The organism is bacterium (assembly GCA_030697795.1).
Classification (GTDB): domain Bacteria; phylum Patescibacteriota; class Minisyncoccia; order JACQLN01; family JACQLN01; genus JACQLN01.
On sequence record JAUYOV010000007.1, the window covers coordinates 55,518 to 112,028 of the forward strand.

The 56,511-nt window shown below is 38.4% G+C and carries 62 protein-coding genes and 5 tRNA genes (2 of these 67 running past the window's edge); 37 read left to right on the forward strand and 30 right to left on the reverse strand.

The features are described 5' to 3' along the window. From Q8Q95_03460 to Q8Q95_03470, 3 genes are all read right to left on the reverse strand, one after another. On the reverse strand, positions 1-308 hold the 5' end (the start) of the coding sequence (locus Q8Q95_03460) for a hypothetical protein (protein ID MDP3764652.1). It extends 424 nt beyond the left edge of the window; only the first 308 of its 732 coding nucleotides appear in the window; the start codon lies at positions 306-308; the stop codon falls past the left edge of the window. A 321-nt stretch (positions 309-629) separates the two neighbouring features. Beyond that, positions 630-869, reverse strand: coding sequence for a DUF2283 domain-containing protein (locus Q8Q95_03465; protein MDP3764653.1), 240 nt, complete (start codon positions 867-869; stop codon positions 630-632). Between the two features lie 247 nt (positions 870-1,116). Further along, positions 1,117-2,880: an ATPase, T2SS/T4P/T4SS family gene (locus Q8Q95_03470; GenBank protein ID MDP3764654.1), complete on the reverse strand. Its 1,764-nt coding sequence runs from the start codon at positions 2,878-2,880 to the stop codon at positions 1,117-1,119. Between the two features lie 184 nt (positions 2,881-3,064). On the opposite strand from Q8Q95_03470, the gene Q8Q95_03475 reads away from it, so the two are divergent. The 3 genes from Q8Q95_03475 (at position 3,065) to Q8Q95_03485 (ending at position 3,597) form a co-directional block, all read left to right on the forward strand. Next, positions 3,065-3,135, forward strand: a tRNA-Pro gene (locus Q8Q95_03475). Between the two features lie 139 nt (positions 3,136-3,274). Continuing rightward, positions 3,275-3,526, forward strand: a complete 252-nt coding sequence (locus Q8Q95_03480) for a GIY-YIG nuclease family protein (protein ID MDP3764655.1) — start codon at positions 3,275-3,277, stop codon at positions 3,524-3,526. Beyond that, positions 3,527-3,597: transfer RNA gene (locus Q8Q95_03485), tRNA-Gly, on the forward strand. Positions 3,598-3,893: 296 nt separating this feature from the next. Here Q8Q95_03485 and Q8Q95_03490 read toward each other — a convergent pair. The 3 genes from Q8Q95_03490 to Q8Q95_03500 form a co-directional block, all read right to left on the reverse strand. Next, a complete protein-coding gene (locus Q8Q95_03490; GenBank protein MDP3764656.1) occupies positions 3,894-4,166 on the reverse strand; it encodes an HU family DNA-binding protein in 273 nt (90 codons plus the stop codon). A 223-nt stretch (positions 4,167-4,389) separates the two neighbouring features. Continuing rightward, positions 4,390-5,919 (reverse strand): ribonuclease Y, encoded by a 1,530-nt coding sequence (gene rny, locus Q8Q95_03495; protein MDP3764657.1) that lies wholly within the window; start codon positions 5,917-5,919, stop codon positions 4,390-4,392. Between the two features lie 390 nt (positions 5,920-6,309). Continuing rightward, on the reverse strand, positions 6,310-6,444 hold the full coding sequence (locus Q8Q95_03500; protein ID MDP3764658.1) for a hypothetical protein: 135 nt from the start codon (positions 6,442-6,444) through the stop codon (positions 6,310-6,312). Positions 6,445-6,606: 162 nt separating this feature from the next. Between Q8Q95_03500 and Q8Q95_03505 the strand changes: the two genes are divergently transcribed. The 4 genes from Q8Q95_03505 (at position 6,607) to Q8Q95_03520 (ending at position 10,362) form a co-directional block, all read left to right on the forward strand. Then, positions 6,607-6,840 carry a hypothetical protein gene (locus Q8Q95_03505; GenBank protein MDP3764659.1) on the forward strand — a complete coding sequence of 78 codons (234 nt, stop codon included), beginning with the start codon at positions 6,607-6,609 and terminating at the stop codon, positions 6,838-6,840. Beyond that, positions 6,837-7,085, forward strand: a complete 249-nt coding sequence (locus tag Q8Q95_03510) for a hypothetical protein (GenBank protein MDP3764660.1) — start codon at positions 6,837-6,839, stop codon at positions 7,083-7,085. Before Q8Q95_03505 ends, Q8Q95_03510 begins: the two co-directional genes overlap by 4 nt. Before the next feature lie 117 nt (positions 7,086-7,202). Further along, positions 7,203-8,765: a 2,3-bisphosphoglycerate-independent phosphoglycerate mutase gene (gene gpmI / locus Q8Q95_03515; protein MDP3764661.1), complete on the forward strand. Its 1,563-nt coding sequence runs from the start codon at positions 7,203-7,205 to the stop codon at positions 8,763-8,765. Next, positions 8,755-10,362 carry a tetratricopeptide repeat protein gene (locus Q8Q95_03520; GenBank protein ID MDP3764662.1) on the forward strand — a complete coding sequence of 536 codons (1,608 nt, stop codon included), beginning with the start codon at positions 8,755-8,757 and terminating at the stop codon, positions 10,360-10,362. The genes gpmI and Q8Q95_03520 overlap by 11 nt, the downstream gene beginning before the upstream one ends. Before the next feature lie 34 nt (positions 10,363-10,396). Here the strand turns inward: Q8Q95_03520 and Q8Q95_03525 are convergent, their stop codons facing one another. The 6 genes from Q8Q95_03525 to Q8Q95_03550 form a co-directional block, all read right to left on the reverse strand. After that, complete coding sequence (locus Q8Q95_03525) at positions 10,397-10,597, reverse strand: hypothetical protein (protein MDP3764663.1); 201 nt, start codon at positions 10,595-10,597, stop codon at positions 10,397-10,399. A gap of 35 nt (positions 10,598-10,632) precedes the next feature. Continuing rightward, positions 10,633-11,217, reverse strand: coding sequence for an ATP-dependent Clp endopeptidase proteolytic subunit ClpP (clpP, locus tag Q8Q95_03530; GenBank protein ID MDP3764664.1), 585 nt, complete (start codon positions 11,215-11,217; stop codon positions 10,633-10,635). A 63-nt stretch (positions 11,218-11,280) separates the two neighbouring features. After that, on the reverse strand, positions 11,281-12,549 hold the full coding sequence (tig, locus tag Q8Q95_03535) for a trigger factor (protein ID MDP3764665.1): 1,269 nt from the start codon (positions 12,547-12,549) through the stop codon (positions 11,281-11,283). Between the two features lie 122 nt (positions 12,550-12,671). Beyond that, entirely contained in the window at positions 12,672-14,648 is a 1,977-nt protein-coding gene (locus tag Q8Q95_03540) for a sodium-translocating pyrophosphatase (GenBank protein MDP3764666.1), read from the reverse strand. Between the two features lie 89 nt (positions 14,649-14,737). Continuing rightward, entirely contained in the window at positions 14,738-16,039 is a 1,302-nt protein-coding gene (nusA, locus tag Q8Q95_03545; GenBank protein MDP3764667.1) for a transcription termination factor NusA, read from the reverse strand. A 134-nt stretch (positions 16,040-16,173) separates the two neighbouring features. Next, complete coding sequence (locus Q8Q95_03550) at positions 16,174-16,437, reverse strand: hypothetical protein (GenBank protein ID MDP3764668.1); 264 nt, start codon at positions 16,435-16,437, stop codon at positions 16,174-16,176. Between the two features lie 208 nt (positions 16,438-16,645). Between Q8Q95_03550 and Q8Q95_03555 the strand changes: the two genes are divergently transcribed. Then, on the forward strand, positions 16,646-17,608 hold the full coding sequence (locus Q8Q95_03555) for a tyrosine-type recombinase/integrase (protein MDP3764669.1): 963 nt from the start codon (positions 16,646-16,648) through the stop codon (positions 17,606-17,608). Between the two features lie 56 nt (positions 17,609-17,664). Here the strand turns inward: Q8Q95_03555 and Q8Q95_03560 are convergent, their stop codons facing one another. From Q8Q95_03560 to Q8Q95_03570, 3 genes are all read right to left on the reverse strand, one after another. Continuing rightward, positions 17,665-18,195: a hypothetical protein gene (locus Q8Q95_03560; protein ID MDP3764670.1), complete on the reverse strand. Its 531-nt coding sequence runs from the start codon at positions 18,193-18,195 to the stop codon at positions 17,665-17,667. Between the two features lie 23 nt (positions 18,196-18,218). Further along, positions 18,219-19,223, reverse strand: coding sequence for a tryptophan--tRNA ligase (trpS, locus tag Q8Q95_03565; GenBank protein MDP3764671.1), 1,005 nt, complete (start codon positions 19,221-19,223; stop codon positions 18,219-18,221). Between the two features lie 49 nt (positions 19,224-19,272). After that, positions 19,273-19,344 (reverse strand) — tRNA-Arg (locus tag Q8Q95_03570). A gap of 271 nt (positions 19,345-19,615) precedes the next feature. Between Q8Q95_03570 and Q8Q95_03575 the strand changes: the two genes are divergently transcribed. Then, on the forward strand, positions 19,616-20,158 hold the full coding sequence (locus tag Q8Q95_03575; protein MDP3764672.1) for a hypothetical protein: 543 nt from the start codon (positions 19,616-19,618) through the stop codon (positions 20,156-20,158). 47 nt (positions 20,159-20,205) lie between these two features. Here Q8Q95_03575 and Q8Q95_03580 read toward each other — a convergent pair whose 3' ends face one another. Further along, positions 20,206-20,406 carry a cold shock domain-containing protein gene (locus Q8Q95_03580; GenBank protein MDP3764673.1) on the reverse strand — a complete coding sequence of 67 codons (201 nt, stop codon included), beginning with the start codon at positions 20,404-20,406 and terminating at the stop codon, positions 20,206-20,208. Between the two features lie 90 nt (positions 20,407-20,496). Further along, positions 20,497-20,578, reverse strand: a tRNA-Leu gene (locus Q8Q95_03585). A 139-nt stretch (positions 20,579-20,717) separates the two neighbouring features. Between Q8Q95_03585 and Q8Q95_03590 the strand changes: the two genes are divergently transcribed. From Q8Q95_03590 to Q8Q95_03615, 6 genes are all read left to right on the forward strand, one after another. Then, positions 20,718-21,449: a hypothetical protein gene (locus Q8Q95_03590; protein MDP3764674.1), complete on the forward strand. Its 732-nt coding sequence runs from the start codon at positions 20,718-20,720 to the stop codon at positions 21,447-21,449. A gap of 52 nt (positions 21,450-21,501) precedes the next feature. After that, complete coding sequence (locus Q8Q95_03595) at positions 21,502-21,981, forward strand: hypothetical protein (protein ID MDP3764675.1); 480 nt, start codon at positions 21,502-21,504, stop codon at positions 21,979-21,981. Then, the gene (locus tag Q8Q95_03600) at positions 21,978-23,360 is read left to right on the forward strand and encodes a hypothetical protein (protein MDP3764676.1); all 1,383 of its coding nucleotides are present in this window, start codon (positions 21,978-21,980) and stop codon (positions 23,358-23,360) included. The genes Q8Q95_03595 and Q8Q95_03600 overlap by 4 nt, the downstream gene beginning before the upstream one ends. An 87-nt stretch (positions 23,361-23,447) precedes the next feature. Next, on the forward strand, positions 23,448-23,840 hold the full coding sequence (locus Q8Q95_03605; protein ID MDP3764677.1) for a type II toxin-antitoxin system PemK/MazF family toxin: 393 nt from the start codon (positions 23,448-23,450) through the stop codon (positions 23,838-23,840). Positions 23,841-24,057: 217 nt separating this feature from the next. Continuing rightward, positions 24,058-24,540, forward strand: coding sequence for a hypothetical protein (locus Q8Q95_03610; protein ID MDP3764678.1), 483 nt, complete (start codon positions 24,058-24,060; stop codon positions 24,538-24,540). A gap of 3 nt (positions 24,541-24,543) precedes the next feature. Then, complete coding sequence (locus Q8Q95_03615) at positions 24,544-25,395, forward strand: hypothetical protein (protein ID MDP3764679.1); 852 nt, start codon at positions 24,544-24,546, stop codon at positions 25,393-25,395. Between the two features lie 116 nt (positions 25,396-25,511). On the opposite strand, the gene Q8Q95_03620 is transcribed toward Q8Q95_03615, so the two are convergent. The 8 genes from Q8Q95_03620 to Q8Q95_03655 all read right to left on the reverse strand — a co-directional run bounded on the left by Q8Q95_03620 (position 25,512) and on the right by Q8Q95_03655 (position 33,251). Continuing rightward, positions 25,512-25,880, reverse strand: coding sequence for a TrbC/VirB2 family protein (locus Q8Q95_03620; GenBank protein MDP3764680.1), 369 nt, complete (start codon positions 25,878-25,880; stop codon positions 25,512-25,514). Between the two features lie 157 nt (positions 25,881-26,037). After that, complete coding sequence (locus Q8Q95_03625; GenBank protein MDP3764681.1) at positions 26,038-26,376, reverse strand: pilin; 339 nt, start codon at positions 26,374-26,376, stop codon at positions 26,038-26,040. Positions 26,377-26,392: 16 nt separating this feature from the next. Continuing rightward, the gene (locus tag Q8Q95_03630; protein ID MDP3764682.1) at positions 26,393-27,409 is read right to left on the reverse strand and encodes a D-alanyl-D-alanine carboxypeptidase family protein; all 1,017 of its coding nucleotides are present in this window, start codon (positions 27,407-27,409) and stop codon (positions 26,393-26,395) included. A 219-nt stretch (positions 27,410-27,628) separates the two neighbouring features. Continuing rightward, positions 27,629-28,921: an extracellular solute-binding protein gene (locus Q8Q95_03635; GenBank protein MDP3764683.1), complete on the reverse strand. Its 1,293-nt coding sequence runs from the start codon at positions 28,919-28,921 to the stop codon at positions 27,629-27,631. A gap of 121 nt (positions 28,922-29,042) precedes the next feature. Beyond that, positions 29,043-29,588, reverse strand: a complete 546-nt coding sequence (locus Q8Q95_03640; protein MDP3764684.1) for a methyltransferase domain-containing protein — start codon at positions 29,586-29,588, stop codon at positions 29,043-29,045. Positions 29,589-29,658: 70 nt separating this feature from the next. Then, positions 29,659-32,181, reverse strand: coding sequence for a DNA gyrase subunit A (gyrA, locus tag Q8Q95_03645; protein ID MDP3764685.1), 2,523 nt, complete (start codon positions 32,179-32,181; stop codon positions 29,659-29,661). Positions 32,182-32,185: 4 nt separating this feature from the next. After that, complete coding sequence (locus Q8Q95_03650; GenBank protein ID MDP3764686.1) at positions 32,186-32,533, reverse strand: hypothetical protein; 348 nt, start codon at positions 32,531-32,533, stop codon at positions 32,186-32,188. A 118-nt stretch (positions 32,534-32,651) separates the two neighbouring features. After that, the gene (locus Q8Q95_03655) at positions 32,652-33,251 is read right to left on the reverse strand and encodes an MBL fold metallo-hydrolase (protein ID MDP3764687.1); all 600 of its coding nucleotides are present in this window, start codon (positions 33,249-33,251) and stop codon (positions 32,652-32,654) included. A 198-nt stretch (positions 33,252-33,449) separates the two neighbouring features. Here Q8Q95_03655 and Q8Q95_03660 point away from each other — a divergent pair, with 198 nt between their 5' ends. The 3 genes from Q8Q95_03660 (at position 33,450) to Q8Q95_03670 (ending at position 34,669) form a co-directional block, all read left to right on the forward strand. After that, complete coding sequence (locus Q8Q95_03660) at positions 33,450-33,728, forward strand: hypothetical protein (protein MDP3764688.1); 279 nt, start codon at positions 33,450-33,452, stop codon at positions 33,726-33,728. 82 nt (positions 33,729-33,810) lie between these two features. Further along, a complete protein-coding gene (locus Q8Q95_03665; protein ID MDP3764689.1) occupies positions 33,811-34,245 on the forward strand; it encodes a nucleotidyltransferase domain-containing protein in 435 nt (144 codons plus the stop codon). Continuing rightward, positions 34,238-34,669, forward strand: a complete 432-nt coding sequence (locus Q8Q95_03670) for a DUF86 domain-containing protein (GenBank protein ID MDP3764690.1) — start codon at positions 34,238-34,240, stop codon at positions 34,667-34,669. The genes Q8Q95_03665 and Q8Q95_03670 overlap by 8 nt, the downstream gene beginning before the upstream one ends. A gap of 51 nt (positions 34,670-34,720) precedes the next feature. Here Q8Q95_03670 and Q8Q95_03675 read toward each other — a convergent pair whose 3' ends face one another. Then, entirely contained in the window at positions 34,721-34,984 is a 264-nt protein-coding gene (locus tag Q8Q95_03675; GenBank protein ID MDP3764691.1) for a type II toxin-antitoxin system RelE/ParE family toxin, read from the reverse strand. Positions 34,985-35,033: 49 nt separating this feature from the next. Next, positions 35,034-35,273 (reverse strand): hypothetical protein, encoded by a 240-nt coding sequence (locus Q8Q95_03680; protein MDP3764692.1) that lies wholly within the window; start codon positions 35,271-35,273, stop codon positions 35,034-35,036. 64 nt (positions 35,274-35,337) lie between these two features. Between Q8Q95_03680 and Q8Q95_03685 the strand changes: the two genes are divergently transcribed. The 6 genes from Q8Q95_03685 (at position 35,338) to Q8Q95_03710 (ending at position 39,961) form a co-directional block, all read left to right on the forward strand. Continuing rightward, positions 35,338-36,489 carry a S1 RNA-binding domain-containing protein gene (locus Q8Q95_03685; GenBank protein ID MDP3764693.1) on the forward strand — a complete coding sequence of 384 codons (1,152 nt, stop codon included), beginning with the start codon at positions 35,338-35,340 and terminating at the stop codon, positions 36,487-36,489. A gap of 108 nt (positions 36,490-36,597) precedes the next feature. Further along, positions 36,598-38,433, forward strand: a complete 1,836-nt coding sequence (gene ftsH / locus Q8Q95_03690; protein MDP3764694.1) for an ATP-dependent zinc metalloprotease FtsH — start codon at positions 36,598-36,600, stop codon at positions 38,431-38,433. A 111-nt stretch (positions 38,434-38,544) separates the two neighbouring features. Further along, positions 38,545-38,621: transfer RNA gene (locus Q8Q95_03695), tRNA-Ile, on the forward strand. A 77-nt stretch (positions 38,622-38,698) separates the two neighbouring features. Beyond that, the gene (locus Q8Q95_03700; protein ID MDP3764695.1) at positions 38,699-38,929 is read left to right on the forward strand and encodes a hypothetical protein; all 231 of its coding nucleotides are present in this window, start codon (positions 38,699-38,701) and stop codon (positions 38,927-38,929) included. A gap of 15 nt (positions 38,930-38,944) precedes the next feature. Continuing rightward, positions 38,945-39,400, forward strand: coding sequence for an RDD family protein (locus Q8Q95_03705; GenBank protein ID MDP3764696.1), 456 nt, complete (start codon positions 38,945-38,947; stop codon positions 39,398-39,400). A 258-nt stretch (positions 39,401-39,658) separates the two neighbouring features. Further along, positions 39,659-39,961 (forward strand): hypothetical protein, encoded by a 303-nt coding sequence (locus Q8Q95_03710; GenBank protein ID MDP3764697.1) that lies wholly within the window; start codon positions 39,659-39,661, stop codon positions 39,959-39,961. Positions 39,962-40,113: 152 nt separating this feature from the next. Here the strand turns inward: Q8Q95_03710 and cas2 are convergent, their stop codons facing one another. Beyond that, a complete protein-coding gene (gene cas2 / locus Q8Q95_03715; GenBank protein MDP3764698.1) occupies positions 40,114-40,680 on the reverse strand; it encodes a CRISPR-associated endonuclease Cas2 in 567 nt (188 codons plus the stop codon). Between the two features lie 181 nt (positions 40,681-40,861). Between cas2 and Q8Q95_03720 the strand changes: the two genes are divergently transcribed. The 6 genes from Q8Q95_03720 (at position 40,862) to Q8Q95_03745 (ending at position 47,006) form a co-directional block, all read left to right on the forward strand. Then, on the forward strand, positions 40,862-41,371 hold the full coding sequence (locus Q8Q95_03720) for a YraN family protein (protein MDP3764699.1): 510 nt from the start codon (positions 40,862-40,864) through the stop codon (positions 41,369-41,371). A 384-nt stretch (positions 41,372-41,755) separates the two neighbouring features. Next, the gene (gene rpsO / locus Q8Q95_03725; protein ID MDP3764700.1) at positions 41,756-42,022 is read left to right on the forward strand and encodes a 30S ribosomal protein S15; all 267 of its coding nucleotides are present in this window, start codon (positions 41,756-41,758) and stop codon (positions 42,020-42,022) included. Positions 42,023-42,038: 16 nt separating this feature from the next. Then, on the forward strand, positions 42,039-42,554 hold the full coding sequence (locus tag Q8Q95_03730; protein MDP3764701.1) for an NYN domain-containing protein: 516 nt from the start codon (positions 42,039-42,041) through the stop codon (positions 42,552-42,554). A gap of 102 nt (positions 42,555-42,656) precedes the next feature. After that, positions 42,657-44,756: a polyribonucleotide nucleotidyltransferase gene (gene pnp / locus Q8Q95_03735; GenBank protein MDP3764702.1), complete on the forward strand. Its 2,100-nt coding sequence runs from the start codon at positions 42,657-42,659 to the stop codon at positions 44,754-44,756. A 94-nt stretch (positions 44,757-44,850) separates the two neighbouring features. Next, on the forward strand, positions 44,851-46,293 hold the full coding sequence (locus tag Q8Q95_03740; protein MDP3764703.1) for a hypothetical protein: 1,443 nt from the start codon (positions 44,851-44,853) through the stop codon (positions 46,291-46,293). Positions 46,294-46,295: 2 nt separating this feature from the next. Then, a complete protein-coding gene (locus Q8Q95_03745) occupies positions 46,296-47,006 on the forward strand; it encodes a nucleotidyltransferase domain-containing protein (protein ID MDP3764704.1) in 711 nt (236 codons plus the stop codon). Between the two features lie 774 nt (positions 47,007-47,780). On the opposite strand, the gene Q8Q95_03750 is transcribed toward Q8Q95_03745, so the two are convergent. Next, entirely contained in the window at positions 47,781-48,689 is a 909-nt protein-coding gene (locus Q8Q95_03750) for a hypothetical protein (GenBank protein MDP3764705.1), read from the reverse strand. A gap of 131 nt (positions 48,690-48,820) precedes the next feature. Between Q8Q95_03750 and Q8Q95_03755 the strand changes: the two genes are divergently transcribed. From Q8Q95_03755 to Q8Q95_03770, 4 genes are all read left to right on the forward strand, one after another. Continuing rightward, positions 48,821-49,168: a TraR/DksA C4-type zinc finger protein gene (locus Q8Q95_03755; GenBank protein ID MDP3764706.1), complete on the forward strand. Its 348-nt coding sequence runs from the start codon at positions 48,821-48,823 to the stop codon at positions 49,166-49,168. 87 nt (positions 49,169-49,255) lie between these two features. After that, a complete protein-coding gene (locus Q8Q95_03760) occupies positions 49,256-50,773 on the forward strand; it encodes a YifB family Mg chelatase-like AAA ATPase (GenBank protein ID MDP3764707.1) in 1,518 nt (505 codons plus the stop codon). Positions 50,774-50,812: 39 nt separating this feature from the next. Next, on the forward strand, positions 50,813-51,091 hold the full coding sequence (locus Q8Q95_03765) for a hypothetical protein (GenBank protein ID MDP3764708.1): 279 nt from the start codon (positions 50,813-50,815) through the stop codon (positions 51,089-51,091). Further along, positions 51,088-51,348 (forward strand): type II toxin-antitoxin system RelE/ParE family toxin, encoded by a 261-nt coding sequence (locus Q8Q95_03770; GenBank protein MDP3764709.1) that lies wholly within the window; start codon positions 51,088-51,090, stop codon positions 51,346-51,348. The genes Q8Q95_03765 and Q8Q95_03770 overlap by 4 nt, the downstream gene beginning before the upstream one ends. A gap of 62 nt (positions 51,349-51,410) precedes the next feature. On the opposite strand, the gene Q8Q95_03775 is transcribed toward Q8Q95_03770, so the two are convergent. Next, positions 51,411-52,478, reverse strand: a complete 1,068-nt coding sequence (locus Q8Q95_03775) for a M23 family metallopeptidase (protein MDP3764710.1) — start codon at positions 52,476-52,478, stop codon at positions 51,411-51,413. A 436-nt stretch (positions 52,479-52,914) separates the two neighbouring features. On the opposite strand from Q8Q95_03775, the gene Q8Q95_03780 reads away from it, so the two are divergent. From Q8Q95_03780 to Q8Q95_03790, 3 genes are all read left to right on the forward strand, one after another. Further along, entirely contained in the window at positions 52,915-54,846 is a 1,932-nt protein-coding gene (locus Q8Q95_03780; GenBank protein ID MDP3764711.1) for a UvrD-helicase domain-containing protein, read from the forward strand. 131 nt (positions 54,847-54,977) lie between these two features. Next, positions 54,978-55,856, forward strand: coding sequence for a 16S rRNA (adenine(1518)-N(6)/adenine(1519)-N(6))-dimethyltransferase RsmA (gene rsmA, locus Q8Q95_03785; GenBank protein ID MDP3764712.1), 879 nt, complete (start codon positions 54,978-54,980; stop codon positions 55,854-55,856). A 158-nt stretch (positions 55,857-56,014) separates the two neighbouring features. Continuing rightward, positions 56,015-56,511, forward strand: partial view of a hypothetical protein gene (locus Q8Q95_03790; protein MDP3764713.1) — the 5' portion only. Its footprint extends 289 nt past the window's final position; only the first 497 of its 786 coding nucleotides appear in the window; the start codon lies at positions 56,015-56,017; its stop codon lies off the right edge, out of view.

Below are 56,511 nucleotides of genomic sequence, written 5' to 3' on the forward strand. Positions count from 1 at the left end.
GTGAGGCCTTGGGCTACCACGATGAGGCGGTCAAAACCGACCTGCTTTTCGGGAATGCGAACCTGCGAGAAGTCCAGTTCCAAACTGAAAAACTTACGGTAGAAGTTCTGCCAGTCGGTGAACGGGACGATATTCGGCATCGCCGGGAAAAGACCAACGATCCCTTCGGCCTTGCCAGATTTGGCATTGGCCACTTCGGCGGCCATTTCGGGCGAGAATCCTTTCTTGCCCAAAGTTATCAGCATTTCACCGACTAGTCCATGAGAAAAATCCGAGGGCTTGTAGATACGGCTCGCGACTTCCGACATCGCACACCTCCATCTAATTAAGTTAAGAAGTACTATTCCTCCTTCGCTACGACGTTATGTCATAGCTACGGAAGGACAAGTTAGGCTCTATTTGAGCTTAATAGCATATTAACATCTTATACGGTTTTTAGTCAAGTTTGACTACACTTACACTGTTTGCTAGACTTACTTCACAAGTGCCTTCGGGCTCGCCCTGCAAAGGGCAAACAGAGAAAAACCATCAAAACATATCTTTGATGGTTTTTCTTATACTCTCAAATACTTTTTTAGTATCTACCAAGCTAAAACTCGGATAAGTAGGTTACCCCAAATATGTCTAAATTATACAGAAACAAAAGTTTTAGCTGTAGTTTTATTTAAAACCAAATCTTTCATCGTAATTTTCTCAACTCCTTTCTTACCTAATTTTTCTTTTACCCCCAAGATTTCTAAATATAATGGTTTTGATTTTGAATCCACATCTAAAAGTATCTCCGGAGCGATCTCGAGAGTCTTTTTTACTTTACCCTCTTTAAAGGTGATGCTTAAAGCATCGGCATAAGAATCATAAACTATTTTCATTTTATATCTTACTAACCCAATGTTGAGTAATTACAACGATAATTTTATTATTATTATTTACAAATATAACCTTTAAATAAAGATTGCGAAATTTTTTAAATGCAATCATTTTCCCTCCGTTAGTTGGCAAAATCTTATCAGGATTCTTAAGAGTCTTTACAACCAAACCCCTAGCTATACTTCTTTGTTTCAACTTTAAGATTGCGTGCTTGGTGAAGCTTATCATACCAACAATTTGTTGACAATTTTATTCCCTCGAAGCCCTCAAAACTTCTTCTATACTCGTAATGCCTTGAACGGCTTTTATAAAACCATCTTCTAGCATAGTTATCATACCTTCTTCTTCGGCTACTTTTTGAATATCATCTGATGTGGCCGAAGCCACAATAAGTTCTTTAATTTTTGGCGTAATATCTAAAACTTCAAAAATTCCCACCCGACCCTTATACCCATTGGGCGAATTTTCTGTTTCTTTCGGCCTATAAAAACTTATTGATTCCCATGTGTCTTTTGGCCCGATAATTTTTTCGTCTTTAAGTGTTTTTAAAACTTTATCCAAATTTATTTCTTTACCCAGCGCTTCTATTTCTTTTTTTGTAAGATTATATTTGGTCCTGCTATCCCCCGATAAACATCTAACCAACCTCTGCCCCACAATAGCTGTTAGCGTAGACGAAATAAGAAACGGCTCTACTTTCATATCTATTAAGCGCGGGATAGCGCCGGCGGCAGAATTTGTGTGCAAAGTAGAAACAACTAAATGACCAGTTAAGGAAGCGTTAATAGCGAGCGCCGCCGTTTCACTGTCGCGGATTTCCCCCACCATAATTATATCTGGATCCTGCCTAACCAAAGTGCGTAAACCCTGCGCAAAAGAAAAACCAATATCCGGTTTAACCTGTGTTTGATTAACGCGCGGTATACGATATTCTATCGGATCCTCTACTGTAGAAATATTAACTTCGGGCGTATTTAAAATATCTAAAACTGTATAAAGCGACGTGGTTTTGCCCGAACCGGTGGGACCGGTTGATAAAATTAAACCAGTTGGACGCTTAATGGCGCGATGCAAGATTTCTAGGGCCTTACCCCGATAGCCCAAACTTTCCAAAGTAAAACCTTGAGAATCTTCTTTTAAAAGACGCATCACAATTTTTTCGCCGTCATAAACCGGTAAAATAGAAACACGAAAAGAAACTTTAAAACCCTTCCCTTCTATTTTAAAACGGCCGTCTTGAGGCAACCTATGTTCGTCTAATTTTAAATTAGAGAGGACTTTGATGCGCGCCACAATACCATCGTGCACCGCTTGAGGCAGTGTCATTACATCTTTTAAAATTCCATCAATGCGATACCTCACCACTACATCTTTTTCTTCGGGTTCTATATGTATATCGGAAGCGCTTTCCAAAATAGCGTGCCGAATTAAAGTATCAACGATTTTAACCACGGGCAATTCTTCGGCCACGCGTTGTAATTCGGCGTCCGATTTTATTTTGCCATCTTTAGAAGCCAAGCCCACAACCTTAAGTACAGCGGAAGATTCACTTTTTATAATATTGTTAAATTCGTCTTCTAAACTACGCTGATACTGCCTTAAAACAGCTTCTAGCGACTGGCGTGAAGTTAACCTAGGTAAAATATTAAGACTGGCTTTTTTCTTTATAAAATCTATAGTTTGTAAATCGTTAGGATCCAGCATAGCTACCTCAAGATCAGTGCCTGTCTGGCGAAATGCCACAATATTACTGTTGCGGGCGATTGGTTCTGGAATTATTTTTAAAATTTCCGAATCAACTTTTTGTTGGGTTAGATCCACAAAAGGAATGCCTAAAACATAAGCTTTGGCTTTGGCTATCATCTCTTCGGAAACAAAATTACGACGAATTAAAACCTCATCTAACCTGCGGCCAGTTTCTTTTTGATCGGTTTCGGCTAGTTCTAAATTTTTGGCCGAAACTAAATTTGAATCAACTAAAAATCTTTTAAATTTTTCCAAGTCCAACGTCATTGTACTCTAATTATACAACATCTTTCTTAAATTGTGGCGATTTGATAGAGTAAATGCTGACGGAGAGTAGTATAGTGGGTTAAAAGCAAAAGTCTTTGCTTTTAACGGGCGGTTATATTTATATTAAGTGATGGATAAAAAACCGCCCCGGAAGTAGCCTGCTTCTTGCCCGCCTAAATTTTATCGGGGTGTCGTATACTGGCAGTACGTCTGCTTTGGGAGCAGATAGACTGGGTTCGATTCCCAGCACCCCGACTGATCAAATTTAGGCGGGTGAAGGAGCAGGTAGTCCGAGTTCGATTCTCGGCTCTCCGACCAAGTCAAACTTGGCGCAGCCTAGTATGACTTGGCGCAGCCTAGGTTGACGCAGGCCTCGTTTGACGAGGCAATAATCATGTATTACGTGTACGCGTTAAAAAGCCAGAAAGATCTAAACCTCTATATTGGATTCACAACCGATTTAAAAGAAAGAATGGAAAGACATAAAAACGGAGAGGTTTTGTCTACTAAACACAGAAGACTATTAAAATTGATTTTTTATGAAGCTTTCATAAATAAACATGATGCACTAGCGAGAGAAAAATATTTAAAAAGCGGTTATGGGAAAGAGCAGTTACAAAGCATTTTAAAAAACATACTAACATAGGCGGGTATCGTATAGTGGTAATACCACAGCTTTCCAAGCTGTTGCTAGGGGTTCGATTCCCCTTACCCGCTCTAAATGAAAATAATCCCAATTCTCATTGGGGTTATTTTTGTTTATTGAATGGATTTGGGGAATCGAAGGGTATTTTAAAAAGTGAACTGCTTCACTTTTTAAAAACCCGGGCTCCGAGGGAACTTGCGAGCCTGAAACGCAGTTTCGTGCGAGCAAGTGGAAGAGGAGGATTCCCCTTACCCGCTCAAAATTGCAACAATTTTGAGCGAGGCTCGCTCGCATTCTGCGAGGCGGCCAGCTCCAACAAAAAACCCCACTTTATAAGATGGGAGTTTTTGTTAACTTTTTACAAAGTCTACTTTACAGCTTCTTTCAAAGTCTTGCCGGCTCTAAATTTAGGGGCTTTTTTAGCCGCAATATGAATCTTTTCGCCTGTTCTTGGGTTTATACCTTCGCGAGCTTTTCTATCGGAAACTCTAAAAACTCCAAAACCAGAAATATTCACGCTATCGCCCTTAATCATGGTTTGAGTAATAACATCAAAAATGGTATCTACCATTTCTGCTGTTTCCGATTTGGCTTTGCCAGTTTTGGCAGCTACTGCTGCCACGAATTGATTTTTTGTCATTATTTTTTATTAAGTAATTACTGCGCTTTCATTCGACCTTTCCAAAAAGTCGCATCTTTACTACCTCCATGATACCCGACCTTCAGTTTTTCCGCAATAAACCTAGCTTTTTGTTGTGGATAATTTCAGTTATTAGTTTTAAGTTATTAGTTTTGGTTAATCAGTTTTTGTTTCTTAGTCTAATCAAAAACCGTGACTGCAAAACCAGAACCAAAAACTGGCTTTACTTAGCATACTCCACCGCTCTGTTTTCTCTAATAACGGTTACTTTTATTTCTCCTGGGTATTGAAGCTCGTCCTGAATCTTGCCCGCCATGTCTTTGGCCAGCTTATGCATGCCAAAATCATCAATTTTATCTGGCATAACAAACACCCTAACCTCTCGGCCCGATTGTATGGCGTAAGACTTTTCTATGCCTTCAAAACTATTGGTAATCCTTTCAATATCTTCCAAACGTTTAAGATAAATTTCTACCGAGTCTTTTCTGGCGCCGGGGCGAGCCGCCGAAATAGACTCGGCCACCTGCACAATTATACTTTCCGGAGTTTCATAGGGATATTCGCCGTGATGCGCCTGCATAGCTTTAATAACATTCTCACCCACGCTAAATTTTTGCAAAATTCTTCGGCCAATATCTACGTGCGAACCTTGAACCTCGTGGTCTATGGCTTTGCCCACATCATGGAAAAGCGTGCCCATTTTAGCCACGCGAATATTAGCACCCAGTTCTGCGGCCAACATGCCAGCTATGTGAGCTGATTCAACCGAGTGATCTAAAACATTTTGCCCAAAAGAAGTTCTAAATTTTAATCTGCCCAAGAGCTGAACCAACCTAGGATCAAGTCCGGTTAAGCCTAAGTCAAAAATTGCCGCTTCGCCCGCTTCTTTAGCTTTTTCATTTACCTTTTCGCGCGCCTGCGCTACGGCTTCTTCTATTTTGGCGGGCTGAATTCTGCCGTCTTTTATTAAACTTTCCAAAGCGGTTTTGGCAATTTGCCTGCGGACTGGATCAAAACCCGAAATCATAACGGAATCGGGAGTTTCATCTACTACAATTTCTACACCGGTTAATTTTTCTAGAGCTTTAATATTTCTGCCTTCTTTGCCAATTATTTTTCCCTTAAGTTCTTCGGAGGGTAAATTTACATATGTGGTTGTTACTTCGGAAACCACCGAACCCGCGTACCTCTGTAACGAAGAAATCAAAAGCTCTTGAGTTTTTTTCTCAAGCTCATTTTTATTTTCGTTTCCTAAGCGATGAATTTGTTTTAAAAGATCTTCGCTGTATGTTTTTTCTAACTGCTTAAAAATTTCTTCTTTCGCTTTTTCCTGATTAAAACCAGAAATTCTCTCTAGCTCCACCAATTCTTTTTTTCTTATTTCCTCTACTGTTTCTTTAGCTTTGGAAACTTGGACGCGCTCCCCCTCCAGAACTTCTATTTTTCGTTCTGTTTCTTGTATCTTTTTTTCTAAGCCTTCTTCTCTTTTTAGTAAGAGATCTTCTATCTTAGCTAATTGACTCTGACGGCGAGTTGTCTCTTCTTTAGCTTCATTTACAATCTCCCGCGCTTTGCTTTTGGCTTCATCTTCTTTTTCCTTAACTTCAGCCCTGGCTTTTTCAACCATTTTAGCCAAGCGGGCCTCCAAACTACCAGCTCTTCTTTGAGCTATCTGCTGTCGAATAAAGTAACCTATCCCCAAGCCCATGGCCGCAACCAAAACTAGCTGGGGTAATATTCCAACTTGAAACATTTTGTGTGTAAGTTATCGGATGGTTTAAAACCTGTAAAAACATTTTATAAACGTAAAATATTAATGCTTTGTGCCGCCTTTTCATGCTTTTTGGCCCAAAGTATACCTCCAACAAACTCTAAATCTTTAAATTAATACCTAGTTAAATTTAACACTTATAAGGCAAAAAAGTAAAGCCCCGTAGTAGTTGAGCTGTAATCAAACCAAGGTTTTTAATATCAAACCTGTTAGAACAAAATTAACGCTGTTTTTTTATGATAAGCGCAATTAGAGCAACAAGAATAAGTATAAGTGCGCTAAGAATATATAAATTAGTCATTATAGATGTAAAGTTAATCATAATTATTCCACAAGAGCGATACTCAAAGACCATGCGGACATAGATAATATTTAACCAAAAATAACTAAACCGATATCAAGAGCGCCATTAACCAATGGCCCTACCAAGACTATGGCAAATAGCACTTGGCCAATGTCACGAACTATCTCGGAAAGGGTTTTGAGTTTAACCAAACCAAAAGCCATAACACCTTAATTATACTAACAACCCTATCAGCGTCAAATAAAATCCCGCACCTTTTGAAAAGTGCGGGATGAGTCGCCCCGAGTTTTTTCGGAGCGGACCAGTGTCCAACATCTGGTGTTGGACAGTTTACAGATGTGTGATTTTTAGCTAGAGTATACATTATGAATGGCAAAGTAACTATAACCAAAGAAAAATACCAAGAACTCGTCGAAAAAGCCGAGAAATTTGAAGTTATTCAAAAATTGGCTTTTGATAACCAAGATTTTTTCCAAGAACCAGCTACTAAAAACATTTCCACGATCATAAAGGATATGGAAAAAACGGCTAAATACTCAAAAGCTTTCTTAAAAAGTCTTGCTTCCGGATTAAAAAAATCAGCTTATTTTTCTAAATGAAAATCTGTTCGCTTCGGAAAGATTTGATTGATTACCTTGTTAAGCGAAAACTATTAAAACGTTTTAATAAACAGAAGAAACTTTTTGAAGCCAATCCTTTTCACACAAGTTTAAACACGGAAATTTTAGAGCCAAAAAAATTAAGAATCAGTAGTTTTAGAATAACTCGCAACTGGCGGGCTATTTTTGTTTATATCGGCCAAGATACAATTGAGATAGTTGATATAAATAATCATTACAAATAAATCCCGCACCTTTTGAAAGGTGCGGGACGAGCCGCCCCGAGTTTCTCAGAGCGGATTGTTGAACCTTGGAGGTTTAATAGGGAGATTTAAAAACTGGCTTCGGGTATAATTATAGATATGAAACCAGTAGTACTAGTAATTTTAGACGGCTATGGCGTGGGCGAAAAAAGTAAGGGAAACGCTATAAGCCAAGCCAATAAGCCTAATTTAGATTTTATAGAAAAAAACTACCCATCTGTTTTGCTCCAAGCTTCGGGCGTGCCCGTAGGCCTGCCGTGGGGCGAAGCGGGCAATTCCGAAGTTGGCCATACCGCTATGGGTACGGGCCAAGTTTGGCAACAACCCCTAACCCGAATAACTTTAGCTATTCAAAATGGCAGTTTCTTCCAAAACCCTGTTTTAAAAAAAGCTGCCGATCACGCTAAAAATAATAATTCGGTTTGGCATTTAATTGGACTGGTTGGCTCGGGCTCGGTGCATTCTTATATAGATCATCTTTACGCTCTGGTGGAAATGGCCAAAAACGAGAATGTAAAAGAAATCTGGCTACACCTTTCCACCGATGGCCAAGACAGCCCACCTAAAGAATCTGCCACCTTGATTCAAAATTTAATTGAAAGGTTAAACTGGCTTGGTAAAGGAAAAATCGCAAGTTGTATCGGCAGGTTTTATAGTATGGACCGCGATAACCATTGGGATAGAATCGAAAAAGCTTATCGTTTAATAGTAGAAGATCAAGGTGAAAAAACTAAAGATTTTATCGCGTCTATAAAAAATCAATATGCTAAAAATATAAACGATAACTATATGGAGCCAATGGTTTTGGTTAACGAAAAAGACGAACCCCAAGGCACTGTCCGAGATGGCGATGTTGTTATATTTTTTAATTTTAGAGAAGACAGAGCCCGCCAACTGGCAAAAGCTATGGCGGTTTCTAGTTTTAAAGAATTCCCCCGCCCAGAACTAAAAAATATTTTTTACGCCACGCTGACTCAATATGAAAAAGACTTACCGGCTGAAGTCATATTTCCTCCGCTTGAATTAAAATATACCCTCTCGCAAATACTTTCAGAAAATGGCAAAAAGCAGTTCAAAATTGCCGAAACAGAAAAATACGCTCACGTTACTTATTTTTTTAACGGCGGGCGCGAAACAGCTTTTCCCGGCGAAGAAAGGCAACTTATAAAATCCGCGGCGGCGGTACACTTTAACGATGTGCCGGAAATGAAAGCTTTTGAAATAGCCGAGGGCTTAGCCTCTGCTATAAAATTAGGAAAATATGATTTTATACTGGGGAATTTTGCTAACGCCGATATGGTGGGCCACACTGGCGATTTACCCGCCACCATAAAAGCCGTTGGAGCGCTTGATTTGGCGGTAAAAAAAGTAATGGACGTGGTTTTAGAAGTAGATGGAACTTTAATAATAACCGCAGACCACGGCAACGCCGAACTTAAAATAAATACCTTAAGTGGCGAAATAAATACCGAGCATACCATAAACCCCGTGCCTTTTTATTTAGTTACGAATAATCTTAAAAAACCGCAGGGTGATAAGAATAAAAATCAGGTTGGTGGAATTTTGCAGGACGTCGCCGCCACAGTGCTAGACTTAATGCAGATAGCTCCACCTAACGATATGGATGGGAGAAGTCTTCTACCAACTCTCTATGAAGAATAGCAATTTTAAAAACAAACTATCTACCAAGTGGTTTGTTTTTATTTTACTGTCTTTTATTGGCCTATCTTTATATATAAATTCTCTGGCTAATCCTTTTTTTTGGGATGATAACGAATTTTTTGCCAATAATTCTTTTGTACAAAACTTTGAAATTAAGAAATTCTTTACAGAAAACGCAACCGCCGGTGGCGGCATAATTGATAATTATTGGAGACCGCTACTATTAATCTCTTTTGCGCTAGATTATAAAATATGGGGACTCCTGCCTTTTGGCTTCCACTTAACAAACATATTCCTGCACATTGCCAGTGCATTTTTTTTATTTTTAATACTTCAAAAACTTTTTAAAAATTATTATATATCGCTGGGTTCCAGTCTTATTTTTTTAATTCATCCCCTGCAAACCGAAGCTGTGACTTACACTAATAGCCGAGGGGATTCCTTGTATACGTTTTGGTTTTTGCTTTCGATTATTTTGTATTTAAAATTTAGATCTAATAGCAAATTTAAATTTTATTTATTAGCTATTTTTTCTTTCTTATTATCTTTACTATCCAAAGAACTGGCTGTTGTTTTACCCGCAATAATTTTGCTTATCGAAACAACTTTTTTAGGCGCCGAAGAATCTTTTTTAAGAAAAACTTTAAATAGCTTCAAAAAAACATATTTATTTTGGCTACTTGGAGCAATTTATGTTGCCTCAAGACTAACTTTCCTAAACTTTAAAGAATCTGTAAATTTACTTTCCGGCGAAAATACATTATTTGCTACAAACATTTTAGTTAGATTAATGACATTCTTTAAAATAGTTCTAAACTATTTTGGATTGATTTTTGCGCCATTTAATCTTCATATGGAACGGCTCATTGACCCTGTAACCACCGTGCTTGATGTACGATTTATATCAGGTTTTTTACTTGTTTTATTTTGGCTTGCTATAAGTTACCAGCTAAAAGCTAAAAGCTTGGTCTTCGGTTTTTTTTGGTTTTTTATAAATCTAGCACCAACTTCTAATATAGTCCCTATAAACGGTATGCTCTACGAACACTGGCTTTATTTAGCCCAAATAGGCATATGGATTCCACTATTAAGCCTGCTAAGCCAACTCCATAATAAAATAATTATAAGAAATATTTTAATTATTACGGGTTCTATATATTTAATATTTTTAAGCTATTTAACTATACTAAGAAACAAAGACTGGTCGGACCCAATATCTTTCTACAAAAAAACCTTAAGCTATGGCCCTTCTTTAAAAATTTATAATAACTTAGGCATGGAACTAGCCAATAAAGGCAAGCTTGAAGAAGCTGTAGAGAACTATAAAAAAGCGCTGGAAATAGACAGTTCTATCTTTATACTTAACTACAACCTCGGAAATACTCTTAGAGACTTAGGAAAAAATGAAGAAGCCAAAGAACAATATAAATTGTCTATAGAAAAAAACCCTAAATTTGTTTCTGCTTACAGCAACTTATTAAATATATTAAACCAAGAAAAAAAATATAACGAAATGCGAGAAATTTTAACAAAACTATCTAGCATTTACCCAGAAGATAAAGCAGTAAAAGAAATTATTAATTCTTTACCAAAATAAAAAGAACGGCTGTTTGCCGTTCTTTTGTCTTGTCTTACACTCTCTTGATTGGTTCGATAGTAGCATCCGAAAAATCCGACCTCTTCAAGAAATCTGCTTGGCCATAGGTCATTTTTCTAGCTAGCACCCTAAAAACAGTCCACGTATTCATATCGGTAAAGTAGAGACCATTTCTACAAAGACAATACTCAATCTCCATTCCTCCGTCCATATCATTATCTTCGTCGCCGTCCATTTTCTTATCTCCCCTTTTAAGGTTGAAAGAACTTTTTATTTTTTCCCACTGATTATCTCATCCACAATGCCGTAAGCTTTGGCCTCTTCCGCCGACATAAAGTAATCTCTGTCGGTATCTTTTTCTATATCCTTTAAGCTTTTGCCAGTGTGACGCGCTAAAATTTTATTTAATCTTTCTTTAACTTTAATTATGTGCCGAGCCGAAATTTCAATTTCTATAGCTTGACCTTCCACCCCACCCATAACTTGGTGGATCATAACTTCGCTGTTGGGCAAAGAAAGCCGTCTGCCTTTTTTGCCGGCTGCCAATAAAACTGCGCCCATAGAAGCCGCAATACCAACACAAATAGTAGAGACATCGCTTTTAATAAGTTGCATCGTGTCGTAAATGGCGAGGCCTGCCGTAACAGAACCACCTGGGCTATTTATATATAGTTTAATTTCTTTTTTAGGGTCTTGGCTTTCTAAAAACAAAAGCTGGGCAATTACGGTATTAGCCACGGCATCATTTATAGACCCGCCCAAAAACACGATCCTTTCTTTAAGCAAGCGTGAATATATATCGTAGGCCCTTTCGCCGTATGAAGTTTTTTCTATAACTGTGGGTATAAGATTCATAATTTAAATAGATTATTAGAAAATAGAGGGTAGAAATTTAGAAAAATCCATAAAATCTACCTTCTACATTCCACCTTCTAGTAGTCTAAACACTTTCTCATTGCGTATTATGTTTTTAACATACCCCCTTAGGGCTGTCAAATCAAGGTTTTGGCCGTGTGACAAAGGCGGGGCTTGGCGCATCATACTTGTTAGCTTCTCCTCTATTTCAGCATCGGCAACTTCCACATTTTCCCTTTTAGAAATTTCCTTTAAAACGAGGGCGGCTTTAACTCTTTTTTCAGCTTGAGGCTCCCAATCTTTTTTAAGCTCTTCTGGTGTTTTACTTATATGATTTAAATAGTTTTCTAAAGTTAGATTCATTTGACGCAACGAATCCGCTAGCTCTGCGGTCATTTTTTCAAATTCCATTTCTACAAGTTCTTGTGGTAATTCCGCATTAATATTTTTAACCAATTCCTCTACTATCTTGGCTCTGCGCTTTTCTTCGGCTTTAGCTGTTTTTTCCATTTTAATGCCTTCCGCAATATTTGTCTTCAAATTATCTAGAGAAGCAAATTTGCCCAAAGATTTTACAAATTCATCGGTAAGTTCGGGTAATTTTCTCTCTTGAACCAAATTAACTTTAACTTCAAAATCTATTTTTTGGCCCGCTAAATCTTTATTGTGATAATTTGTCGGCGCCGTTAAAGAAAAGTTTTTAGTTTCTCCTTCCTTTAAACCTACTATATTATCTTCAAAGCCCTCTATAAAATGTCCTTCGCCCAAAACCAAGGGATGTTGTTTTGATTCCCCGCCATCAACCATCTGTCCTTCTTTTTTAACCAAAAAATCAATTTCTACTCTATCGCCTTTTGCGGCGGCGCGGTCAACATTTAAATTTTGGGCTCTAGTTTTTTTTATATCTTCCAAAACTTCTGCAATTTCTTTCTCTTCAACCTTAACTTCTTCTAAAGCCACTATTATTTTTTTGTATTCACCCGGGTCAATAACTGGCACCACCGAAAAAACAGCGGTAAATTCAATACCGCCATCTTTAGGCAAAACTTTCGAGACTTTGGGCTCGCCCACAAAATTTATTTTCTTTTCGTTAATAACTTCTGCCAGTTTTTCGCGAACCGCCAGATCGTAAGCCATATGTTCTATTTTTTCTTGGCCTAATTCGCGAATAACCACATCACGCGGCGCAAAACCCGGCCTAAAACCTTTTATGGGGTTATGGCGAGAAAGCTCTTTAGCCGCGGCATCAAAATAATTTTCTAACTCGCTCTCGGCAAGAGTAACTGCCAATTCTAATTGAGATTTTGGGAGACTTTTAGTTTCAACTCTCATAAGAAAAATGCCTAATTACTAATATCTAATCAATTTCTAATGCTTAAATGCCTAATGTCAAAAAGATTTTTAGTTATTTGTCATTAGACATTAAGGTTTGATTAGAAATTAGAAATTGGAAATTATTTTACAAGTAATCCAACAATAAGCAGTGCTACAATATTAACTATCTTAATCATTGGGTTAATAGCAGGACCCGCCGTATCTTTGTAAGGATCGCCGACTGTGTCACCAGTAACTGCGGCTTGGTGAGCCAAAGATTTTTTACCGCCAAAATGCCCGTCTTCAATATATTTTTTAGCGTTATCCCAAGCCGCGCCGCCCGAAGTCATGGAAATTGCCATAAACAAACCAGAAATCAACGAACCGACAATTACACCGCCCAAAGCTTCCAAACCCAAAAACCAGCCCACTAAAATCGGAACAACTATCGGAATTAATGCCGGAATTATCATTCCTTTTTGAGCCGCAATAGTTACAATATCTACCGCTTTAGCATAGTCTGGTTTTACGGTTCGCTCCATAATACCGGGCATTTCTTTAAATTGACGTCGAACTTCTAAAACAACTTTAGAAGCAGCTTCGCCTACTGCGCGGATAGAAAACGAAGCAAATATGTAAGGCAACATTGCACCTAACAATAAACCAATAAGCACTGTTGGGTTAACCAACTGGAAACCAAATCTTAAACCAAATTTTTCTATTTCTGCCACATAAACCACAAACAAAGTTAAGGCCGCCAGACCCGCCGAAGCAATGGCATAACCCTTAGTTACAGCTTTGGTTGTATTGCCTACAGCATCTAAAGCGTCGGTATGTTTTCTAACTTTTTCATCTAAACCCGCCATTTCGGCAATACCGCCGGCATTGTCTGTAATAGGACCAAAAGAATCTATAGCTACAATTATTGCAGCCATTGAAAGCATGCTAGAAGCCGCAATAGCTACCCCATAAATTCCAAATAAATAGAAAGAAGCTAACACTCCAGCTGAAATAATAATAACGGGTAAGGCCGTGCTTTCCAAAGAAACAGCGAGCCCCGTAATTATATTTGTACCATGCCCAGATTGAGAAGAATGGGCAATTGATTTTACCGGCCTATATTTTTTAGAAGTATAGTAATCGGTAACTAACACCATTAAGAACGTAACCACCACACCAACCACAGCCGACCAAAATAAATTAATATTATTTTCTGTATTTATAACTTTTGGAATAGCAAACCAAAGAGCCGCCAAAGTTATAATGGCCGAAGCTAACAAGCCTTTATACAAAGCGCGCATAATAGCTTCGCCGGATAATTTTACAAACCAAGAACCTACAATACTGCCTAAAATTGCCGTAGCACCAATAACCAAAGGTAAAATTATAAAAGAGGGCGCCACAAAAGCGCCCAGCAACATTGTGCCTATCATAGTGGCTACATAAGTTTCAAAAAGATCGGCGGCCATACCAGCGCAATCCCCCACGTTATCTCCAACATTGTCGGCAATAACTGCTGGGTTTCTAGGATCATCTTCCGGAATACCAGCTTCAATTTTTCCTACTAAATCCGCGCCCACATCAGCGCCTTTAGTAAAAATACCACCACCCAAACGGGCAAAGATGGAAATTAAACTTCCGCCAAAACCTAAGCCGATAAGAGCGCTTAAATTATTAGTAATAAAATAAAATCCGGCCACAGCCAGCAAAGCCAAAGCGCACACAAAAAATCCTGTAACAGCGCCACCATTAAAGGCTAAAGAAAAAGCCTGTTTTAAACCAGTTTTGGCGGCTTCAGCCACGCGAACATTAGACCTCACCGCTACACTCATACCAATATAGCCTGCTAAAGCCGAAAGAAAACCTCCAATCAAGAAACCGATTGCTGTTGTTAAACTTAAGGCAAAATATATTCCAATCGCCAACAACACAGCGATTATAGATATTGTTTTATACTGGCGCTTTAAATAAGCGTTGGCGCCTTCGCGTATGGCTTGAGAAATATCTTTTTGTTCTGCCGGACCTTCTGGCTTTTTTAAAACCGAAACAATAAGTAAAACGCCGTAGATAATTCCTACTAAACCCGACACGATAATAAATATTTGGGATGTGGACATATTTTATTAAAATTAAATATCAAATATTAAAAACACATATAAAAATCTAAAATTTTTAATTTTTATTTGTAATTTTGCATTTTGATTTTTTATGTTTTATTTTCATCTGTAGAACTTGTCTCCTCCGAATTAACCGAGGCTTCTTCGCTTTCCAGTTCCGCCTTCGGTTTTTCTGTAACAATCGGTGCGGTGCCCTTAACATCTATTTTCCAACCCGTAAGTTCGGCCGCTAATCTAACATTTTGACCTCTTTTGCCAATAGCCAAAGAAAGTTGATCCTCACTCACATCTACCGTAGCTATATGATGCACCTCATTTAAATCAACATTTAAAACTTTGGCTGGCGAAAGCGCGTTAGCTATTAATTTAGATTCGTCGTCAGACCAAGCTACAATGTCTATATTTTCGCCACCCAACTCATTTATTACAGCGCTAACCCTAATACCTCTTTGACCAACACAGGAACCCACCGGGTCAATTCCGGGATCGCTAGAATAAACAGCCACCTTACTGCGCGAACCAGCTTCACGGGCAATAGCTTTTATTTCTACCACGCCCGAAGCGATTTCAGGAACTTCTAGTTCAAAAAGTTTAGCAATTATTTTGGGATGTTTGCGCGAAAGTATAATAGCTGGCCCGCGGTGATCCTTGTCTACCCTAACCACATAAACTCTTAAGCGTTGGCCTATACGGTATCTTTCTTGTGGAATTTGTTCTTCTGGAAACAAAGCACCTGTGGTTTTGCCAATATCCAAATATACAGCGCCTCGCTCCATTCTTTGAACAGTAGCCGAAAGAATATCGCCTTCTTTTTCTTTGAAAGTTTCGTAAATAACTTCTCTTTCAGCTTCGCGAATACGCTGAATAATAACTTGCTTGGCTGTTTGAGCCGCAATACGGCCATAATCTTCTTTGGTATCTAAGGGAATTAAAAGCTCTCCGCCCAGTTCTATAGCAGATTTAATTTTTTTGGCTTCAGCAATTAAGATATGGCGTTTGGGATTAAAGCGAAATTTTTTATCCTTTGTTTCTTCTTCCTCGTCCTCCGTAGCCTTGGCGAAGGAGGATTCACCTTCTGAAGGCCGATCTGATTTCTCGACTGACTCTCCTTTTAATTTGGCTTCTCTTTCAGCCCTTTCCGCTTCCATTTTGGCAATTTCTTCTTCCGAAAAAATCATACTTTCGTCCACAGCCAAAAGAACTTGGAAAAATTTAGCAGTTCCAGTTTTTGGATCCAACTTTACCCTTATATTCTGACCTTTCTCGCCATAATCTTTTTTATAGGCGGCCGCCATAGCCATTTCTATGGTTTCCATAACCTTGTCCTTAGAAATGCCTTTTTCTTCGGCTATTTGATCTATGGCCGAGATAAATTGTTTTAAGTCTATCATGCAAATTTTATTTAATAAATAAGGACCGCCTCAGCGGTCCTTAACAGTACTCTAACAATGTATTCTATTATACACGAATAAAAAAACGGGTCAAGCGTTAATCCGCCTGACCCTCATTTGGACTTCTTTTTAAGTCAGCCTTTTTTGAGTCTCCCGTTTTGGGAAGGAACTATAGAAAATAAACTTTTGTCTACGTTTTCCGGGTCAATTATCTCTAACACCTCCAGTTCTTCGATTAAAAGCCATTGAACCACAGTGCTTTGACCATTATCAACCACCACTTGAACCCGACTCCGCGAAACACATCTCCAACCGCACAATTCCGGTATGACCAATCCCTCCTTTCCAGTCGGCTTGTGCCGTACTCGCGCAAAATCAAGTTCCGTAACATATCCCATGTATGCCTCCTTTATGGTTAAATTATTAAAAAGTACTACCAAAATTCTAACACTGCAAAAAGTGTCGCACAATGTTTGGTATAATGAAAATATACTAATATACGAATTTATGCGAATGCTACAAATAAGCTTAACGAATAATGCGAATAGAAAACCAATTTGTTAAATCATTAGTATAATTCGTGTGCATTCGTTGATTTGCATATTTATGCATAAACTATTCGCCGACTATTTAAATTATCTAGAAATAGAAAAAAACCGTTCAATAAAAACGGTAGAAAATTATAATCGCTATTTAAGAAGATTTTTTGATTACACTAAAATAGATTCACCTGCGGGAATTTCTAATGATGTAGTTAGAAATTACAGATTACATTTAAACCGCATTACTCCGCCCTTAAAAAAGATAACCCAAGCTTATCATTTAATTGCTTTGCGCAATTTTTTAAAATACCTAGCTAAACGCGATGTAAAAACCTTAACCGCCGATAAAATAGAGCTGGGGAAAATCGGCGATAGGCATATAGACTTTTTAGAAAACGAAGAAGTAGAACGCTTATTAGATTCGGCCAATGGTAATTCTGTTAAAAATTTACGCGATAAAGCTTTACTAGAACTTTTGTTTTCTACGGGCTTACGTGTTTCCGAACTTTGTTCGCTAAATAAAGAATCGGTTAATTTAAAGCGCGGGGAATTTGCCGTTCGGGGCAAAGGCGACAAAATACGTGTAGTTTTTCTTTCTGAACCCGCGAGGCGCGCTTTAGAAAACTATATTTCTAAAAGAGATGACCTAGATGAAGCTTTATTTGCGCGAAACCAAAATTCAAAAACCCCTACTTCGCTCCTCCTTCGCACAAGGCTTCGGAAGGACACAGTAAAGCTTCGAAGGGCAAGCAAAAATAAAAACTCGGAACTGCGGCTAACACCTAGAAGTATCCAAAGAATTGTAAAACATTATGCTACCAAAGCCGGTATTGTAAAAAATATTCACCCCCACACCTTACGTCATAGTTTTGCTACCGATTTATTGCGCAACGGCGCAGATATACGTTCGGTTCAAGCTATGCTGGGCCATGCCAACATAACCACCACCCAAATCTACACCCATGTTACGGATACGGGCTTAAAAGAGATTCATAAAACATTTCACGCCAGAAGACGGCGGGAGTAAAAAAACAGAAAATGATTAACTAAAAAATATAATTTCAAACGTTGTCATAATATTTTTTATTTATCTAGATCTTCTACTTTAAATTTAAGCTCTTCAAGGGCTATATCTCTAAAATATATAGCGCCAGCGTAAAAAACATCTTTCAAAGTCAGACCCTTTTTAAAAGCATAGTCTTTCAATTTATTTTCATCTTCTTGGGAAAGATTTAAACCTTCGGTATTAAAAATATTTTTAGTGATTTCTTGAACATCATAGGCAGTCGATGGATTTTGTGATTTAATTTTACTCATTAATACTTCCTTTTTTGGAGAAATGAGACTAAGAATTCCACTATCATTCAAAGCTTCCATACCAAGTGGAGTTAATTTTATTGGAGACCCAGGACGAGCTATACCAAAAAAACTACCTTCAATTTTAGAAACCCTATTAATTAAATCTTTAATTTCTTTTCGAAGCTCGCTAAACCCTTCTTTTAGATCATCTATAATCTGAAGTTTTCGGCCAACAGTAAGAGACCATCCATAAAAAAGGATGATACCGGAAACAATGCTACCGATTACCGCCCAAAGAAAACTTACTATATCCATAAACTAATTATTACATTATCTAGTTAGTTTTGTAATCCCATCGCTTCTTTGACTAACTTGAGTGTTTCTTGGGCTTCGGTGCGGGTTTTGGCCGTGCCTTCTTCTAGTATTTGATTTATAAGCTCTGGATTGTTTTCAAATTCAGCTCGGCGAGCGCGAATAGGCTCTAAAAAGTTATTTATAGCTACCACCAGCTTTTCTTTAACTTCCACATCTTTAACAGTGCCTTTTTGATAGCGCGACTTTAGGTCGACAACTTCTTCTTTATTTGTATTAAAAATATCATGATAAATAAAAACAGGATTGCCTTCTACTTGCCCATGTTCATCGCCGTGAACGCGATTGGGATCAGTATACATACTCATAACTTTCTTTTTCACTTCTTCGGCGCTGTCCGAAAGATAAATACAATTATTAAGCGATTTAGACATCTTGGCTTTGCCATCGGTGCCGACCAGCGTAATCGACTCATTTCCAATTAAAGCTTCTGGTTCTGGAAAAACTTCGCCATACATTTTATTAAATTTATTTGCAATTTCGCGCGTAATTTCTATATGCGATTCTTGATCTTTACCCACGGGCACCAAATTAGCCCGCACCATTAGAATATCGGCAGATTGCAAAACGGGATACGATAACAAACCCAACGAAGCATTGGCTATTTTAAGATCGCGCATTATATCTTTTAAAGTGGGCACTCTTTCCAAGCGGGGCTTGCTAACCAACATAGAAAACAAAAGATATAGATAAGCTACTTCGGGCACTTGAGATTGCCGGTAAAAAACAACCTTTTTGGGATCCAAGCCCACCGCTAAATAATCCAACATAAGTTGGCGAATATTTTCGTTCAGTTTTTGGATATTTTCTTTTTCGGGTTTAGTAGTGAGCGTGTGCAAATCGGCGAGAATTATAAAAGTTTCGTATTCATTTTGTAATGCAATACGATTTTTTAGTGTGCCTACATAGTGTCCTAAATGCAGACGACCAGTGGGACGATCTCCAGTTAAAATTCTTTTTCTATTCTCCATAATATTTTTGATATTTGATATTTGATATTTGATATTTAATTTATTTGTGTGCCCCCGCCAGGACTTGAACCCGGAATACGACGTCCGAAGCGTCGCGTGATATCCATTTCACTACAAGGGCCTCTTATTTATCTAATATCTAGTGGCTATTTACTAATTACTTCTTTACTGCTACCTTCCTAGCGTAAATATAGCATATTGTACTAACCATTGACAAGTTAATAATAATATGCTAGTATTGCACCATATCGCGTTTCTGACGCGGTTTTTTGTTTGTTTATCTACGCTTTAGCGTAGGTATAAACCAAACACCCTTCCGAAGCTCCGAGCTTTATCGAGGAGCGAAGGAGGGTATTCCCTACAAATAACGTAGGATGATTCTCTAAACTACTATGAAAAATATTATACAAAAAGCGTTTATTATAAGGCTGATTATAGCCATCATAATAATGTCTGCTATACCCGCTTATGCGCAGGCCGGCTTAATTGATATAAGCGCCGATAGCATAAGCTCTTGGTTTAAAACAAAACTAGCTCCGGTAGTTTTAGCCGACAACGAAAAAGATATTAATGGCCTTGCCACCATAAACGGAATCGCTTTGATTACTTCTAAGCAACCTCTGATAGGTGTACTTAAAGTTTACGAAACCTATGTAACCGCTTATTCATCTAGCGTAGATGAAACAGACAGCACCCCGTTTATAACCGCTTCCGGTAAAAAAGTAAGAGACGGTATAGTGGCCGCCAACTTTTTACCAATGGGTACAAAAATAAGGATACCCGATATTTTTGGCAATAAAATATTCGTGGTTGAAGACCGCATGGCTAGACGCCACGCCGATAAAGTAGACGTTTGGTTTCCTACCAAACAAGAAGCCAAAACCTTCGGCCGAAAAAAATTGCAAATTGAAGTTATAGAAGATTACTCGCTTTAAACAAAATTCCCCCGACAGAATGTCGAGGGGGTTTTTGTTTTGACTACTTATTCACGTGTTACTTTCGTAGCAGATGTTCTGCCTTCTTTTTCAACAATTTCGAAAGAAACTGTATCTCCAGAATTTAGTTCATCGGGTGTAACACCCACAAGTTCTGAAAAGTGAAAAAAGGTATCTTTTTCTTGACCTTCGCGAGAAATAAATCCATAGCCTTTTCCTTTTAGAACGCTTTTGATTGTACCTGTCATCGTATGATTATTTTTAAATTTTTAATTTGAAACATTCGACGTTGCTCACACACCATAACACTATTTACGAATAACACAAACTTTAAAATGTGTCGGGAGGGAGACTCGAACTCCCATGGGTTGCCCCGCTAGCTCCTAAGGCTAGTGCGTCTGCCAATTTCGCCATCCCGACATGTGCATTTATGTTATCAGAATCCGAATCTATTCGCACTTGACTTTTATACTGTTTTGATATATCATATCGGAATTACAGAAAATGGCAAGTTATTTGAAAATTGAATAACAAATAAACCTTACCTAAGGAGGCCTATATGGCAGGCGAGCGAAGACCCAGACGAGAAGAGTTTAAATCTACGCCTTCTCAACCCGTAACCGTAACAGACGTTCGGCTTGAACAAGTTGGGCGTTCTGGAGACAGGTTAAAAGGACGTATCGCGGCCACCGCGAAGAAGGGTGGCCAGCCATGGTCTGGAGCGGATATAAGTTTCAAAGTCGGCGGAGTGCAGACGCCAAACTCACCATTGCAAAGTGGTGATGATGGTACTGCCAACGACGATTTTGATATTCCGCTTGATCCTGCCACAAGCAGGGTTCTCATTGAGGCTTGGTTTACAGGATCAAATCCAGCAAGAAAGTTTCTGGATATTGCCACAGCAACGAAACCTTCAGCACCAAAGAAAATAGATAAGCTGGCGGTTAATGCTACGGGCAATAAGAATGGTCAGTGGGTTGTGTCTGTTATGGCCTCAACTCAAGACAACCAACCCGTTGAAGGAGTTGAAGTAATTTTTCTTTACAATGGTGAATCGAAACCTGAAACTCTGACTAAAGGCGTGGCCTCGCATACAATCTTGGTAACAGGAAAATCTTGCGAGGTAGTTGTGCAAGCACCGGGCATAGAGCCAAAAACTCTGCGCCTGGCGGGACCAAAAGAAAAAATTAAAGTCCCGCCTGTTCCAGAAGAAGTAAAAACATGGTGGCAGAAAACCAAAGCCGCGTGGAACATGGCAGCTGAAGACTCAAAAAAAGAAAAGGAGAGATAAAATGTTTAGATTCGTTTACCTTCTGCGTCGGAGCAACAACTTCCGACTGGTAATGTTGTGGCTGTTGGTTGTGATTCATTGGATCATCAACCATACAATCCTTTCCACTACCGCATCAAAGTTTTCTCACCTTTCGGATATACGGCAACGCCATATGAATTTTTATGATATTGGCGATGCCAAAACCGATAATGAAATCGCTGATCTGGGGTCACAGTTTCCTTGGACAGAGCTCAAAGCAAACTGGCTCCACACCTCGGAACAAATCTGGTTGCTCCTGCTGATAGGGGCGATTATATATATACCTATCGCCTTATGTGAAGAATGGGGCCGAGCATGGACAGTTGCCCGCGCTAAAAAAGAAGCATGGGTGAATTTACCGGATGATCCACTTCCAGCAATTACTGGAACAATAACTACCGCAGTAACTCCCAGACATAACCAGATACTCAAACAAGCCTATATTTTTACTAGAGAGTTCGTTACAGCTCTTATAGCCGAACTCCTTGGAGAAAGGATGATGATACGATGACGACGAAACCTTGGATGATTGTTTGCGGTCTAGCCATAATAGCGTTCTTCAAGTTCGCGGGCTGGATTGGTAGCTGGAGTATTGGTTTAGGTATTATTGCCATTGTTCTCGCAGTTGTGGTTTTACAGAACGTGGCATCAGCTCAACTAGGAACATTCAGCAAGATTTTTTTGTGGATGTTCGGAATAGCTGTGGTTGTTCCCGGTTTATATAACGCAATTCTCGGTGAAGCTCCGCTAACAAGCGAAGCCATAGAAATGCGCAAACAAGAAGCCGATGTTAGTACAGGCCAAAGAATCCGCCCGCCTATGCTTTATGGTGTGGAAGGAATTTTGAGCGCTGCCAACGAACTAGACGACGAGATTGGCAAGACTTTGGGCAGAAAAGCAAAAAATCTGGTTGATCAATACTCGCAAGCCACTGGATCAAATACCGAAATTATCCAAAGAGAATTATTGGTGCTAACCGAGGAAATCAACCAGCACAAAAAATACCTAGAACAGATAAGATTAAAGACTACCGGTGACCAAGTAAGCTTTACAGGTTTTATAAGTGACCTACAAAAATCGTCCTTGCGGATGGTTATGTGGATCATCTGCTTTATCGGCATAGCCGTTCTCATAGCCTCCCCATGCTTCGCAAGAGAGTGGAAAAAACTCCCCAAAGGCATAGGCTTATCGCTGGCAATTTTTGGAGGAGTATTCTTGCTAGACAGTATCGTCTATGCCGAAGGTACTGTTGGTTCGCCAAATGTGCCCAGTATAAACATGCCGAACCTAGAAGGCCAGGCGTTGTTCTGGATCACAGTTGCTGTAGTGGTCGGCTTTATAATCGTAAGTATAGCAACCAAAAAAGCCCGATGGGCCTTTATCGGAATCACCATTGGCATAGCTGTGATCGCCGCTACCCATTTTTCGGGTTGGTATTACGGCGGTGGGTATGCTGCCGAAGTAGCCGCTCATAACAGGTTGGTGGCTAGTGTTCGAAATGTTGAAAAACGTAAGGAATCTTTAAACCCTCCGCCGAGTCAACGTGGGCGCTATAATAATCCTGTGCTAAAAGTGCAGGGTCTCGCCCAGAAAGTTACAATAAACATGGACGAGGTTCATTGGTCTCGACCAATCCAGTGGAGCAGGGATTACAATGTCATCTGGGAAATGCCGGGCTGGTATGAAATAATGCTTCTACCCACCGAGGATAGGATTATAAATCGTAATGACGGCACCCTTAGTTCTGGTTTTATCACCTATATTCAAAAAATAGGTCCCGTCATTAGCTATCCCAATAGTATGGAGTTTCGGCAACCGGGCGTAGTTAAGTCGTTCATAATGCGCGGTGCGCCTGGCACCGGCACGGTGACAGTTTATGACAACTTCTAAGTTCTTTATTTTGTACACTCATCCCCCGAGACGCAACGCGTCTCGGGGCTTTTTATTTTTCTAAACACAAATGTATAATAATAGTTAATGGAAAAAGATTTTGACAAATGGAACATTAAGAAAAAATCAGTCCACTATCACGGAGCTTCCTTATACTGTCATCCGAGAGAGGTCTGGTGGTGTTCCCTTGGTGTTAATGTTGGTTTTGAGCAGGATGGCACGGGTGAAAATTTCGATCGGCCAGTTGTAGTTATTCGCGGATTTAACGAATATATATTTTTTGGTGTAGCTCTTATTGGTAAAAATAAAAAAGGGAAATATTATTTTCCTGTTGGAAAAATTGAAGAAAGAGAAGCATCAGCAGTGCTTTCTCAAGTTAGAATCATCGATACTAAAAGGCTAATAAGGAAAATAACTACACTTGATGAGGAACTATTTATAAAGTTAAATAACTCTCTCAAAGAGATACTTTTCGGCTAAAAATAGTTTACCTCCGCTTGCGCGGGGGCGAGGCCGAAGCCCTTTATAAACTGATTCTAACAAGCTATGTAAAACCAGTCAAGGCTATTGCTGGCAAACCAAAATATCATATAATAAATTAAACAGTTCTTTGTTTTTCTGTTCCGAAGGAATAACCTTTAAAACCAGAAGGTCATTCCTTCGGGAAATACTGCTCTTTAAAAATTAGGAGGCATAAATGGATAAGCCCGCTTTAGCTGGCACGGCTGGATTGCTGGACCCTGTGTTGATAAGTTTAGCCCGCGAAATTGCCAAAATAATTCCTGCTAACAGTTTGTTGCGTTCAAGATTTATGGAATCTTTTATGGGCGCTGTTCGCGGTTTTTTAGAAGCGCGCACGGAACAACTCCCCGCAGTACCTGCGGTAGTTTCGGAAAAAGCCCTAGACGTTTGGGGATTTGTATCGGCTTTTTTAGCCAACAGCAAAAAATCTCTCCCAGAAACTGACCCCGAAACTATAATGCTTGCCGCCATAGCCGAAAGATTGCAAAAAGCGGAAGATCCCAAAAAAGAAGCCGAGAAAATAAAAGAAGAATTAAGGCTAGTTAAAGAAATAATGGACCAGGCACGCCCAGAAGAAGAATCCGAGGATTCGGCTGTGTTACAAGTAATAAACAAAAAACTTAGAAAAATCCGCCAAGATTTGCAAAAAAGGAGATAAATCATGGCCACAAAAACGGCGTCATTCGCAGAAACTATAGAAATTTTATGGGATATACTTGGCCTTAAAAAAGATGAGGCTTTAGCTAAGATAAAAAGCATAGGCCTTTCATATACAAAAACTCTTCTTTTGATTTTAGCTCTATGGGCTGGATCTACTTTTTTCCTGATTTATTTGAAAGCTCTAACCGGAATAAAGTTTTTTGCTTTTTTGGCAGCCCTAGTTTCTTTTGTGTTCGCAGTAGCTATGAGAATTTTATGGCTACCTATATCCACATGCCTTAGCATGATGGCACAAGAAACACTAAACCCCGCCAAAGCCAGCGAAGACTATATGAAAAGATCTGCAATGTTTGTTCTGGCGGGTCTTTCTGCATCTCTTTATGCTATGAATAACCCAATAGAAAACAACACAGATCTTCTTATGGGTTTAGCCGTAGCATTCATTGCGCTTTTGTTGCTAATTTATATTGCCGGTACTGTTGTTCCAATAAATGTATACGCGATTGCGCTTGGTATATATATAATTTATACCACTCTTCTTTTTAGGACTGATAAGCCGATTGACTATCTCCTAAGCGGATGCAATCAGCAAGTAACTTACTCCATCTACCAAGGCAAAACATACGGATCAAGCGAAGAGATAACGGTTTATAATAAACCAGGAGAATTTTCTAGTGTAATTACTTTATCTGGAGTCTATAAACCAAGGTTCGTGGGTTCGGCAGAACTTCTGCCAGCTGGTTCAAATACGGCTGTAAAAATAAAATCTGGCGAAAGATTCAATCTTGATTTCAATACATTCCAAGTCCGTAGCCAACTTGACTGGATAACATTTGTTCCTGCAAACAAATAACCTGTGCCTCCGAAATTTATCCCGCATATAAATTTATGTGCGAAAACCAAAACACTCCGACATATATCGGAGTGTTTTTAAATATCTGCTTTGGAAAAAACTAATACCTAATAGTACTACCCTAAGAAACTCCTTGCAAAACTAACTATAGAATAAGAAAGTATAACCACAACTATACCAATCACACCATAAAGAAGCATCTTTTTGGCCTTTTCAACATTCTTCTCGTCCATACCAGCTGTGATATATAAATAGCCCGCCCAAACAATCATAACCACAGCTATTATGGCCACAATTCCTATAATATAATTAACCACGATTGTTATGGTATCTGTCAGACGCTCTTTAGTAAAGCTTTCTACACCCACTATCTCTGGCTGTATATCTCCATCCTGTGCTCCAACAACCGCATAACTAAAGGCGAATAAGAAAACCGAGAGTAAACCTACAGAAATCAACTTATTCAAATTTATACTTTTAAACATTTTTAAATTTTAGAGAATTTTTTATTTAATTAAATAACAAGAAACGACTTTATAGCATCATTCTATCACATAGACATAATACAAAACAACAAGCCTGTGGATATTACTGCGTTAGGAATGACAGCCCTTCCAAAAAGGGCGGTCCTTCCTGAATACTCTACTTCAAAAAGCTTTCCACAAACACAACCGCCGATTTTGAAAGTATAAGCACTATTACACCGATAACAATCCATAACAGCATTTGCCTAGCTTTTTTAACTTGTTCCGGCTTATCACCGCCCGTTATAAATAAAAACCCAGCGTAGACTGTCATTATAACTGCTATGGGACCCGCCAAATATAGAAGAAAGTTTACAATTCTATCAACCAAAACTGTTATATCAGCATTATTTCCTAGGGGATTACATATAACACCATCGCAAGCAGGCGCAGGCGCTTGAGCTAGGGAAATTAAAGGAAAAATAAATAAAGCTAGCAAATAAAGAATTTTTTTCATATTTTTATATGTTAAATTAATTACAAGTAAAAACACTTAGCCTATTTTTATCTTTTTCTAAATTAGATTTAAGTTCAAAATGCCAAGGTTCTTTGTTGTAAACGCAAAAACCGTTAACTTTCATTACTTGTATAACTCTATCTTGACAGCATTTAGATCCACTCTCATTATAACCCCAAACATCTAAAGCCCTACCTGTAGTATGGCGGCAGTTTTGACCATCCACGCTTCCATTGCCATCAGTGTCTTTAGGAATGCAGGTTATAGCATGTCCTGGTATTGGATCACATTTAACAGCTTCGGGATCTTTGCAATTTTCTTTAACAAGCTCTTCTTGCCTATCTAAACTTCTAAAACCAGACGCAACTTTTAAATCTACTAGATTTAATTTAGCATCTACTACTGCTCCTCTTAGATTGCTAAGAACGTTTCTGCCTATATTATCCAAATCTACACCTGGATTTGTTTTTATTTCCACAGCAATACCTTCATTAGTATCGCCTAAATCGATAACCTCCTCCTGTCCAGACACAATTTCCGGAGCTGGTTCTTCTTCGGCTAATAAAATTTCTTCCTTTATTTCAAACGAAAAACTTCCGTTTTGCAGATATTTGCCTGTAACATCATTGATTGTTCCTCCTGTGCACTGAATATCAAACTGGCCATTTTTAAAACTATATCCAGCCACGCTATTTTCGCCGGCAAAAAATCTAACCACAAAAGAAGCTAATATATAAGAAGAATAAACAATAGCTATGCCAATTAAAGTGGCGGTTATCATTTTTCTGCCTTTTTTAACTTGGTCGGGCTTGTCGCCTGCGGTTAAAATTGTAAAACCGCTCCAAATAATCATACCGGTGGCCAATATCGGCACCAGCGTCCACACCACAAGATTAAAAACATTTTGCACCAAATCAAAAAGACTGCAGAGGGAACAGTCTATGCCGGTACAGGGCACAAGCCCTTGAGCATAAGCAGACAGTGAGATTGTAACAATTACCGCTAAAAAAATAGCAACTTTAATAATTTTCATCTAAGTAATATAAAATATATTTTTAAATTTCCAATTTCTAATATCTAATTACTAATCAAATCCCAATGACTAATGAACAAATAACTAAAAAACTTTCTGACATTAGGCGTTTAAGCATTAGACATTGATTAGAAATTGGTAATTGCTCGCCCTGCGAAGCTTTACTGTGTCCTTCCGAAGCCTCGTGCGAAGGAGGAGCGGAGTAGGGGAAATTAGGAATTATCTAAGTAAATTTGTTACTTCCGCTACTCCCTCCTTTAAGGCTTCTTTAGCCGAGGACTGGCTTAGGGCCACAGAATTTATCATCCGTTCAAATATTTTCTTAACCTCGGCGTCATCCGGTTGCGCCCAACTGGCGGCCGTTAAAATTTGTTTGGCAAAAACATTTAAAGCCGCGTCCGAGGCGGTATAAGAAATTAAATCGCGCCTAGCCGGCGGCAAATGCGAAACAGCAATATAACTGCCCTCGGCGTTTTTGGTTGAAACAAAAAATAAAAACTTCCAAGCGGCATCTTTTTTAGCACTGGCGCCCGTGACCGCGCCGGCTTGATAAGAAGCAAAATTAATATCTAAATAAGAACTATCTTTTTGCGAATCTTTAATCTGGGGCGCAGGCGCTACGCCTAAATTATTAACTGCGAAAGCAACTTGTTTTAAATCCTTGGCATAGCCTAAATACATTGCGGTTTTTCCCGTCTTAAAAGCTTCTAAAGCTTGGGGCATTCTAGCGTTCCAAGTATAAACGGGTTTAGAACTTACGGCAAAACTGGTATAAAAATTTAAAGCCGATTCGCCTGGGTTAAAAGCCTTGCCTTGCGAGGAGATAGAAGCGTCAAAAGTTGCGCGCTGGCCGTCTTTACTTAGCATAGGCGCGCCGGTTTGGAGCATTAAAAGAGAAAGAATATCGCTGGCATAATTAACATTAGCCACCGTGCCTAAAGCCGCGCCCGATCTAACAAAATCGCCCGAACTATCTTTTTGGGTTAGCTGTTTTACAGCCTCGTTAAATTCGTCCCAAGTTTTGGGCGGATTTATTAGGCCAGCATTATTAAAAAGCGCTTTATTGTAATAAAGGCCGATAGTATCTATATAAAAAGGTACAGCATAAACTCTGTTAGCTCTAACTAAATCGCTAAAAGCCACATCGGCAAAAGTATCTTTAAAAATTTGCGCGGTCATCAAACTGCCGGGCATAGGCGATAATTTATTTAAGTGCTTGTTTAGCCAAGTATTGTTTATGGCTACAATATCTGGGCCCGTGCCCGAAGCTAGAGAATTTACAAAATCTTTTTCGTATGAAGAAACATTTTTTTGAACATATTTAATAGTAACGTTGGGATTGGCGGTTTGATAAGCAGAAATTATAGGCGTCCAGTAACTGGCCGGATCGGTGCCCCAAAATTCTAAAGAAACTTTATCGCCTGCCCCCGGCTTTTTACCAAACAAAAAAGCTGAAACTGCCAAAAGCACTAGAATACCGATTATTGAAAATATAATTATTTTGTAACGCATCTTGGAAATTACTAATTACCAATTTCTAATTACTAATAAAACTTTAAATGACTAATGACTAAATACTTTTGGACATTGGGATTTTGGTATTAGACATTGATTAGAAATTAGGTATTAGATATTAGAAATTCTTTTTAAATAAGAGTCCCCAATGATCGTTCGTTGTAATAATTTCTTTATCTAAATTAAAACCAAGCCCTGCTACTATTTGCTGACATTCTGCCTTAGAAAATTTGTAACCGGCTTCTTTTGTGCCAAAAAGAGAGGTTGGTTCCCAATCTATAACAACCAATTCCCCGCCAATTTTTAAAACCCGGTGAGCTTCTTTTATTATTTCTAACTTTTTTTGGGATTGAAACAAAATATTTGTAAGCAGTGCCACATCCTGGCTGGAGTCGTTAAGTTTAGAACTGCCCCAAACCTCTAAATCGCCCCTGACATAATTTATATTAAAAAGTCCGCGTGATTGCGCCGCAGACTTTAGCGTATCTAACTTGCCCTGCAAAACATCTATAGCCGTAACCGAACCGGTATCGCCCACGATCGCCGCAATAAGCAAAGCAAAATAACCCGAACCAGAACCAAAATCGGCCACATTGTAGCCCGTTTTAATATTTAAACTAGAAATTATAGTGTCTGGATTTAAAAATCCGCCTTGGGGAATCATCTAGCTTTTAGCTTTTAGCTTTTAGCTTTCTAGGGAATTTCCTAAAAAGCTGAGAAGCTAGAAAGCTATTTTATAATGTTGTCGTTGAGCCTATCTGATCGCCATCTTTTAGCTTCATCACTCTGACGCCTTGCGTGGCGCGCCCTAAAACAGAAATATCTTTTAAGGGAGTTCGGATTAGCTGGCCTTTTTTAGAAATTACTATCAAATCCTCTTGTTCCGGATCAAGAATCTTAGCCGAAACTATTTCGCCTGTTTTGGGTGTAACTTTAGCCGTTTTTATGCCCGAACCAGCTCGCTTTTGACGTTTATACAGCTTAACGGGCGTTCTTTTGGCATAACCCTTAGCTAGCACCACCAGCATTTGCGCATCTTTATTTTGCGAACTAATTACATCGGCTCCCGCAATTAAATCGCCATTTTTTAGCCTCATCGCATTAACACCGCTGGCGTTTCGGCCCATATCGCGAACATCATTTTCGGAAAACTTTATAGCCTGCCCCTTTTGGGTAACTAAAATAATTTCGTCCTTACCCGAAGTTAACTTAACCCAATCCAGCTCGTCATCTTTACGGAGCTTGATGGCAATTAAACCAGACCGCCTGACGTTAGCAAAATCTGCAACCTCTGTTTTCTTAATTATACCACTGCGGGTTATCATAACTAAAAACCTGCCAGCCTCGTTTGACGAGATTTTTGATTTCTTGATGTCGAATTTCACCGGCACAATCGCCGTAATGACTTCTTCTTGAGCAATTTCTAAAAAGTTAACCAAAGCCCTGCCCTTAGAAGTTCTAGTGGCTACTGGGATCTCGTGAACTTTAGCCAGAAATACTTTGCCGGTAGAGGTAAAGAATAAAATGCTGTCGTGGGTATTGGCTACAACCAAATTCTGTATAAAATCTTCTTCAGCTACGGCCGCGCCAATCTTGCCCGAACCGCCCCGTTTTTGCGTGCGATAAGTACCCGGGGGCAAGCGCTTAATAAAGCCATCTCGGCTTAGCGTAATAATAACTTCTTCGTTTGGAATTAAATCTTCTTCGCTAAATTCGCCAATAGGGTTGGCATAAATTTTAGTGCGGCGTTCACTAGGATAGCGCGTCCTGACTTCTTTAAATTCTTCTTTAATAACGCCCAAAAGTTTTTTAACATCGTCTAAAATGCTATTTAAATAAGCAATCAGTTTCTTTTTCTCGACGAGTTCGTCTTCTATTTTCTTTCTTTCTAAACCCGCCAAAGTTTGCAAACGCATTTCCAAAATAGCGGTGGACTGAACTTCGGACAGCTTAAACTTTTTAATTAAATTAACGTGAGCCTCTTCGCGAGTTTCTGATTTTCTGATGGTATTAACAACTTCATCTATATGATCCAGCGCTTTAGACAGGCCTTCTAAAATATGTTTTCTTTCCTCGGCTTTTTTAAGATCAAATCTGGTTCGGCGTTCCACAATAACTTTTCTGTGGGCCAAATAATGCTCTAAAACAGATTTTAGCGATAAAACCTGTGGTTGAATACCGTCAACCAACGCCAGCATATTTAAGTGAAAAGTTTTTTGAAGATCGGTTAATTTATAAAGCTTATTTAAAACTTTTTGAGGATAAGCGTCGCCCCTTAACTCAATCATTATCCTAATACCGTCTTTATCGGATTCATCGCGAATATCTTTTATGCCTTCAATCTTTTTTTCTTTTACCAAATCGGCCAAATGTTCCAACATAGTGGCCTTATTAACTTGGTAAGGAATTTCTTTAATAATTATTTGAAAACCTTTTGCACCCTCGCCCTTCGTAGCCTTGGCGGAGGAGGGTTTGCCTTCTATAACATCGGCCACACCCCGCACCACCATCGGCCCGCGCCCCGAAGCATAAGCTTGTATAATATCTTTTTTGCCATAAATTGCCCCGCCAGTTGGAAAATCTGGGCCTTTTACAAACTGCATCAAATCTTCGCCTGTAGCTTTGGGGTTATCGGACAAATAAAGCAAAGCGTCTATAACTTCCACTAAGTTATGAGGCGGAATGTTGGTGGCCATACCAACAGCAATACCCACCGAACCGTTAAGCAATATGTTGGGAACTTTGGCTGGCAAAACCGAAGGCTCTTCCCTACTGCCATCATAGGTTTCTTTCCAATTTACAGTTTCTTTATCTATATCTGTAAGCATTTCTTCGGCTACAGTTTCCATACGGCATTCGGTGTAACGATAAGCCGCTGGCGCATCGCCATCTATAGAGCCAAAATTGCCCTGGCCATCTACCAATGGATAACGCAACGAAAAATCTTGAGCCATACGCGCGAGAGCATCGTAAATGGCGGCATCGCCGTGAGGATGATACTTGCCAATAACGTCGCCCACCACCGTGGCGCATTTTCTATATTTAGCACTGTGGCGCAAGCCGTTTTCGTGCATGGAGTAAAGAATTCTGCGGTGCACCGGCTTTAAACCATCGCGCACATCCGGCAAAGCGCGCGAAACTATAACGCTCATAGCATAATCTAAATAAGCGTCCTGCATCTCGTGCGTTATTTCGCGCGCTTGAATTTTTTGTTCTATATTTGTTCCTTCGGAGGCGGCTTGTTTTTTTGATTCCATTTTTTTATTCTACAGGCAGTTCATATACTGTCCTTTCTTTTTCTACTTTTTCTTGACCGCCATTTGATACACTATTTCCATATTCACTAATTTTGTTAGTAGCATCCTTTTTAAAACTTTTAAAACCCTGAACCAAAGCGGCCAAGGGGCTAGCCATTTTTTCTTCTTCACCCAGCAACTTAGTTACGCCCGAGCCCTGTGATAAATCTACCTTACGCAGCTGACTTTTAAACATCAACACCCAAAAAGACATTAACAATATAAAAGAAACGGCTAAAAGCCCAACCAATATTCTTTTCTTGGCTTTATGGCTTTTTCTTTGAAGATTATAAACGAAATTATATAAACTCATAAATACCAATCTACGAATGTACACGAATTATACTAATGGCTTCACAAATTCGTTTTCTATTCGCATTATTCGTTAAACTTATTCGTAGCATTCGCATAAATTCGTATATTGGCATAAATTACACTACGTTTAGTAACAAAGTTTTGGTTTCCTCCTGCGGCAAATCTTTCTTTTTTATATTAAGTTTATTCTGCGGTTCAACATCGGAAGCGCCCATTTCTTTAAAAAATACCGAGGCTTTTTTGCTATCATCGTAACCTATGGGAATAACAATTCTCGGTTCTATTTGGTTAACTATTTTACTGGCAGTTTCGTTAGAATCATCAGTTGAACCTATATCTATTAGCAAAATATCTATATCGGAAAAATTTTCTAACTGCGCATCGGTTAGTTCTTTGTCTAAACCAGCCAAATGGCAAAGTCTTACCCCTTCTACTTCTATAGTATAGGCAATATTTTCGCCAAAACCGCCAAGCCCCATAACAAAAAAGCCCTTAACATCGTATTCGCCGGGATTATTTATTAAAAAAGAATTTGTTTTGGATGGCACTTTGACCTCTTGAAGCTGTGACACCAAAACCACATCAGCGCCCCTAGCCGACTTGCCTGCCGACGAGGCAGGCTTTAATTCTTTTTCCAAATCCAAAGAACTGACAACAAGAGAATTTTCCCCGCTATCAATACCTACGGAGTTCTGACCGTACCAATACAAATTCATGTTTGATAACACTAAAACATAAACATAACAAAAGAATATTTGTTATATTTCGCTTTTCAATTTGCTTATATTAGTGAAAAGCATAACATATCATTATTTTTTTCTCACTATTGACAAATAGATGTTATAGAGTGTATAATTAAAATATACAGTCAAAGCAAGCACCTGAAACCAAAACAACCCCAAAAGGAGGTAAATATGAGTCGCGGAAAATGGTACTTTACGTACATATATCGAGACACATTTGGAGGCGGCCTCGCTGGTACAACCGAGCATGAGGAAATTCCTCTGAACGCAATTACTGAAGACGAAGCGATCATAGAGGCGAAGGTAATGTTAGATAAGAAAGTTGTAGCGGCAAAAGCCTATTGGGAAAAACAAAGAAAGGAATGGGTGAATCCGCCTGCAACTCCATTTGAAGACGGACCTATAAATCCTTATGTCGTATATAAAATCCCACTACAATGTCCAGATTGATCGAAATTCGACTTCAACCACAACCCCCCGACGCTAAGCGTCGGGGCTTTTTTTATTTTGTAAATTTAGCTAAGATAACATTATGGTACTGGATATTAAAAAGAATAAACTAAAAATAGAAAAAATCGCCCAGAACCGCAACTTAAAATTTGCGGTGGTTTTTGGCAGCGCGGCTTCTGGTTTAATGAGGGACTCCAGCGACACCGACATAGCAGTTTTGCAGAAAAACCATATTCCCCTTGATTATAGATCATTCTTAGATATCAACTCTGAATTGACTGACGCCTTGGCGCTGGGCTTTAGAAAAATAGACCTAGTGGATCTGGCAACAGCTAATATACTTTTACGTTACGAAGCTACCCAAAATGGAATCCTGCTTTATGGAGATGAAACTGATTACCAAAATTACCGAACCTTCGCCTTTAAAGACTATATAGACAGCCAATCACTACGAGATCTGGAGTCATTGATTATAAGAAAACGACAAAGCGCCCTAGCCACTCAACTTAATGTTTAAAAAAGATCTAGTTCAAAGGAAAATATCTCTTATACAAGACGACTTGAGCAATCTTGCTCAATTGTCTAGTTTTTCCATTGAAGAAATCGCGGGCGATTTTTTAAAACAAGCCACAGTAGAACGACTTTTAGAGCGAATCATTTCGCGGGCTATAGACATTAACGAACATCTTATTGCCGAACTGGCAACCGCAAACACTGTGCCGCCCAAAGATTACCGAGAAACATTTTTTAGACTTTCAGATTTAAACATCTATCCCAAAGAGTTTGCCAAGGAAATCGCCAAAAGCATCGGCACCAGAAATCTTTTAGTTCACGAATACGACAAGATAGATTATGAAAAAGTGTACGCCTCTATCGGCGATTGCTTAAAAGACTATCATCAGTATGTTGATTATATTATAAAGTTTTTAGAAAATCGCTAGTTCTAAACCAGCTTTTACCCCGCACCTTTTTAATCAAAAAAGGTGCGGGATTTATTTTAGACCCTTATAAACATCTTTGCGGTGACGGATTCGCAATAATATTATGGAATCTTTATTAAATGAATAGATTAAACGATGTGTTCCCACTCTAACACGCCATAGATTAGTGCCAATTTTTAATTTTTTAAGTTTAAGCGAAATATCCGTTAGATTTAATTTCAGCACAGATAAAACCATCTCGGCTTTGGCAAAAATATCTTTGTTGACTTCGGCTAAGTCTTTTTTAAACTGCGGTGTAGCAAAAATATTCCGCATACAACGAGCCAAAAGGACCGCCCTTCCTGGAAGGGCGGTCCTTTTTCGATTATTTAAGGTTCTTTAAGGATTTAATTTTCTTAAGCTTCCCGTTTTTAGCTTCTTTAACAGACTGTTCTAGCCCTAACAAAAATTCTTGTTTATATTCTCCCAATTCTTCCAGAACCTCCTCTGCTAATTCGGCAACTTCCGAGCCAACATTAAACAATCGGCGTATTTTACTGATACCTAGAGGAGTTACTTCCCTATTTTTGATTATAGCCCCATTCATAAGTAAGTATATTAGCATATTACTATCATTTTTGACTATATTGTCTTTGTCTAGGCGTTCTGTTATAGTTTCTACACAAAATATGACTATCAACGAAACCAACACTTTTGTTTCCCTAGCCCCTCCCAAAGAGGCTCAATCTATGAAGGATTTGCTTCTGGAAAAAAACATAAATATCGTCGTGCCTAAAGTGGGCGATACCTTACAAGGCCTAGTTATAGAAAAGGGCCGAAACAGAATATATCTAGATTTAAGCGGTTTTAGAACTGGCGTTCTATATAAGAACGATCTGGAGTCTTTTAATGCCAGTTTTCAAGATATTAAAAAAGACGATATTTTGACAGTTAAAATAACTGAAATAGAAAATAAAGATGGCTTGGTGGAAGTTTCTTTAATACAAGCTACTATGGACCAATCTTGGGATGTTATAAGAAATCTTAAAAATAGCGGCGAAGTTATAGAAGCCAAAATAACCGGCGCTAACCGTGGCGGTTTAACCGCTCAAGTAGAAGGGCTTGCCGCTTTTTTGCCGGTATCCCAGCTGGCCAGCCAAAACTATCCTCATGTTGAAGGCGGCGATAAAGAAGAGATATTAAAAATACTTAAAAAGTTTGTGGGCCAAACAATTTTGGTTAAAGTTATTGATTACGATCAAAAAAACCAAAAAATAATCCTTTCCGAAAAAGCCAAAATATCTAAAGAAATGGAGGCTAAATTATCTGGCTACAATGTGGGCGACAACGTAGCGGGCGAAATATCTGGCTTAGTTGATTTTGGGGCTTTTGTTACATTTAACGGCATTGAAGGTTTAATTCATATTTCGGAAATAGGCTGGCAACTGGTGGAAAAACCTAGCGATGTTTTAAAAATAGGCGACAAGATAGAAGCCAAAGTTATTTCTGTAGAAGGCGATAAAATCTCTTTATCTTTAAAGACCTTAAAGCAAAACCCATGGGATGAAGTTGAAAATAAGTATAAAAAAGGCGATGTGGTTGATGGCACAGTGGTTAAATTTAACCCCTTTGGCGCTTTTGTTAGATTAGATTCCGAAATACAGGGCTTAGCCCATATTTCCGAATTCAAAACCTATAAAGATATGACCGCCGCCATGGAGCTAGGTAAAACCTATCCTTTTAAGGTCTCTACTCTAGAGCCCAAAGAATACAAACTGGCCTTACAGCCAGCCTTTGAGTTTAAAATAAGCGGCAGCACCGAAAACTCTATCCAGAGTTGACATCTTATATTCAGTGTGTTAGACTGAACAAGTTTTAAATTAAGTATCAAAAATAAAATATAAAAATTTAAGATTTTTTATATTTGATATTTAATCTTTTATTTTTTTATGAAAGATGTGTTAAAAAATATATTTTTTGCTTTGGTAATTTTTATGGTTTTGGTCTCCCTTTTCTCGGGAGCTAATACCTTTTTTGTTAAGGAAAACGTTATTTCCTTGTCCGATTTAGCTCTAAAAGCTAAAGCCGGAGAAATTAAAACTGCTCTAATTTCTGGCGATAAAATAGAACTGGCCTTAACCGATGAATCTAAGGCGGTGGCTTACAAAGAAGCTTCCGGTTCTCTTTTAGAAAGCTTAAAGAATTTAGGCGTAAGCGACAACGATATAAAGAAAATAAATATTCAGGTTAAAACCGAAGGCGGTTTAGCCTATTTTTTAATAAATATTCTGCCTATAGTTCTACCTTTTCTTTTGATCCTGCTTTTCTTTTACTTTATGTTTCGCCAAGCCAAAGGCGGGCAGATGCAAGCTTTTAATTTTGGCGCTTCCAAAGCTAAATTGTTTGATGCCAATAAAGAAAAAATAAATTTTAAAAATGTGGCGGGCGCCCATGAAGCCAAAGAAGAACTAAAAGAAGTTGTGGAATTTTTAAAAAGTCCGGCCAAGTTTTTGGGTATGGGCGCTAAAATTCCTCGCGGCGTAATTTTAATAGGCTCGCCCGGCACAGGCAAAACCCTGCTCGCCCGGGCCGTAGCCGGCGAAGCCAGTGTGCCGTTTTTTCATATTTCTGGCTCGGAATTTGTGGAAATGTTTGTGGGCGTAGGCGCCTCTAGAGTTAGAGATTTATTTAATGTAGCCAAAAAACACGCACCCGCCATTGTTTTTATAGACGAAATTGACGCCGTCGGTAGGCACCGCGGTTCGGGTATGGGCGGTGGCCACGACGAACGCGAACAAACCTTAAACCAAATACTGGTGGAAATGGACGGTTTTGAGCGCGACACCAATATTATTGTTATAGCGGCCACCAACAGACCAGACATTTTAGACCCGGCTTTATTGCGCCCGGGACGTTTTGATAGGCGCGTAATAATAGACGAACCAGATATAAAAAATCGAGAAGAGATTTTAAAAATACACTCCGAAGGCAAACCCTTATCCAGCACTGTTAATTTGCGAATAATTGCCGAGCGCACCCCCGGTTTTAGCGGAGCTGATTTAGCCAATTTAATGAACGAAGGCGCGATTTCGGCCGCTCGTAAAAATCAAAAAGAAATTACCCAAACCGAGCTGACCGAATCCATAGAAAAAGTTATGATGGGGCCGGAAAGGCGCAGTAAAGTTTATTCGGCTAAAGAAAAAGAAATCGTGGCTTTCCACGAAGCTGGCCACGCTTTGGTGGCCGCTTCCCTTTCTAACGCTGATGCTGTTCATAAAATTTCTATAATTTCGCGTGGCCGAGCTGGGGGTTACACCTTAAAATTGCCAGTGGAAGAAATAAATTTTTATTCCAAAAATAAATTTGTAGATGAACTAGCTACTTTGCTGGGCGGTTACGCCGCCGAAAAAACTGTTTTTGGCGATGTGACCACCGGCCCGCATTCCGATTTAAAAACCGCTTCCGATTTAGCCCGCCGGATCGTGACCGAATACGGTATGTCGGAAAAAATGGGGCCGATGACCTTTGGCGATAGGGAAAGGTTGGTATTTTTGGGCAAAGAACTCTCGGAAAACAGAAACTATTCCGAATCTGTGGCCACTAAAATAGACGATGAGGTTTCCAGTTTTATAGATAAAGCCTATAAAACAGCTATGAAAATTGTTAAAGAGAAAAGAAATGCTCTAAACAAAATCGCGTCTGTGCTTATAGAAAAAGAAACCATAGAGCAAACTGAATTTAATGAGCTGATGAAAAGCATGCGCATCTCGGGATCAACGGCTTAAAAAATTTCTGAAATGATTATAAAAACACCTCCTTGAATAAGGAGGTGTTTTTAGTTAAAGTAAGTTCATATGTAAGGGCATTGCCCTTCGTAGCTCCAAAGGAGCGAAGTAGGGCGTGTAGCTCAATTGGTTAGAGCACAGAGCTTATACCTCTGCGGTTCTAGGTTCGAGTCCTAGCACGCCCACCACGTAGGAAAAGTCAAAGAGTTTTGGGGGCAAAAACAAATTGGCGGTTTCGCATTTTGGGGGAAGAAAATTTTTAATCATGATGAATAAATTAGAAAAAACAATTTTTTGGGGCGGTTTGATAGTTATAATCATAGATAATATCTATTGGCAGTGGTGGATTAAACTAACAGTAGACCCGTCTGTTGGCGGAGATGTCTTCAAAGGGTGGAGTATGGCTTGGGATATAATTTTTTTGGCTGTATGGGTTTATGTTCTTATCCGAATTTATAAAAGAGCCAGCAGAAAAGAAAAAGAAACAGGCGAATAGGAACTTAAAAAATACATGGACTCTCAAAACAAAACTTTTAGTTACGCTGGATTTTGGAAAAGATTTGCCGCTTTTATCATAGACATGTTTATTGTGTCTATCGGTGGTTTTATTATTGGTTTTATATTTGGAGTTCCCTACGATGTTCTCACTGGCAAAGCTGAGCTTGTTGGATTTGCCGATGATTATATTCTTAGTTTCATTTTGAGTTTTCTGCTTGTTTGGATTTACCAAGCGGTCATGGAAAGCTCTTCTAAACAAGCGACTCTTGGCAAAATGGCTCTTGGAATAATAGTTACTGATTTAGATGGAAGCCGAGTATCTTTCGGAAAAGCATCGGGTCGCTATTTTGGACAAATGCTTTCCGGGTTTATCCTCGGTATAGGATTTCTCATGATTGCTTTTACTGCAAGAAAACAGGGTCTTCACGATAAAATGGCTGGTTGTTTTGTTGTAAATAAAAATGCATAGATTTTTGTCACCAAAGAAAAACTTGAAATCGTAAAAACTTAAGTTTTAATTTCGGAATATTTAACCAGACTACCAATACCAAACTCACAACTCTCATTTTCACGCTCGAGCGTGAAAATGAGGAAAGTTTAAATCTAAATTAGTCCAATGTTGACTTATAAATTATGTTTTGTTATAAATCTTAAATCGGAAAAACCGATAATCCCTTAACAGGGAAATTGCAATAACTTAGTCCCTTAAAAGAAAGAGAGTGATACCGTGAAAAGATCTAGATCTACGCTGTATCTAGTTCTCCTAGCTACAATTTTTGCCATCAGCTGTACTGCTGGACCAAACTCTGCAGTAGGGACATCTGCTTTGGATGGCAATATCGCTGGTTTCTGGCTCGGTCTATGGCAAGGAATGATTATAGGGTTTTCGTTTATTATTTCACTCTTTTCTGATAGTGTGCGCATATACGAAACGCACAACAACGGAAGCTGGTATGACTGGGGTTTTGTGCTCGGTATTGGCGGACTAAGTGCTTCTTTAAAATTACTAGACAGAAAAAGTAATAAATAATAGAGTTACTCCTAACAACCTTCATCACGAACTCCTAGCAGGCAAACTCCGCTAGGAGTTTTTTTATTTAATTAACAAAATCCAATAACTCTCATTTTCTCGCTCGAGCGGGAAAATGCGGAAAGTTTAAGACTGATAGACAAAATTAAATTTTAAGATAATCCGAAGCTATTCTTGAGAGCTAAGTCATCATCAAACTTACTAATTTCCAAAAACCTTACGTGCGGGCGTAAGTTGAAGAATTCAACCACGTAATCAACCTCATTTTTGCATTCATAAGGCAAAATGAAAGCGCTTTCCTGGTATTTTATAAATCCCAGCTGTTTTAGCATATTTCTTAGCACATCCCTTTCTTTTTTACGTTTATTGGGTATATCGAACATAACCATTCGCCATTTGCCGTCCCATCTGGCGGGTTTTTTGATGGTCATGGTATCCATATTGTAAGTTAAAGCCTTTTTGCGCCCATCATCCGAAAGAACCACCGTCATAGAACCGTTTTCATGTTCTCTGGCTTCTATAAGTTTAGATTCATAAAGTGATTTTATAGCGCGCTTAAGCGAGGTCTCATTAATTTTATTCCATTCATCTGCTACACTTTTAATAACAGCAAAATATTTTTTAGGCGTACCCGCCAAAGAAAGCCCTACTCCCCCAGCCAGCAATAATATAATTTTTTTCTTTGTTGGGCCTAATTTGTTAAAACTATTCTTATCCATTTTATATTTTTATTTATCTTATTATATATAATATTTTTATATAAGATTATTTTATTTATACAACACTTTATACAATATTCTAACCTACTTCCGCTAGACAATCTCATTTTCAAGCTCGAGCGACAAAATGAGAATAGTTAGAAACGGATGTTTTAATTAATTAGAGTATACACCATATTTTATGTTCCATATAGAATCAAATTCTCCACAACATTTAAAAGTAGGAAAAGCAGGCGAAGACATTGCCTGTAAATATTTAAAAAACAAAGGCTATAAAATAATAGAAAGAAATTTTAGAAGAAAGTGGGGCGAAATAGATATTGTTTGTTTAAAAAAAAATAATAACGGTTCTATATGGAATAAAATAGCTAATAATGTTTTAGTTGTTCTACAGGGAACAAATTACAACAGACAAAACTTAAATATTGATCTGTGCGATGATCCACAAGAAGCAAGTAATAATAAACTTATTTTTGTTGAAGTAAAAACATTAAAAGAAGGATCTGGCTTAAGTCCGGAAGATAATCTGACTTACTCCAAACAAAAGAAACTAATTAGAACATGTAAATTATATGTTTCAAATAATCCTACATATGCAGATTACGACTGGCAAATAGATGTGATATTAATAAACATAAATAGTGATCTAAAGAAAGCAAAAATAAAACATATGGAATCAGCCATATATTGATATAATAGAAAAATATTTTTATTAATTCCTTACAGGAAACCCCGCACTCTGTGCTGGGAGAAGATAATTTAACCTAAACCTACTCAATCTCATAATCACGCTCGAGCGTGATTATGAGATTGAATTTCATTAAAGAAAAAAACAAAAAGAACAAAAAAATGGAAAATGGAATGGAAAATGGTCAGATTGTTATTGGTTTATTTGATTCATTTGGTTTATAGGCTTATCTCTAAGCTATTTAATATGAAATTATTTAATATTAAATAAAGAGACCAGATATTACAAACAATATCCACATTTGCCAAAAAAGATAATGGCTGTTAATATTATATAAATAAGTTAAGTACCCACTTGGAACAGTGACGCTGTCCCAGTTGATCTTTCATGCTTACAACAAAACAAAAGGATAAAATAATCAAGTCTTATCAAGACCACGAAAAAGACACTGGTTCAGCCAGTGTTCAAGTTGCCGTAACCACAGAAGAAATAGAACGGCTAGCTTCACATCTTAAGAAAAACCCTAAGGATAACCACTCGCGCCGAGGGCTTCTTAAGATGGTATCCAAAAGAAAATCCCTTTTGGATTATTTATCTAAAAACGACGAGAAAAAATATAATTCTCTGATCCGCAAATTGGGATTAAAGAAGTAAGATAGCCAATCAAAAGATGAGCGCAATAAAGCATAAAGAACAAAGAGTAGGCGTTTTTATAGACGTCCAAAACTTATACCACTCTGCCAAACATATATACAGTAGCAGAGTTAATTTTAAAGAAGTCTTGCGCATGGCCACCTCCGGCAGGAAACTTGTTAGAGTTATCGCCTACGTTATAAAAACAGAGTCTGGCGAGGAAAAGTCTTTTTTTGAGGCTCTAAATAAATTAGGTATAGAAATGAGGGTTAAAGATCTTCAGATTTTTCCTGGTGGCATGAAAAAAGGCGATTGGGATGTAGGCCTGGCCGTTGATGCTGTTAGGTTATCGGCCCAGCTGGATGCCGTTGTTTTAGTTACGGGCGATGGTGATTTTGTGCCATTGGTTGAATATTTAAAGTTTAATCGCGGACTTCAGGTTGAAGTTATGGCTTTTGAAAGAACCGCCTCGAGCAAACTTATGGAATCTGCCGATATTTTTATTAATTTAGGAATTAACGAACAATATTTACTAGGTAAAAACAATAAATAAAGCCGACACTCAATCGGAAAGCGAGTTTATCCTTATGTTTCTTGGCGAAGGGAATATAAGGATATATTCGAGCCTTGGTTGTATTGTCGGCCGACAATACAAATGAATAACAAAAAAAGATTTGAAACCGAAATCGGTTCAAAGAAATTAGTGGTAGAAACAGGACACTGGGCTATACAAGCCAGTGGCGCTGTAACGGTAAGCTATGGAGAAACAGTAGTACTAGCTACTGTAGTTATGTCTAAAAACGAAAGAACTGGCATAGACTATTTCCCTTTAACCGTAGATTTTGATGAAAAATTTTATGCCGCAGGTAAAATCAAAGCTTCCCGCTGGGTTAAAAGAGAGGGTAGACCTACGGACGAGGCTATTTTAACAGCCAGATTAGCCGATAGAACCCTGCGACCACTTTTTAACCACAGATTAAGAAACGAAGTTCAGCTTATCTTAACTGTACTGTCTTTTGACGGAGAAAACGATCCAGATGTACCAGCCATAATTGCAGGCTCCACCGCTATATTAATTTCCGGTATTCCTTGGAACGGGCCGGTTGGGGCTATAAGAGTAAGTCGAGATGAAAATAAAAAAATAGTAATAAACCCTACTTATGCCGAGCGCGCAAAAAGCGATTTAGATTTAGTAGTGGCCGGCCCAGAAAAATTAGTAAATATGATAGAGTGCCGGTCCCGCGAAGTAACCGAGGAAGATTTGCTGGTGGCTTTTGAAAGCGCCCAAAAAGAAATTCAAAAGATAATAGATTTTCAAAAAAATATTGCCGAATCTCTTGGTCATAAATCGTTATTAACCGCTGTGCCTTCGGCCGATGAAATCTTAAGAAAAGAAATAAAAAATTTTGTGGGCCAGCGCTTAGCAGAAACAATTTCTAAGGGCGATATGAACGCAACTGAAGAAATTAAAAAAGAATACTTCCAAAACCTGTCCGAAGAAAAGAAAAATCCCAAAAATATAGCCGAGGCCAACATTCTTTTTGAAGAAGAAATGAATGAAATAATCCACAGAAATGTTTTAGAAAAAAATCAGCGTGTGGACGGCAGAAAAATAGAAGAAATTCGCCCTTTGAGCATTGAAGTTGGTGTATTACCGCGCACCCATGGTTCAGCTATTTTCCAAAGAGGCCAAACCCAAGCTTTGTGTGTAGCTACACTGGGCGCGCCAGGTATGGAGCAAGCCATTGAAACCATGGAATTTGAAGGCACTAAGCGCTATATCCACCATTACAACTTTCCTCCGTTTTCATCTGGAGAAACAGGTAAAACTGGCAACCCCGGCCGAAGAGAAATCGGTCACGGCGCTTTAGCCGAAAGCGCGCTAGAACCGGTAATTCCTGCTAAAGTGGATTTTCCTTATACCGTTAGAATCGTAACAGAAATACTTTCTTCCAATGGTTCAACGTCTATGGCCGCAACTTGCGGTTCGACTTTGGCTTTAATGGACGCTGGGGTGAAAATTAAAAAACCGGTGGCGGGCATAGCTATGGGCTTATTTATTGAAGACGAAACCAATCCAGAAAAAAAATTCGTGGTGGTCACAGATCTGCAAGGCGCGGAAGATCACTACGGCGATATGGATTTTAAAATAGCTGGCACCACAGAAGGTGTTAACGTTTTGCAGTTGGACGTAAAAATATCTGGTCTAACTTCTAAAATACTGGCTCAAGCCTTAACTCAAGCCAAAAAAGCTAGATTAGAAATTCTGGAAGCCATGCTTAAAGTTATACCTAAACCCAGAGAGAAAATGTCACCTTATGCACCGAAAATATTAACTTTAAAAATAAATCCTGCTAAAATTAGAGATGTTATTGGCGTCGGCGGAAAAACTATACACCAGATAACAGACGAAACAGGTGTTACAATAGATATAGATGACGATGGCACTATATTTATAACTTCCAGCGATGAAGCCTCGGCCGAAAAAGCCAAGGAATGGATAAACAACCTGACGCGCGAGATTATTCAAGGCGAAATATTCCAAGGTAAAATAGTAAAAATATTAGATTTTGGAGCCTTTGCCGAAATACTGCCGGGCCAGCAGGGTCTGATTCACATTTCCGAATTAGCGCCCTTTCGCGTAAACAGAGTGGAGGATATTGTTAATATAGGCGACATTGTGCCTGTTATAGTAAAAAACATAGACACCGAAGGCAGAATTAATCTTTCGCTTAAAGACGCGCAAAAAAAATAAGCACGAAGCACGAAGCACGAAATCCGAAACATTTTGAATTTAGAATTTGGGATTTGTTTCGAATTTCGAATTTCGATATTCGAATTTAAGAAAATTGCCTCCAGCTTCTTCAACAACCCAAGAACCTAAAAGTGCTCCGGCTTACAAAATAAGAACTATGGCCGGCGATATTGAAGCCCTCAAAAAAGGCTCGGTGCCTTCGCATTCAGAAATAAAAATAGACCCAGCCATCGTACCTCAAAACAACAATATTAAATTATCTTTTCCTAAATTAGAACCTTTAAAACAAGAAGAAAAACCTACTATAAAACCTATATCGATGGGAACAGCCAACCCAAAAGAGGAAATACCAAAACCAATAATAACGCCTCCTGTTTATAAACCATTAGTTTCTCCTCCTCCGCTCTCTCCTAAGCAACCTCAACCTTTTGAAAATCCAATCAAAAAACCTATTATGCCTCCGGAAAATTTAAATCAACAACGTGTTCAAGCTCCACCGCTGGGCTTACCAACAGAGCCATCAACACCTCCGCGCCCAACAACCACACCTATGAGGCCACTAACACCGCCTCCAATATACCAACAAGCGCCAAAACTACCCCCGCTACCTCCTTTACCAGTATCAAGGCCAAACCTGCCACCCTTGCCACCTATACCATCAAGACAGGCAATCCAAATGCCTTCTTTACCTTCCAGAGGTGGTAAGAGTAAGTTGATTTTGATTGGAATTGTATCGGTTTTAATTTTATCTTTTGTGGCTGGAGAAATATGGTGGTTCTTTTTAAGACAAACCCCAGCAACCGAACAAGCGACCACGCAAGATATTTTGCCCCCACCCCAAGAACTTCAGCCTCTTTTACCGGTTGAAGAAGCCCCAGCAATAACAGACACCTCAACTGAAACAGTAATCCCCGCCGTACCGGCAGGACTTCTTTCTTATAATCAATCAGAACAAATTGTAAGTGTTGCCAATATAAAAACCTTAAATAGTGATTCTGTAGCGGAAAATGCCTTTGTTAGGCTAATGGTTGAGCAGAGCATAGTTGATAAAACAACGAGTGAAGCTTCAACTTCAGAAATAACGACTATAGACGAGCTACTGACGGCTTTAAAAATTAAGATACCTGCTTCGGTAAAAAAAGAACTATCTGAAGAATTTGATGTGTTTGCTTTTGGAGGAAACACATTCGATAAAACCGAATGTGAAAAAATAAAAAATACTTCTCCTTCTTGTTACGGGCCAAGATTGGGTCTCGCTTTAAAGGTTTTAGATTCTGCTAAAATGAACCCCTTGCTTAAAACTTGGGAAAAAACAATGGTTACCGACCTTAAACCTATGATACTAGCTAAAGTAGGTTCGTCGGCTAGCACTATTTTTCAATCTGGGATTTATCAAGATCAAACTATCCGCTATAAAAATTTACCCTTAAATACCATAACAGTTGAATACGCTTTGGTGGGAAATGTTTTGATAATAACTACTTCTAAAAGCGCGGTGCTTAAAGCTATAGATTCTGTAAACGTTTCAAACCCGTAACTATGTTAGAAAAAGATTATAAAATATCTCTACTAAAAAAATTTTTACCAATACTAATAAACTGTCCCTATACTCGCGCAATTTTTTTAGCGGGCTCTACCGCAGTAGGTAATCCCAAACCGGAAAGCGATATAGATTTAATAATAATTTCTCAAGAAAAAAGAGTCTGGTTAAACAGACTCTTTTTAGAACTAGCAACTTTTATTTTTGGTAAAAAAAGATCAGGAAAAAAAATAAAAAATAGATTTTGTTTTAATATTTTTTTAGCCAACGCTTCGCCCTTATTACCCCACCAAGATCTGATAGGCGCCAGTTTTTATAAAAATATAAAACCGGTCTGGGGCAGTGAAATTGAAATAAAAAAATTTTGGAGTGAAAACTTTTGGCTGAAAAACTTTTATGAAAATGATTTTGAAAATGAAAAAAGTTTTTTAATCAAATATGATAATAAGAAAATCTGGCTTAAAAATATTTTAGAAAAAGTTTTAGAAAAAATTCGCCTGGGAAATATTTTAGAAAAAGTTTCTTACCAAACGCAAACCTATTATTTAAAAAAGATATTTGAAAAAAAGGTTTTTAATAAAAATTCTAAAAAATATGACTTCGAAATTACCCCGGATTTAATCGCTTATCACTTTCCAATATCAAATCACTTTAAAGCCTCTTTGGGGTTATCCACTAAAAAGGAGAATTCAACCTCTGTGGAAAATTAGCTGTTCTACATATATTTTTAGCTAATATTGTTCAAAAAAGCCAAGCATCCATCGGACGATTAACTTGCTGACAGCTCTCGACAGCATTTTAAGATTCTGTTGTATTTACTTTTGAAGAACGAAGTGAGAAAATTAGATAGTTCTAACTAGTTCAATGTTTTTCTCGATGCCAGCTGGTCACAATGTTGGTGTCACTTGCTCTTTATTATTCCTTATTATATAGGATGAATTTGTTAGAACTCTAAGGTGTCCGTATTTAAATTGGGATACCCTAGAAATTTTTTCTTGCAGCAAAAAAACTGCTTGAATCTTGTTGGGTCGGTTCCGACCCAAATATAAATTAGTGGTCGCTAGAACCGGCTCCAACATATCCCCTCCGATAATAATCGGGGAACAACGTTGTTCCGAGCCTAGAACGGAACAGGCAAATGTTTCTGTTAGTATAATCTTTCAGTTATGGATTGCTCTTTCTAAAAAAATAAAGGGAACAAGAGAAAAGTAATTTTCTCTTGGAGGCATAATGCCTCACACAGGGTGCTTAAACAATCTAGCAGTTTGGAAAAAAACAAACTGCGCAACCGGCTCGTTCCAGAGCCGGTTTTTTTATTGTTTATCTATGAGCGAAGCGAATAGTTATAAACAATAACCCGCTTAAGTTTTTGTTTTACAAAAATTTTGGCGGGTTATAATATTAAAATAATATAATTTTTCTCTCCTGCAAGTATGAAAAATCCGCGCTCTTTGTAGAGCGCGGATTATTTTTTGGAACTAGTTTTAAAACCTGAATATCACCGAGAGCTGACCGCCTTTGGGAAGATCATCGGCAAATCTAGACATAAGTTTCACATCTATATTTTTTGTGTAGTATCTTATTCCCGGTGTAAAAATGTTTTCTCGCCCTCTAAGATTTTCATATCTTGCTGTAAAAATACAGTCTGGCGCAATCATCTTGCCGTAATTAAAAAACCATTGAATATCTTCTCCAAAACCAACAGCTTCGAAAGATATATTTTCAGAACTTCCTTTCCGCCATTTGACTGCTGCCGCCCAAAGATTATCTCTGGTACGGCTCCAACGATAACTGCCAGAAAGTCCTAGGCCGGCTGGCAAATCTAAAATCGCTTTGGAATAGAGATGGATCTTGCCATCTTTTTGTTCACGCATAACTCCGCCCTCACGTTCGCCCAAAAAAGAGGCAAGCGACCAGCGAAGTCTTTTTTCTATAAAATCAATCTGTGCGCCATCATCTCTGTACACCAATTGACCAAAAATCGATGAATATCCAATCAAGTTTAGCTGATCAGGGTACTTCAACCATTCCTCCGCAAATGGAGGAGCGAAACGGCCCACAGTGACTTTACTGATCGCCTTAATTACCTTAAAAGGATTTGCGCACTTGATACTAGCCTGCTTGACCTCTATCTTTCCACGAGACACCACTGTGGAAACCTCCATATAGGAATATTGGATATCTTTGGGATGGCCAATATTTTTCATTCCGTTTATCCAAAGATCTCCTAAGGCAAGATGGTTATCGCTATTTGCACGCTTGTGCTCATAGTTGTAACCCAAACTCACAAATCCATCAAAATAAACAGAGTCTCCTCTAGCCACAAAGGCAGAGGCGGTTCTCGGTAAAAACGTGAAAATCGCCAATAAAGCCATTAAAACAGCCTGTTTCATACATCAAACTCCTTATTATGGGGTAAGTTTATAAGGTTCTATCCATTTTCAGTGTCGTTATATATAAGCACAATACCTAAAACACGGCAAATGAGCTTTTAATCTTTGAAGCAATAAAATATAATGGGGGTATGAATCAGGAACTAATGAAAGAGCTAGGCTCGCTTTTAGAAAAAGAAAAGAAAGCTTTAACCGAAGAGCTGGGTACTTTTGCTCACCCCGACAAAAACGTAAAAGGCGATTGGGATGCTAACTACGAAAACTTAGGCGATGGTTGGGATGAAAATGCTCAAGAAGTAACTGAATACGCCACACGGCTACCTATGGAACATAACTTAGAAACAAGGTTGCAAGATATTAACGATGCGCTAGAAAAAATAAAAAATAACGCTTTTGGTATTTGTGAAAAATGCGGAGAAGCGATTGATGTTGAAAGATTAAGAGCTGAACCGGCAGCGAGAGTATGTGTTCAACATTAAAATCAAAAATTAAATAGTAAATATTAAAAATACATATAAAAATATCAAATTTTGATTTTTTATATTTTATATTTTATTTTGTAAATCGTGCCCAGTAAAATTTATTCCGCCGCCCTAGTCGGCTTAGAGGCCCAACCCGTAGAAGTTGAAGTAGACATGGCTCGAGGTCTACATATTTTTAATATTGTAGGCCTGCCAGATAAAGCCATAGAAGAAGCTAAAGACAGAGTTTCGGCGGCTATAAAAAACACAAAATTAATTCCGCCCAATCAATCTAACCGCAGGGTAATTGTTAATTTAGCTCCGGCCGATTTAAAAAAAGAAGGGCCAAAATACGACCTGCCCATTGCTCTCGCTTATCTTTTGGTTTCTAGGCAGATTAATTTTAACCCTGAAGGAAAGATATTTATAGGCGAATTAGCTTTAGACGGGTCTATTCGGCCTGTTTTTGGCGTTATGCCAATAGCGCTTATGGCCAAAGCCTATGGCGCCAAAGAAATTTATGTGCCCAAAGAAAATGCCCAAGAAGCGGGATTAGTTGATGGCCTAGCTGTCTATCCGTTAAAGAATCTAGCCGAAGCCTGCGAGCATTTTTCTAAAAGAAAAATAATAAAACCCATAGATCCAGTTATACTCGAGCCTATTAAACAAGAATATGAACACGACTTTGCTTTTATTAAAGACCAAGATTTTGCTAAACGCGCTTTGGAAATTGCGGCCGCCGGTAGCCACAATGTGCTTATGTCTGGCCCGCCAGGAAGCGGCAAAACATTGCTAGCAAGAGCCCTAGTTTCTATATTGCCAGCTATGACTAAGGAAGAAATTTTGGAAACTACAAGAATTTTTTCGGTAGCTGGCTTAATTAGCCACCAAGAACCTTTAATAAGAACTCGGCCATTTAGATCGCCCCACCATACTTCTTCGGCCGCAGCTTTAGTGGGTGGAGGCAGTATACCCCGCCCCGGCGAGATAACTTTGTCGCACCGCGGTGTTTTGTTTTTAGACGAGTTTCCAGAATTTAATCGCGACGTTTTAGAAAGCTTGCGCCAACCCTTAGAAGACGGCGTTGTTACGGTTTCGCGCGTAAAAGGCAGTTTAACTTTTCCCGCCAAGTTTATTTTAACCGCTACTATGAACCCGTGCCCCTGCGGTTTTTTAAACGACCAGCAAAAAGAATGTGTCTGCACGCCTTTTCAGGTTCAAAAATACAAACGTAAAATTTCTGGCCCATTATTAGATAGGATTGACCTTCATGTGGAAGTGCCTAGGGTAAAATACGAAAAATTAGCTTCGGAAAGCGTAGCCGAAGCTTCTAATAAAATTAGGGAGAGAGTGGAAACAGCTAGAAAAATTCAGCGTGAAAGATATAAAAATTTTTCTTTCGCCACCAACGGCGAAATGCGGTTAAAAGATATAAAACTATTTTGCCGTATAGATGAACAATGCCAAGAGCTTATCAAAACCGCGGTTTATAAATATAATCTTTCCGCTCGCGCCTACCACCGAGTTTTAAAACTCGCCCGCACCATCGCCGACCTAGGCGAATCGGAAAATATTGCCCCCGACCATATTAACGAGGCTTTGCAGTATCGACCACAGAGTTAGAATTGACGTAGAACTAACCATTGTATATACTTTGGTTATATGTCAAAAACTGTAATAAACATCAAAACCGAAAAAGAAGTAAAAAACCTAGTTCAAAAACTAGCTAAGGATTTGGGCTTATCTTTGAGCGATGTAATGAATGCGGCCTTAAGAAATTTTATCCGTAGCCGCGAGGTTTATTTTTCCCATATTCCGCAAATGACACCAGAATTTGAAAGGCTTTTAGGCGACATTGAAAAAGATATACAGATAAAAAAGAACCTGTCGCCAGCTTTTGATTCGGCCGACAAGGCTATAAAATATCTTAATTCTCTATGATTATTCTTTTTCATAGAAATTTCAAAAAACAGTTTCAGAAATTAAAAGCGGGCGAGAAATCTAAATTAAAAGAAAGGCTAGAACTTTTTCTGGTGGATATATTTAACCCTAGCCTAAATAATCATCCGCTTAAAGGTAAATATGCCGGTTATAGAAGCATAAACATAAGCGGCGATTTAAGAGCTATATATAAACAAAATACTAAAGACGCAGCCATCTTTGTAGCTGTTGATAGCCATAATCATCTATACCAATAAACAAAAACCGCATGGTTCGCCCAGCGGTTTTTTATTTTATATATTAATTACTACTTTCAATATTAATTCACAAAAGGATTTCTGGCGCCTCTAACTTCAAAGTGCACGTGGCAACCTGTAGTATTACCGGTGGAACCCATCAAGGCAATGGTTTGGCCCTTAGTTGCAAATTGGCCTTCGCTAATTAATAATTGCGAAGCGTGAGCGTAAAGAGTAATAGTGTTATTATCGTGAGCTATTTTTATATATTTGCCGTAGCCACCATTCCAGCCTTGAGCATCGGCTGTAATAATTGTACCCGCCGCCGAAGCATAAAGCGGTGTGTTGCACCATTCGCGCCCACCAATATCCACGGCGTTAAATCTGTGTAAACCAAATGTTTTTCGCCCATTAGACGGGTAACCGTAATAACCCGTAAGATTTGGCAAACTTTCGGCCGGCGGATTTTTGGCTGGAGCGTATTTTGCGCTTATAGGTACGTGATATTCGCCGCCAGGAATTGTTAAAATTTGCCCCGACACTATTTTGCCGTCGTCCGGTAAATCGTTAAAAGCCAATATTCTAGCTTCATCGGCATTGTATTTAATGGCGATAGATTTAATAGTGTCTCCAGATTTTACCGTGTGCCTTACACCATCAACTGGTAAAACCGAAAGTTTATCGCCAATTTTTAATTTTGTGCCCCTAGGCAAGTTATTAGCGCTAAGCAGAGTAGCCACTGAAATTCCAAAATCATCTGCTATAGATTCCAAACTATCGCCCGATTCAACTTCGTAAGTAAGAATGTTGCCATCGGACAGAGAACCTTCGGCGCTAGCTGGAATTATGGCTAGCACCGAGCCTTGCGCTACTAAAGCGTTGCCCACGGTTTCCAAACTAACAGAATTTAAACTTTCGTCTGGACCGCCTAAAGCGCCGTTAGAATTTGTGCCACGGAAAATACCGCTAATTTTACTTTCCAAATTACCGGCAAAAAGAATAGCCGAAGTTACGGGAGATTCTTGAGGTATTATTTTTTTAATAAAACTTTCGTCTTCGGTATCTATTTCTTCTACTATATTTTTATTAGCCGAATCTAAACTGGCAGAATCATTGCCAGAAAAAAACAAAATTGAGACAGAAAAAAACATAACAAAAAAAGCTAGTATATAAACCAGCTTTTTAGACAAAGAAAAACTTAAAAATAAAACTCGCTTACCCCTTAGAGCAGTCAGAAGATTTTCAAAAAAAGATGAAATTTTATACCAAATACTAATCGGATATTGACCTTTACTTAACTAATCTGGTTTAGATAACTATTCTAACCCCAAAATAGGTGGGTATTGGCCTAACAAGCTTACTTAAGCACAAAACCCTGGTGGGCAGGGTTGTAGGTAAATACTAGCTTTTTTGAGAAGTAAGGTCAATTAGGATATTCCACAGACTACAGCCAAAACACAAGGCTAGGAAATGTCTAATTTCTAATATCTAATCAATGACTAATTCCAAAATGGCTAATTTTAAAATTTGATCATTAGGCATTAGGATTTGATTAGAAATTAGAAATTGGTAATTAGAAATTTTATTATGATCTGCTATAATTTTGTGATGTCTAATATTCTTGACTCTCTAAATAAAGAACAGCGCGAAGCGGTAACTACTATAGATGGCCCTATTTTGATAATTGCGGGCGCAGGAAGCGGAAAAACCAAAGCCCTGACGCACAAAATTGCCTATTTAATAGAACAAGGAATTTCCCCGGAAAATATTTTAGCTTTAACTTTTACAAATAAGGCTGCGGGGGAAATGAAAAACCGTATCAATAAACTGCTGACTAATAACTATCCACTACCAACTTTTGTAGGCACTTTCCATTCTTTTGCGGCCAGAATTTTAAGACGAGAAATAGATAATATTGGTTATGGCAAAAATTTTGTTATATACGACGTAAGCGACGTACTCTCTCTCTTAAAAGAAATTGTAGCCGAACTCGGCTTAGACCCAGACCAATTTAAAGCCAATGGTATATATTCGGCTATATCGCGCCAAAAAAATGAACTTGTTAATGCCACGATTTATGCTGAAAAAGCAGGAAATTTTAGAGAAAAAATAATAGCTAAAGTTTTCGAAAAATACGAAGCGAGATTAAAAGAAGCTAATGCTTTAGATTTTGATGACTTGCTTTTACTGCTGGTTAAAGTTTTAAAAAATAATCCTGTTATATTAGAAAAATATCAAAACCAGTTTAAATATGTTTTGGTAGACGAATACCAAGACACCAACCATGCTCAATACACTTTGTTAAAGATGTTAGCGCAAAAACACAAAAATATTTGTGTGGTGGGCGACGACTGGCAATCGATATACCTGTTTAGAGGATCCGATTTTAGAAATATGCTTAATTTTGAAAAAGATTATCCCGGCACAAAAATAATTTTTTTAGAAGAAAATTATAGAAGTTCTCAAAATGTTTTGGATGCCGCCCACGCGGTTATAGCCAAAAATGTTTTTAAAACAGAAAAAAAATTATGGACCGAGCGGGGCGGGGGCGAAAAAATTAAAATAATCCAAACGAGCAACGAAACAGAGGAGGGGATTTTTGTGACCGAAGAAATTAAAAAAATATTAAGGACGCAATCAGAAATAGCGCGGGATTTAAATGATTTTGTTGTTCTTTACCGCACCAACGCCCAATCTCGCGCCATAGAAGAAGCCGTTATAAGGGCTGGCTGGCCCTACCGAATGGTGGGTGCTATAAAATTTTACGAACGCCGAGAAGTTAAAGATATTATTGCTTACTTGCGATTTATTCAAAACGAAAAAGATTTAATCAGCTTAAAAAGAATTGTTAATGTGCCACCGCGCGGGATTGGCAAAACCACGCTAAACCAAATACTTTTAGCCGAACATATTTATGTCTTTAAACATACTAAGTTCGAAGGCTTTCTTAATTTAATTAACGAGATTAAAAATGAATCGGCTAATAAAAAAGTTTCCGAGTTAATAAAATTTTTATTAGAAAAAATAGATTATAAAAAATATTGTTTGGATGGCACGGCCGAAGGCGAATCCCGTTGGGAAAATATTTTAGAACTTATAACCGTGGTCACTAAGTTTGATGTTTTAGAAACACCGGATGGGCTTTCTTCTTTTTTAGAAGAAATAACTTTAACAACTTCGGCCGACGATATTTCGGAAGAAAACGGCACGCTAAATTTAATGACACTACATTCGGCCAAAGGTTTAGAATTTCCTGTGGTGTTTATTATTGGTGCCGAAGAAGGCTTGTTACCACATGCACGAAGCATGTTTGACCAAACCCAAATGGAAGAAGAACGCCGTCTGGCTTACGTGGGCCTAACTCGGGCTAAAGAAAAGGCCTATTTTGTTTTTACGCGCCGAAGAAGCATATATGGTAAAAGTGAACCCGCCTTGCCTTCACGTTTTTTGGGTGATATACCAGTAAGATTGGTGGAGTTTGAAGAATACCAAGCAGGAGAAGAGGTGTTGGATATATAAAAACAAATTTCTAATTACTAATATCTAATTTCTAATCAAATCCTAAGGCCTAATTATCAAACCTTAAAATAGACATTTTAGAATTAGACATTGATTAGATATTAGAAATTGGATATTAGATATTTCAAAATATGTTAAAAAGAAAAAATAAATTGTTATTAGAATCAGCCGACATTCGCCCAATTAAACATATGGGGCAAAACTTCTTAGTTTCCGAAGAAATTATAGAGAAAATAATTTTAGAGGCAAAGATTAAAACGGGCGAAACTATTTTAGAAGTTGGACCAGGTACGGGCAATTTAACTATGGCGTTATTGGCAACAGGGGCAAAAGTGGTAGCAATAGAAAAGGATTCTAAATTAGTTCATCTGTTAATTTCTAATTTCCAATTTCTAATTTCTAAAAAAAAATTAAAGGTAATTGAACAAGATATTTTGAGTTTTGATGAAATGGCGATCAAATCGCCATATAGAGTAATCGCCAACATTCCCTATTATTTAACGGGCAAGCTGATTCAAAAATTTCTGCTTTCGGCTAATAAACCATCGGAATTAATACTTATGGTTCAAAAAGAAGTGGGCGAGAGGATAACGGCGCAACCACCCAAAGCTAATTTTCTTTCTTCGCTAGTGCAGTTTCTGGCCGAAACCAAAATTTTATTTAAAGTAGGTAAAGAAAACTTCTGGCCTCAACCTAAAGTAGATTCAGCCTTGATTAAACTAACCCCGTACCAATATACACCGAGCATACGATCGTATGCTCGTGATACGGTTGGAATCAATATCAATAATAATGAGGAATTTATAGAGTTTTTGAAGATGGTTTTTAGGCAACCGCGGCAGACGCTTTTTAATAATCTAAGAAAATATCTAGTTAGCACGAGTCAGCGATCGCCAGCTCATGCTAAATTAGATTCAGTCTTTCAAGAGCTTGGATTTGATAAAAAAATACGAGCTCAAAACTTGGGCAAGGAAGACCTTGTCAATCTTTTTAGCTTATTAGGATATTAGCTTCCTAGTTTTCTAAAATATTATCTTCCTAATTCCTAAAAACCTAGAAAGCTAACTCCTAGTTAGCATAGTTTATTAATGTTTTTGCTGTTTTTCTGTGGAAAACATTAATAAATTTGCAGACGTAAAAACTCGCTAATAGTGTTAAAATTTACCTAATGATTAATCACCCGAGAAAATACTTTTGGCTTGGCTTAGTTTTGGTTTTTTTGTTGGGTATTTTTGGTGGCGCTTATTTGGTTTTAAGAACCACGGTTAGCTATGGCGAAGAAGAAGCTTCTACACCGCTGTCGGCAGGGAAATCGAGCGACGAACTGTTAGCCGAACTTTTAACACTTAACGAACAAGAAAAAGAAAGCCAAAATGCTTATGTCGCGCCCGAAGATAAAAACTTAACAGATGATTTTTTAAGCACAATGGTTTCTGCCACTGGCATATCTGAAGCAGCTGTCAGAAAAGCTGAGAGTTCTGATTTTATGGTAGAAACGGTTTTGCCTTATTTTAAGTCAAACGAAATCAACTTACTTCCTATAATACCGACTTCTGTTTTTAAAACAGTATCAGATTCAAAACTAAATTATAAAAAATATTTTACCGATACCGAAAAAGACGCGACAAATATATATGGTGCCATTAACAAGATTCTAGATGTTGA

Coding starts and splice junctions, on each gene's coding strand:
- Q8Q95_03465 (MDP3764653.1), bottom strand. CDS start 869: ATGAAAATAGTTTATGATTCTTATGCCGATGCTTTAAGCATCACCTTT.
- Q8Q95_03470 (MDP3764654.1), bottom strand. CDS start 2,880: ATGACGTTGGACTTGGAAAAATTTAAAAGATTTTTAGTTGATTCAAAT.
- Q8Q95_03480 (MDP3764655.1), top strand. CDS start 3,275: ATGTATTACGTGTACGCGTTAAAAAGCCAGAAAGATCTAAACCTCTAT.
- Q8Q95_03490 (MDP3764656.1), bottom strand. CDS start 4,166: ATGACAAAAAATCAATTCGTGGCAGCAGTAGCTGCCAAAACTGGCAAA.
- rny (MDP3764657.1), bottom strand. CDS start 5,919: ATGTTTCAAGTTGGAATATTACCCCAGCTAGTTTTGGTTGCGGCCATG.
- Q8Q95_03500 (MDP3764658.1), bottom strand. CDS start 6,444: ATGGCTTTTGGTTTGGTTAAACTCAAAACCCTTTCCGAGATAGTTCGT.
- Q8Q95_03505 (MDP3764659.1), top strand. CDS start 6,607: ATGAATGGCAAAGTAACTATAACCAAAGAAAAATACCAAGAACTCGTC.
- Q8Q95_03510 (MDP3764660.1), top strand. CDS start 6,837: ATGAAAATCTGTTCGCTTCGGAAAGATTTGATTGATTACCTTGTTAAG.
- gpmI (MDP3764661.1), top strand. CDS start 7,203: ATGAAACCAGTAGTACTAGTAATTTTAGACGGCTATGGCGTGGGCGAA.
- Q8Q95_03520 (MDP3764662.1), top strand. CDS start 8,755: ATGAAGAATAGCAATTTTAAAAACAAACTATCTACCAAGTGGTTTGTT.
- Q8Q95_03525 (MDP3764663.1), bottom strand. CDS start 10,597: ATGGACGGCGACGAAGATAATGATATGGACGGAGGAATGGAGATTGAG.
- clpP (MDP3764664.1), bottom strand. CDS start 11,217: ATGAATCTTATACCCACAGTTATAGAAAAAACTTCATACGGCGAAAGG.
- tig (MDP3764665.1), bottom strand. CDS start 12,549: ATGAGAGTTGAAACTAAAAGTCTCCCAAAATCTCAATTAGAATTGGCA.
- Q8Q95_03540 (MDP3764666.1), bottom strand. CDS start 14,648: ATGTCCACATCCCAAATATTTATTATCGTGTCGGGTTTAGTAGGAATT.
- nusA (MDP3764667.1), bottom strand. CDS start 16,039: ATGATAGACTTAAAACAATTTATCTCGGCCATAGATCAAATAGCCGAA.
- Q8Q95_03550 (MDP3764668.1), bottom strand. CDS start 16,437: ATGGGATATGTTACGGAACTTGATTTTGCGCGAGTACGGCACAAGCCG.
- Q8Q95_03555 (MDP3764669.1), top strand. CDS start 16,646: ATGCATAAACTATTCGCCGACTATTTAAATTATCTAGAAATAGAAAAA.
- Q8Q95_03560 (MDP3764670.1), bottom strand. CDS start 18,195: ATGGATATAGTAAGTTTTCTTTGGGCGGTAATCGGTAGCATTGTTTCC.
- trpS (MDP3764671.1), bottom strand. CDS start 19,223: ATGGAGAATAGAAAAAGAATTTTAACTGGAGATCGTCCCACTGGTCGT.
- Q8Q95_03575 (MDP3764672.1), top strand. CDS start 19,616: ATGAAAAATATTATACAAAAAGCGTTTATTATAAGGCTGATTATAGCC.
- Q8Q95_03580 (MDP3764673.1), bottom strand. CDS start 20,406: ATGACAGGTACAATCAAAAGCGTTCTAAAAGGAAAAGGCTATGGATTT.
- Q8Q95_03590 (MDP3764674.1), top strand. CDS start 20,718: ATGGCAGGCGAGCGAAGACCCAGACGAGAAGAGTTTAAATCTACGCCT.
- Q8Q95_03595 (MDP3764675.1), top strand. CDS start 21,502: ATGTTGTGGCTGTTGGTTGTGATTCATTGGATCATCAACCATACAATC.
- Q8Q95_03600 (MDP3764676.1), top strand. CDS start 21,978: ATGACGACGAAACCTTGGATGATTGTTTGCGGTCTAGCCATAATAGCG.
- Q8Q95_03605 (MDP3764677.1), top strand. CDS start 23,448: ATGGAAAAAGATTTTGACAAATGGAACATTAAGAAAAAATCAGTCCAC.
- Q8Q95_03610 (MDP3764678.1), top strand. CDS start 24,058: ATGGATAAGCCCGCTTTAGCTGGCACGGCTGGATTGCTGGACCCTGTG.
- Q8Q95_03615 (MDP3764679.1), top strand. CDS start 24,544: ATGGCCACAAAAACGGCGTCATTCGCAGAAACTATAGAAATTTTATGG.
- Q8Q95_03620 (MDP3764680.1), bottom strand. CDS start 25,880: ATGTTTAAAAGTATAAATTTGAATAAGTTGATTTCTGTAGGTTTACTC.
- Q8Q95_03625 (MDP3764681.1), bottom strand. CDS start 26,376: ATGAAAAAAATTCTTTATTTGCTAGCTTTATTTATTTTTCCTTTAATT.
- Q8Q95_03630 (MDP3764682.1), bottom strand. CDS start 27,409: ATGAAAATTATTAAAGTTGCTATTTTTTTAGCGGTAATTGTTACAATC.
- Q8Q95_03635 (MDP3764683.1), bottom strand. CDS start 28,921: ATGCGTTACAAAATAATTATATTTTCAATAATCGGTATTCTAGTGCTT.
- Q8Q95_03640 (MDP3764684.1), bottom strand. CDS start 29,588: ATGATTCCCCAAGGCGGATTTTTAAATCCAGACACTATAATTTCTAGT.
- gyrA (MDP3764685.1), bottom strand. CDS start 32,181: ATGGAATCAAAAAAACAAGCCGCCTCCGAAGGAACAAATATAGAACAA.
- Q8Q95_03650 (MDP3764686.1), bottom strand. CDS start 32,533: ATGAGTTTATATAATTTCGTTTATAATCTTCAAAGAAAAAGCCATAAA.
- Q8Q95_03655 (MDP3764687.1), bottom strand. CDS start 33,251: ATGAATTTGTATTGGTACGGTCAGAACTCCGTAGGTATTGATAGCGGG.
- Q8Q95_03660 (MDP3764688.1), top strand. CDS start 33,450: ATGAGTCGCGGAAAATGGTACTTTACGTACATATATCGAGACACATTT.
- Q8Q95_03665 (MDP3764689.1), top strand. CDS start 33,811: ATGGTACTGGATATTAAAAAGAATAAACTAAAAATAGAAAAAATCGCC.
- Q8Q95_03670 (MDP3764690.1), top strand. CDS start 34,238: ATGTTTAAAAAAGATCTAGTTCAAAGGAAAATATCTCTTATACAAGAC.
- Q8Q95_03675 (MDP3764691.1), bottom strand. CDS start 34,984: ATGCGGAATATTTTTGCTACACCGCAGTTTAAAAAAGACTTAGCCGAA.
- Q8Q95_03680 (MDP3764692.1), bottom strand. CDS start 35,273: ATGCTAATATACTTACTTATGAATGGGGCTATAATCAAAAATAGGGAA.
- Q8Q95_03685 (MDP3764693.1), top strand. CDS start 35,338: ATGACTATCAACGAAACCAACACTTTTGTTTCCCTAGCCCCTCCCAAA.
- ftsH (MDP3764694.1), top strand. CDS start 36,598: ATGAAAGATGTGTTAAAAAATATATTTTTTGCTTTGGTAATTTTTATG.
- Q8Q95_03700 (MDP3764695.1), top strand. CDS start 38,699: ATGATGAATAAATTAGAAAAAACAATTTTTTGGGGCGGTTTGATAGTT.
- Q8Q95_03705 (MDP3764696.1), top strand. CDS start 38,945: ATGGACTCTCAAAACAAAACTTTTAGTTACGCTGGATTTTGGAAAAGA.
- cas2 (MDP3764698.1), bottom strand. CDS start 40,680: ATGGATAAGAATAGTTTTAACAAATTAGGCCCAACAAAGAAAAAAATT.
- Q8Q95_03720 (MDP3764699.1), top strand. CDS start 40,862: ATGTTCCATATAGAATCAAATTCTCCACAACATTTAAAAGTAGGAAAA.
- rpsO (MDP3764700.1), top strand. CDS start 41,756: ATGCTTACAACAAAACAAAAGGATAAAATAATCAAGTCTTATCAAGAC.
- Q8Q95_03730 (MDP3764701.1), top strand. CDS start 42,039: ATGAGCGCAATAAAGCATAAAGAACAAAGAGTAGGCGTTTTTATAGAC.
- pnp (MDP3764702.1), top strand. CDS start 42,657: ATGAATAACAAAAAAAGATTTGAAACCGAAATCGGTTCAAAGAAATTA.
- Q8Q95_03745 (MDP3764704.1), top strand. CDS start 46,296: ATGTTAGAAAAAGATTATAAAATATCTCTACTAAAAAAATTTTTACCA.
- Q8Q95_03750 (MDP3764705.1), bottom strand. CDS start 48,689: ATGAAACAGGCTGTTTTAATGGCTTTATTGGCGATTTTCACGTTTTTA.
- Q8Q95_03755 (MDP3764706.1), top strand. CDS start 48,821: ATGAATCAGGAACTAATGAAAGAGCTAGGCTCGCTTTTAGAAAAAGAA.
- Q8Q95_03765 (MDP3764708.1), top strand. CDS start 50,813: ATGTCAAAAACTGTAATAAACATCAAAACCGAAAAAGAAGTAAAAAAC.
- Q8Q95_03770 (MDP3764709.1), top strand. CDS start 51,088: ATGATTATTCTTTTTCATAGAAATTTCAAAAAACAGTTTCAGAAATTA.
- Q8Q95_03775 (MDP3764710.1), bottom strand. CDS start 52,478: ATGTTTTTTTCTGTCTCAATTTTGTTTTTTTCTGGCAATGATTCTGCC.
- Q8Q95_03780 (MDP3764711.1), top strand. CDS start 52,915: ATGATCTGCTATAATTTTGTGATGTCTAATATTCTTGACTCTCTAAAT.
- rsmA (MDP3764712.1), top strand. CDS start 54,978: ATGTTAAAAAGAAAAAATAAATTGTTATTAGAATCAGCCGACATTCGC.